Consider the following 57,671-nt stretch of genomic DNA (forward strand, 5'->3'; position numbering starts at 1 on the left):
GAGAAATTCGAATAGCTCGAGTTTCTTGCTGGCATCATTTAAGATGTCAATTTCGAATCCGAAGATTCGTTTTGTTCTTTTCACCGACAGGGTCGGCTCCAGAACTTTATTTGTTGACGTTTTGCTGTTCAGTTTTCAAGGTTCATTTGTTAGCTGCTCTGTAAGAAGCAACTCTTATATAATATCACGCTGTGTTTTCAGTGTCAATAACTTTTTTAGAAAAGTTTTTAAGCTGTTTCGAAGTAGTTATTTACTTATCAGAAACGCAACGTTATTTACTATATCAGCTTGTCTTTTTGAATGCAACACTTTTATTGTAAAAAGAATTTTCTTTTATTGGCACAGATAATTAAAGCCGCGTGAAGCCTTACTAAATCAGTTTTCACGCGGCTTTTGTTTACTCTTTAGAACGCATTTGAGGGAATAGAAGGATATCACGGATTGATTGGGCATTCGTCAAAAGCATGACAAGTCGGTCGACACCGATCCCAAGTCCACCCGTTGGCGGCAAGCCGTACTCCAACGCTTCCACGAAATCTTCGTCCATTTCATGCGCTTCATCATTGCCTTGTTCCTTTTCAACTAATTGAGCTTCGAAACGTTGGCGCTGATCGATTGGATCGTTTAATTCTGTAAAGGCGTTCGCATGCTCACGTCTTACGATGAACAACTCAAAACGATCCGTAAATCTACCATCTTCAGGATTCTTCTTAGCTAATGGAGAGATTTCAACCGGATGTCCATAAATGAATGTTGGTTGAACAAGTTGTTCCTCTACTTTCTGCTCAAAGAATTCATTTAGGATATGGCCGACTTCCATCATATTAGCAATTTCTACGCCGTGCTCCTTCGCAAGGGCACGTGCCTCTTCAACGGACATCTCTTTCCAAAAGTCCACACCTGTATATTCTTTGACTGCGTCAGCCATATGCAGACGTTTCCAACCTGGAGACAGGTCGATGATGTCTTCACCGTATTTCACTTGAGTCGTGCCCAACACCTCTTGTGCAATATGGGCAATCAAATTCTCCGTAAGTTCCATGATGTCTTTGTAGTCCGCGTATGCTTCATACAGCTCAATCATCGTAAATTCCGGGTTGTGGCGAGTTGATATTCCTTCATTACGGAATACACGTCCGATTTCATAAACCTTTTCAAGACCACCTACAATTAGGCGCTTCAAATGAAGTTCAATTGCAATACGCATATAGAGTTCCATATCTAACGCGTTATGATGCGTAATAAACGGACGTGCTGTCGCTCCTCCAGCAATGGAGTGGAGCATCGGCGTTTCAACTTCAAGGAATCCTTGATCATCGAGGTAGCGGCGCATTGATTGGATAATGCGGCTTCTTGTAATGAACGTTTCTCTACTTTCTTCAGAAGAGATCAAATCAAGATATCTCTGACGATAACGTTGTTCCACGTCCTTTAAACCGTGGAATTTATCAGGCAATGGACGGAGAGCTTTTGTAAGGAATGTGAACTCAGTCGCCTTGATTGAAAGTTCTCCAACCTTCGTCTTGAATACATTTCCTTTAATCCCAACGATATCGCCCAAGTCGGCATTGTCAAATAGCTCGTAAGCTTCTTCACCAATTGCGTCTTGACGGACGTAAATTTGGATTTGGCCGCCAAGGTCTTGTAAATGCGCGAATCCAGCTTTCCCTTTTCCACGTTTCGTCATGATCCGTCCAGCGATTTTCACTTCATGGACTGTTTCATCCAACTCCTCTTTTGAAAGGCCTTCATAGCTTTCACGAATTTCATTGGATAGATGTGTTCTTTCATATCTTGCGCCGAATGGGTCCAGCCCATTTTCCCGCAGTTCATTCATCTTCTGGCGTCTCACCAGAAGCTGATCGTTCAATTCATCCAAATGGGACATTTCATTCACTCCTTCATAATTATCCCTCACGCCGGATGGCATGTTCTTATTGTACACAATTCCCTCATCCTATGTAAAAAAAGCCGCCAATTTAAATGGCGGATCAGTTCATCCAACACCTACAGCGGCTAACTCCCGCTCATTCACCTACGCTAAGGAAACGTTCGACTCCATCAACTGTTTCCCAACAAACAACGCCATCGTCGTCGATAGCTACACCGGGCTGTATACTATCAGGCGCAATTTCCAACAGAGGCACAAGAACAAATGCCCGCTCATCCATTCTCGGGTGAGGAACCGTCAAGTTCTCTGATTCAATATTGTCGTTATTATACAGCAAAATGTCAAGGTCAACAGTCCGTGGACCCCATCTGACATCGCGGACACGCCCCAAATCGTTTTCAATTCCCTGACACACATCCAATAACTCAAATGGGTTGAGCGATGTTTCCAAACGAAGGACCAAGTTCAAGAAGTTCGCCTGATCAGTATATCCAACAGGCTCCGTTTCATAAATAGAGGAAATCGCGGTCACTTCGATTCTATCATGTGCATGGAGCGCGCGGACCGCCTTAGTTAGATGATGCAACCGATCCCCAATATTCGATCCTATTGATAGATATGCGATGTTCATACGAAACGCCCTCTTGTTATATCGACAGATACTGATGCATAGTGACCACGTATTGGCGGATCAGGTTTGATTAACACCACTCGAATCCCTTTAACTTGTGAAGCGAATCTCTCCATGACTAAACCCGCAATCTCTTCCGCAACGGATTCGATCAATTTCCGAGGTTCCCCTTCAACGACAGAACGACAAACTTCGAATACCTCAGCATAATTAACTGTCTTCTGCAAATCATCCGTAGCGCCGGCTTCGGCTAAATCGACAGCTAATGAAACAGTTGCCCGGAAGCGCTGACCTAAGACCGTCTCTTCCTTTAACGCACCGTGATAGCCGTAAAACTCCATTTCATTCAAATGAATATAATCCATCCCGAATCCCACCTTCTTCTATTAATTGGCGCTTACTTTCACTTTGTTTGTCAATACATCCATCATTTTCACCATGCGTGATATCGCCTTGACATCATGCACTCGCATAATATGGCATCCGTGTTCGATACCAAAGCAAACTGTAGCCCCGGTCCCTTCCATTCGTTCATCGACCGGTAGATCCAATATGTTACCGATCATCCTCTTTCGGGAAGTAGCCAATAGAAGCGGATACCCCATATCCGAAATCCGTTGCAACCCTTGCATTGCTAACACGTTTTGCGCGGTATCCTTTGCAAACCCGATACCAGGATCGAGCCAGATGTGTTCTTCAGGGACTCCCGCGTTACGCGCAATTGCAACACTTCCCTCTAAATCCGCAATCACTTCATCCATGAAAGGGCCTGCATATTCCGCCACTTCGCGGTTATGCATAAGAATGATCGGAGCGCTATGTTTCGCTGCCACTTCCGCTATTCTCGGCTCCCGCTTAGCCCCCCATACATCATTGATAATGTGTGCCCCTGCAGCAAGCGCCGCCTCCGCTACACCCGCTTTATATGTATCTATCGAAATGATGCAATCCAATTCCCGTGAGAGCGCCTCAATCACAGGTACCGTCCGTTCAAGTTCCATCTCTAACGTTACAGGTGCATGTCCCGGGCGCGTCGATTCTCCGCCAACATCGATTATTTTCGCACCATCCTGCAGCATCTCTTCGGCATGCTTTAACGCGGCGTCAATACGTCCGTATTTGCCGCCATCTGAAAAGGAATCCGGCGTGACATTTAAGATGCCCATCACAACCGTCTCCCTTTTAAAGTCGAGTTCCATATTACCTAACCGATATACATCCTTCGCCTTCATTAACTCCACTAGTTCAACCTTCTTTCATTTCATCTATTGCCTGTACGTATAGTCCATGCAACTTTTGATAATAAAACCCAGCAGAACCCGGCACCGCATGTTCACCAACCGATTTTAAAGGGACAAGTTCCTGGACAGCATTCGTGACGAACACCTCGTCAGCTTGCTCCACTTCCCCCTTGGTGAACAGCCCTTCCCGCACAGAAATGCCGACTTCCGTTGCTATCTTCAAAACAAAGGCTCTCGTAGTGCCAGGCAAAATACCGGTTTCAATAGAAGGGGTGTATAGTTCCCCATCCTTTATCCAAAAGACATTTGACGTTACGCCTTCGGCAACAAATCCCTCACTAGTCAAGAACAAGCCCTCATGATCTTTTAAAGAAGGAAGTTCCAGGCGTCCTCGAACATTGTTCAGGAAATTATGCGACTTATGCCGAATCCGGCTTTCCGGAATATTTCGTTCCGTTTCCAACCAAAGCGCTCGTTTTTCCATCCCCCGAGGGGTAACGGCTAACTCTTTCCTGAACAAAATAACATTCGGTGACAGGTATTCGGAAGGGGCCAACCCGATGTCATGGACACCAGCGGACACGTTCAACCGAAAATAGCCATCTTTACCGTCCGTTCGTCCATGCAACCCGCGAATAGCATTGGCAATTTCCCGATCAGTATACGGCATCGAGATTCGGTATTCATTTAGGGCTGCGCGAATCCTTTCCATATGCTCTTTGAATAAAAACACATGCCCCTCATATGTCCGGAATGTTTCGAAAAACCCCGCGCCATATAGGAAACCGTGATCGAAAGGGGAAATCCGGAGATCTTCCGCCTTTATATATTCACCATTCATCCAACAAAACATAGGGCTCGTACCGCCTTTCACGCCTTCGTTTCAGCCATTTCCTTTGCCTGCCACAGTGCCTTCGCCTTATTCAATGATTCCACGTATTCCTCTTTGGGAACTGAATCTGCGACAAGTCCAGCACCCGCCTGAATATAAGCGACGCCATTCTTTATATACGCCGTCCGTATGACAATATTCAACTCCATATCTCCATTGAAGCCAACCCAGCCGATCGAACCCGTGTAGAGACCTCTCCTTGTCGGTTCTAACTCTTCAATGATTTCCATCGTCCTCAGCTTCGGAGAACCTGTGATCGAGCCGCCGGGGAAGACGCCTTTAACGATTGCGGCATTCGATAATTCAGGTGATGCAGTTCCACGAATGTTCGACACAAGATGCATGACATGGGAATAGCGTTCTATAACCATAAATTCGTCCGTTTCAACAGTATCCTTCGTACAAACGTGTTCAAAGTCCTCAAGCTCCTGCTCAACAAGCATAATATGCTCGCCTTTTTCCTTCTCATTGGAAAGCAAGTCCTTCTCCAATGCATCATCTTCCAATTGTGTAGCACCCCTTGGGCGTGTCCCTCCAATTGGACGTGTGCTCAATTCAGTTCCTCGCTTTTTCAGCAGCAATTCAGGCGAACCGGATACTACGGCAAAATCCTCAGCGCCAATCATTGCCATATACGGCGATGGATTGAATGAACGTAACGCCTCATACATGGATAGCGGGTCAGCAGCAAGTTCATTGGATTGGCGTACGGATAGGTTTACTTGATTCACTTCTCCAAGCGCAATATATCTTTGCACGTCGCGAACCATTTGTTCGAATTGAGGTCCTGTGACAGAGACATTCACTTTTTCCGGTTTTTTTGATTCAGTTGCAGTACTTTCCGCGGCATGAATCCGATTTCTTTCCCCTGCAGCAGCAGCTTCCAACCATTCCTGCTCCAATTCAGAAACGTCCAATCCCCGCCCAGGCAATGTCATGAAATAGACTGCTTCTTCTTTTTGGTTGAGCACCGCCCAACGATCGAATAAATAGAAGAAAACATCCGGCGTTTCAAGGTCATCTTTAGCAATTTCCGGGATCGGCTCATAAGTTCGTGCGTAATCATAACTGATAAAACCTATGACGCCCCCTTGGTATTCCGGTAGTTCCGGAAGAGTTTCCATTTTCATAGACTCGACGAATTCAGCTAAAAGTTCAAGAGGTTCACCTTTCTTCACTTCTGTCGAACCATCCCGCCACTGCAACTCCAGCGACTGATCACCTGTTGCTTTCAGCGTCACAAGTGGATCAACCCCAGCAATGCATAAGTTTCCTGTTCGTCCACTCTCGAGTAAAATGTGCTTTTCTACTGTTTTCGCAAGTTCTTTATGTGCATAAAAGAACTGTTCCTTCGTCATTTTCACTTTTTTATAATTCGGATACAGTCTATCCATTTCGTTTTCCCCCAACACTTATAATAGTCTAATCTTACAGTGTGGAGAGTCATTTAGGCTACAAAAAAGGAATACAAAAAAAGGAGAGCCTTGTTAAAGCTCCCCTTGTGCGACGTATTCATTCCTCGTCAAATTGGTAAAGCGGTGTACTTAGGTATCGTTCTCCGTTTGACGGAAGGATTGCCACTACTTTCTTTCCTTTGCCTAACTTCTCCGCCACTTGAAGTGCAGCAAATATAGCCGCCCCAGATGATACACCACCTAAGATCCCTTCTTCTCGAGCAGCACGTCTTGCAGTTTCATACGCTTCATCATTCGTTACCTGAATAATTTCATCGTAAATATCTGTATTTAGAACTTTAGGAACGAAGCCCGCCCCGATACCTTGAATTTTATGAGGTCCAGGTTGCCCTCCAGAAAGTACTGCTGAGTCGGTCGGTTCTACTGCAATTATTTTCACTTCAGGGAAGCGTTCTTTTAACACACTACCCGCGCCTGTAATGGTACCGCCCGTTCCGATTCCCGAGATGAACGCATCGACTCGATCTAACGCATCGGCAATTTCCGGTCCCGTTGTCAGACGGTGGACTTCCGGATTCGCTTCGTTATTGAATTGTTGGGGCATGAACCAGCCATTCTCCTTGGAAAGTTCCTCTGCTTTTCCAATGGCACCTTTCATTCCTTCTGCTCCGGGCGTAAGGACAAGGTCTGCGCCGTATGCACGTAATAGGTTGCGACGTTCGAGGCTCATCGTATCCGGCATGACGAGTACAGCTTTGTAACCTTTCGCAGCAGCAATCATTGCAAGCCCGATACCTGTATTGCCGCTCGTCGGCTCAATAATTGTACTTCCTTCCTTTAATTCACCCGATTTTTCAGCAGCTTCAATCATAGCGAGCGCAATCCGATCCTTAACGCTTGAGCCTGGGTTGAAGTACTCCAGTTTCAAATAAACATCTGCACTATCCGGCTTCGTCATACGATTCACCTTAACAAGAGGTGTTTGCCCCACAAGATCCGTAATCGTGTTACCAACTTTAGTCATCTACTCCCACTCCTAATCCCTACTTATTTGATATGTTTTATAGTATTAATACTACTACCTTGTTGTGAGTAACGTCAATTAATTATATTTATCCTTTCCCTTTCTTCCTGCGACTAATCCAAAAAAGCTAACTGCAATCCCATAAGAAGGGACATGCAGTTAGCTTTTTTTACTTACCATAAAACCATTTTGCGTCAAATTCCTTCCAAAAAGCTTCTGGAAGGACCGATTGCGGTAGCTGTTCAATTGTCAGCTCTCGTTTAATATGCTCTTTCACTTCATTAAAGGTGAATTTTCTACCTTCAATCACTTCATTCACTTGAACAATTGCATATGTACCGTTTTGCAAACTGACTACATCCCCGATTTTCCCTTCACTCAATTGGGAAGCAGCTTTGTAAATTGCAGGGTCGATTGTTTCTGTATCAGCGTTAATATAGCCAATATCCCCACCAAGGTTAGCTGATGTTAGATCAATCGACAGTTCCTTTGCCAACGCATCAAAACTTGAGCCCTTCGACAACTCATCCAATGCCCGTTCTGCTTCTTTCTTCGAGTTAACAACAATAATAGAAGTCCGATATGATGTCAGAATAGTATAAAGGGATTCGTTTTCGTCATAGAACGACTTCACTGTCGAATCATCAATGACTACATCATTCGATAATACTTTTTCCAAGATAATTGTCGAACGTATTTTTTGCCGTATTTGCTCGAGATCAAGTCCAGAATACGCGCGTCCATCCACAGATGTAATTAACGCGAGTTCAAGCTCAAGTTCCTTTTCACTTACTTCTATGCCATATTTCTTGGCAGCCGTCTCCATCACCTTGTTGTTCACAAGCTCTCGCAGTACATCCCGGCCAACCGCATTTTCCATCGCAGTCATCCACTGTTCCCTTGTGATTGGATCACCCGCGACCGAAGCAACCTCTTCGTCAGGTTGCTTCGATTTTTTATCGGGGATTAGCCAGCCAACAAACCAAAAGACATTACTTATAAATAGGATAACGATTAATACAAGTAACGGCTTCGTTTTTAACTTCTTTTTTTGAGCCGGTTCTTGGGCATTATGACTGTGACCGTATTTCATCGATAAATCCTTCTAATTCTTCCTTCGGATATAGGTACTTCTCCAGACAGAAATGGCACTCCGCTTCCGCTTGACCATCCTCGTCGATCATTTCACGGATTTCTTGTTCTCCAAGACCAATTATCGCGTTACCAAAGCGCTCTTTCGAACAATTACAACTGAAAGTCACATCCATCTTATCAAGTACTTCCACGTTTTTAGTGCCTAATACCTCATTCAAAATTTCTTCGGGCGTCAAACCGCGGTCAATCATTCGCGAAATCGGCTCGATGTTTGCTAATTTCTGCTCAAGTTCGGTGATTGTTTCGTCTGTTGCACCCGGCATCACCTGAATGACGAACCCCCCAGCAGCCTTCACCGTATTGTCGGGGTTAACAAGCACTCCCAATGCCACAGCAGAAGGAACTTGCTCGGATACTACAAAATATTGAGTGAAGTCTTCCGCAATCTCACCTGAAACAATTGGAACCTGGCCAGTGAAGAAATCACGTAGTCCAAGGTCTTTTACTACTGTCAGCATTCCTTCGGTACCAACCGCACGTCTAACATCCAATTTCCCGTTTTCATTCAACTCAAAATGAGTTTGTGGATGAGTGATGTATCCCCTTACTTCGCCATTTGCGTTCGCATCAACGACTATCGGGCCTGCAGGACCGTTCCCCTCAACCTTGACAGTCAGTTTTTCATTTCCTTTAAGCATCGTACCCATCATGAGTCCGGCAGTCATCGTTCTACCTAAAGCCGCAGTCGCAGTTGGCCAAACCTGGTGCCGCCTTTGCGCCTCTGCCACAGCGTTTGTTGAATCAACTGCATATGCACGGATTGTGCCGTTAAAAGCCAATGCTTTTATTAGATAATCATTCATTTATTTCTTCTCCTTTAGACATTTCTTTCATAGATCAAATGAAGCCCTTTTAGCGTAAGGAAGTTGTCAACGATATCAATCACATTCGTTTCACTTGCTATCAATTCTGCAAGGCCACCTGTGGCAATGACAGTCGGTTCCACCTTACTCTGTGCTTTCATCCTTCCAACAATACCTTCTACAAGTCCTACGTAACCGAATACGATTCCTGATTGCATTGCAGATACGGTGTTTTTACCGACTACATGCTCCGGACGAGCCAATTCAACACGGGGTAGTTTGGATGCCCGGTCAAATAATGCCTCCATCGAAATACCGATACCTGGTGCAATAGAACCTCCCATATATTCGTTTTTTTCATTCACGTAACAGAACGTTGTAGCTGTTCCGAAGTCTACAATTACAAGTGGTCCGTTGTGTTCTTCGGTAGCTGCGACCGCATTGACAATTCGATCAGCGCCTACTTCTCGTGGATTTTCATACTTAATATTCAAGCCTGTTTTGACACCCGGACCAACAATCAATGGGCGGATATTGAAATACTTTTTACACATTTGCTCTAGCGGGAACATTACTGGTGGGACGACGGAAGAGATAATAATTCCGTTTATATCGTCAAAATTTAAGCCGACATGGGAAAATAGCGACTTCACAGACATGGCATATTCATCTTCTGTTCTGTGCCGATACGTCTCCATACGCCAATGATATTTCAACTCTCCTTGATCGTAGACGCCAAGGACGATATTCGTATTACCGGTATCCAATACTAAGATCATTTTCTTTTCCTCGCTAACATTCGTCATTTTCCAGGATATCATACCACAAACCTAAAGAGGAGGGCGATGGTTAGCTTCGACAGTTAGCGGAAAATAAAAACAGTCGACTGCCTAAGAAAGCAGTCGACCATAAATTTATTTTACAAACTCAATCTCTTCTTTGTTCATCAATCGGAGGAAGAGGTGTGTCTTCGCCCCTGTTCTCCCTTGGTAGATCTGCAATGGATGGATCTGCAGGCGCTCCTGTTGAATCGGGGTTGACTGTGTCTTTTACCGATTCAGCGTCCGCAGGCTTCTCTTCCACTTTAGAATCGCCATTTCCTTTTTGGTCATATGGACGATCCGGTAATGTACCATGATCCTTCAAGTGGTTGATTTGCTCAGCATCCAATGTTTCCACATCAAGAAGTGTTGTAGCAATCAGGTCAAGCAAGTCACGCTTTTCGGTAAGGATATTTTTAGCCCGCTCGTATTGCCCTTTGATGATACTTTGCATTTCTTGATCGATTTCGTAAGCAATCGACTCGGAATAATTCTGCTCCGAATTGAAATCTCTTCCAAGGAATACGTTTCCGCCTTGTGCGGAGCCGAATTGCATTGGTCCAAGCTTATCGCTCATACCATACTCCGTTACCATTGAACGTGCAATTCCAGTCGCTCGTTGGAAGTCGTTATGAGCTCCCGTGGACACTTCACCAAGTACAATCTCCTCTGCCACACGCCCACCTAAAAGACCAGCAATTTTATCGAGCAATTCAGGTTTCGTCATGAAGTAACGGTCCTCTTTCGGAAGCATGACTGCATAACCACCCGCTTGGCCCCGAGGCACGATTGTTACTTTATGAACGATATCAGCGTCTTCAAGCATTAGTCCAACAACAACGTGACCCGCTTCATGGAATGCAACAATGTTTCTTTCCTTTTCGGAAATGACACGGCTTGTTTTCGCCGGACCTGCAATAACGCGGTCTGTCGCTTCATCGATATCCGCCATGTCGATCTTCGCTTTACCACGTCTTGCCGCAACGAGTGCAGCTTCGTTCAATAGGTTCTCAAGATCTGCACCCGAGAATCCAGGTGTACGTTGAGCAAGTGCCTTCATATTGACCGTGTCGTCAAGCGGCTTATTGCGCGCATGAACTTTAAGTACGGCTTCACGTCCTTTTACATCCGGTCGACCGACAGTAATTTGACGGTCAAAACGTCCCGGACGAAGAAGTGCAGGGTCCAAAATATCCGGACGGTTCGTCGCTGCAACGATGATGATTCCTTCATTTCCATCGAAACCATCCATTTCAACTAAAAGTTGGTTCAATGTCTGTTCGCGCTCATCGTGGCCGCCACCAAGACCGGCACCACGTTGACGTCCGACTGCGTCGATTTCGTCAATGAAGATGATACATGGTGCATTCTTTTTCGCATTTTCGAACAAGTCGCGAACACGGGATGCACCAACCCCGACGAACATCTCAACGAAGTCCGAACCGGAAATCGAGAAGAACGGTACGCCAGCTTCACCGGCAACCGCACGTGCCAAAAGTGTTTTACCAGTTCCCGGAGGACCGACTAACAAGATACCTTTAGGAATACGTGCTCCAAGTTCAGCAAACTTACGTGAATCTTTAAGGAAATCCACAACCTCTTCAAGCTCGGCTTTCTCTTCATCCGCACCCGCAACATCCGTAAAACGGACTTTTTTGCGATCATCCGAGTGAAGCTTCGCCTTGCTCTTACCGAAATTCATAACTCGGCCGCCACCGCCGCCTTGCGCTTGATTCAATAAGAAGAAGAATAGGATGATAATAATGATGAAAGGTACCAGACCTGTAAAGAAGGCAACCCAAGCACTTGTTTCAGGTGCTTTTTGTACATTGAATTTCGGGTTATTCGTTTTCCCAACGTCCCTAAGATCTGCCATGACGGATTGAGAATCGTCCGTTAGGATATTGGTGGTGAATTTCTCACCCTCCTCATAACCTTTCATGACCCCTTCGACAGTTAGAACGCCAGCGACAGGTTGAAACGAAACCGATTCAATGTCCCCTTTTTCCAAAGCCGTATAAAACTCATCCGTTGTAATCTCTTTTGTCTTCGGATTCGGATTATTTAGTGAACTGAAAATCCCCATTATCGCAAGGAAGATCAATCCGTATAGTAGAAAGTATCGAAGTATACGATTCATCCCAAGCCTCCTCATTTCTTCAACAGAAAACTATTGTAAATCTTAACATATAACAGATTCAACCTTCAAAGGAAATGCCTTACTTATTGGGACGTATTCCATAGGCGACTGCACTGCGCTAACTCAGTAACATTAATAATAGAATGTCAAACTTTTAGACACATATGGAAAAAAGCTTTCCAGCTCCCCTTGATAAAGGTTTGTTGAAAAGCTTTCAGAAAGAGTAGATTTCCTTTTTCAATACACCGATATAAGGTAAATTCCTATATTTTTCTGCGTAATCGAGTCCGTAACCGACAACAAATGCATCCGGAACCAAGAAGCCTACATAATCTGCCTTCAAATCCACTTTTCGACCCGTTGGTTTATCAAGCAACGTTACAATCTTAATGGATTTTGCCTTCCGGTATTTGAAGAGTTCGACCAAATAGTTCAATGTCTTTCCGCTATCGATAATGTCTTCAATAATTAAAACATCACGTCCTTCGACGCTCGTATTCAAGTCTTTGACAATTTTCACTTCTCCAGAGGAAACTGTTGCGTTTCCATAGCTGGAAACATCCATGAAATCCAACTCGATATATGCATCGACACGTTTAATAAGATCGCTCATGAAAGGTAATGCACCCTTTAGAACGCCGATAGCAAGCGGAAATTTATCCTGATAATCCGCTGTAAGCACAGCACCAAGTTCCGCAACTTTTTCTTGAATTTGTTCTTCCGTAATTAACACTTCTTCGATATCTTTCTGTAACATCGAAAGCCCTCTCTTCTTCATAAAGTCTTTATAGTTTCTTTAACCTGAATATGTACTTTTCCTGTTCAGATTTCTTGCGCTTGAACCGGATGCCGTACCGTACGCCTGGAATGGCGCAAATTTCATCTTGTGAAGTTGTGACGATAGGCAACTCTCGCCGCTTTTCCGCACCGATCTTCTCATCAATGAACAATCTTGATAAGCGCTTCGCTTGGTCCATCTTAGGAAGCAAAATTCGGTCGCCGTCTTTTTTTGGTCTTAAATAGAGTGGTAAGTCTTGGTCCGCCATATCGAAATATCGATATTCACAGACCTCCTCAACCTCACTATCCGCATCATCCCAAGACAGCAACATATCGCCCCAAATTACCCATTCGCCTTTCGGCAGTATGCGCCGTTCAGCAGATTGTTCATTTCCACCTTTCACAATAGAAACCTTGTCGTATTCTCTTACGAAACGGAAACCTCTTGGAAGGTCAATCGTACTATTCCCTTGCCGGATAGACAAATGATGATGCAATTGGTCCAATAATGCTGCATTGTATTCAACAGGTATACTTTCCCCAGCATAAAGATAATTCAATAGTAGTGGAATGAAACGCTTTTGTAAAGCAGTGTGCATGCCGGCAAACAGATTGGTATCGAAGGTCGGATACCCTTCCTTTGTAAAGGACACAATGGAACTGAATCTTTCATTTGTCAAGTTAGCCAAAAGCTCTTCATCCCGTTGCAGAGCGGCAGTCATTTTCACGACATTAACTGCCGCTGCTTGGTTTTCATTCAGAATGATAGGTGCAACATGATGACGCAGTCTATTCCGCAAATAGGCATCACTTTCATTACTTGGATCCTCCCTGAACTGCTTGTCCCGCTCCTTCAGGTAAGCTGCGAGTTCCTCCTTCATCGCCGGAAGAAACGGTCTGATCACTGTTCCTCCATCCAAATTCCTCTTAACAGAAATACCAGTAGGAACACTTCCTTTGGAAAGTTGCATCAACACTGTCTCCAACTGATCCTCGGCATGATGGGCAGTTGCCAAGCAATCGTATCCTTCCTTTTTCATCACCTCACTAAAGTATGCATACCTACCGGAACGACATATATCCTGGACATTTCCGCCTTTTTCATTCAGGATGGCGGGAACAGGCACACGTCCACCGAAAAAAGGAATACCTAACTCGTCACATATTCCTTTCACGAAGCGCCCGTCCTCCGCTGATTCTTCACCCCGTAACATATGATCGACATGGATGCCGGCTACATCTACTTGTAACCTTCCAAAGGTTTCTGCAGCCAAAACCAACAGCGCAACAGAATCCAGCCCGCCGGAACAGGCAACAAGGACCCGTTGGTTAGTACGTAACAGGTTTTCGCGATCTATGAAATCGAGGATTTTCCGTTGAAACGCCTTCATTCTTCCGTTCCTCCAATCAATTACACATGACTCTATTCTAACGCATAACTTTTTCCCGGGAAATTGATAGGTTCGTCGGTTTTATTGTCATCCACTTTGGCAGGACATGGTCAACTTTCATAACGAGCACTGTTCGATCATCTATAACAACTCCGAATCTCCTTTCCATTTCAGACATGATACGATCGGCTAACGATTCACAGGAAAGATGCTGGTACTTTTCCAGTATTCCATAAAGTACTTCCTCCTGCTTTTCAATCGTAACCTTTCCATTAAAGACACCGTCAGTTAGCATGACAACAACATCTCCAGATTTTAATTCTTCATTTTTGGCTTCTACTGAAAACGATGGCAAAAACCCAACAGGAACCGATTTGCTATCAAGGCGGAGGAAATCATGGCCTCGTTTAATATACGTACTCATCGACCCAGCCTTCCACGACCACAACCTTCCATCTTGAAGATCAATCAACGCCAAATCCAGCGTCGCATACATATCATCCAACCCATTCAACGACATCATATAATGCAAAGTATGCATCGCTGTTTCCGGATCCATCTTCCGGTCCAGACACTCCCTCATCAGTCTGATCACTTTCCGGCTTTCTCTATATGCATTCATATCATGTCCCATACCATCAGACAATAGAACCGCAGTCAGGCCATCGTGAATCGGGAAAACCTCGTAAGCATCACCCGCATGGAATGTCCCTCCCCCAGCCGTCGCAACAACCCCGTATTCCAATGAAAAACGGACTGCTGAACTGAAGACGAGTTGAATATGCGGGAAAGGATCTTGCAGCACGGACGTTTTTTCCACTTTAAACGGTTCCTGATAAACCTCCTCTAATATCGGTATTATTAAACGTTCAGCCACTGTAGTATCTGTTTCAAAGTCTGAGCGTTTTTCCGGAACTGAACAGACTATCTTGTAAGCCCCTTTCTCCTCTGACAAAATGTCGATTTGATAATACTCGATTCCCAGAGAATGAAAATGTTTCCCTAATTCCTCCTCTGCAAGATGATTGACAGTCAAATCCCCTTTAATGTCATTCATTATTTTTTCCAGATGGGTACTCATATCCCTCAATTGTAACGCTAACATCTTCCTTCCATGTTGGAGTTGTCCCATTAAGAGGTTATTTGCGGCCTGTTCTTCAAGTTCAGCTATCAGACCAGAAGAGCGGATGCATTTATATTTGATCCTTTCCTCAACTCGGTGACGGGCCGCTTTCTTTGTCGCCGAATAGGTTGTCTCCCATTCATATAGAAGACGCGGCATCCCTTCCTTGCTACCCTCCCAGCATTTCGAATAGCGGAAGCAAGATTGACAAATGGATGGGATTGACTGCGTCGCATTGACATCGTCAGAAGCGAAACGATCGTTGACAAGGTTTGACATGAATTCCGCAAACTGCTGAAAGTCCGCCAATTGTTCATCCAACCGACTTGTCAGCCACTTTTGTCGTTTCACCGATAAATCCTGTTGTCCCGGCGTTATCATCCGAGTGATAGGCTCAACCTTCTTTGTCGGGATTAAGAAAAACAGGGCTGTCGCAAGACCAATTGTAAGAAAATGTGATGTGTCAAGCGGCAATGTTATATCATATAACAGGAAGAATACAGAAACAGCGAAGCCTCCAGTTGCTATCCCTAATTTCCCCATACGACTTAATGCGCCCGCAAAAAATCCGGTCATTCCATACACCGCCATCATGCCCGTGAATGATAATTCCGCAACACCAGCTATCGCCGCAATCATCATCGCAATGGTCGTCGAAAAGGGCAGTCCTCCCGCCAATGCAGCAAGCAAGATTGTAAGATGAAGCAGAAGTCCCGAAGTCGAAATTGGGCCAACCATGAAGTTACCCATCCCAGTTGTCGCCATGATGCCAACGATACAAACAGCCCCAAGCCGCTCCGGAGACCATTGGCCGAAAAAGATCCGTTCTCTATGTGGAAATGCGACAAAGAGGAAAAACGTCATGAATAAAGCTAAGATTGCTTCAAATCCGATTGTCAACTGAACATTAACAGGCGGTTGCCCGCTGAACATGATAAACTGCCAAAGCACTTGAACAACGATAATTGATCCTGCCACAGTCAATGGAATCGATTTCCGCATGAAAGGATGCTTGCTTACTACATTGAATAACAGCAATTGCAATAAGTAGATCACCGCTTGTCCTAACCCAAGAAAGGCTCCCCCAGCCATTCCCCCAATAAATACATAAATGAGATGTTTTCTGAATCGCGCTTGCGCCAGTGCCCAAATCGGCAGGAAAAATGGAACCGCCGCATCAAATAACACCGCTTGCGACAAGAAAAACGTACTTGTCAAAAAGAAAATCGCCAGCAAAATATACATTTTCCGATTCCCCACTGTTTCTAACGTATGGCGAATCTGCTGAACAAACGGCCTCTCGAGATTGCTTACCATCTTCATCTCCACATTCCCCCTATGTCTACTTGCCCCTAAGTATACATAGACTGTTCCGAAGATTTTGTCTGTTCGTGACAAGTTTTTTAAAAAGATTTCGACGAGTTCCGTAGTGTTTTTCTATTTTTAAACGATAGGTTGACAGACGTTCGAAAGGCATGTATTATAGTTATTGTCGTTCAGATAGAAGAACAACAACGGCGGCGTAGCTCAGCTGGCTAGAGCGTACGGTTCATACCCGTAAGGTCGGGGGTTCGATCCCCTCTGCCGCCATAAACGAAGAGCGTAGAGCGTCGTTTAGCCTCGACAGGTGCTGGAAGCCTTGAGGTTAAAGGCGCTCTTTGCCTTTAACAGCAAGGCTGAAGCATCCCGAGAGGCTGACGCTCGAAGCTGGACAGAAATGCAGGAGGCCCAATGGGCCTCCTGCTTTTTTTATGAAATACGCATAAATTGCTGTAATCACGCATAAAGCGTAACAGATACGCATAAATTCCCCGAATCACTCATAAACTCCCGCAATCACGCATAACTCCACTTTTTCATTTACTATCCGAATAAATTCCCTCATTTTCGCGAACCGACTCGATTTGTTCCTTATGATGCGAATCATGCCAAACAAAATCCGCGAAATACTGCCCTATCGACAATAAGTGATCCCCTATTTAAAACTCTTTAATCCATTCTGTTTCGTCAACTTGCTGGAGTCGCTCTAATATTCTCTCACGTTGCTCCTTCGCATACGTCAATATCTCTTCAAATGTTTTTCCATTCGCAAGTCTTGCAGCTTCCTCATTAAATGGCTCAAACGGCACATCCTTTAATACGTTTCCTTCTTGCATTTCAGGCAAGCGTTCCTCACAAGTAAATCGATCCCATTCCGCCATATGCATAACAATCTCTTTTGGCGACCATTTTCCTTCTTGATAAGGTGTGTTTGCCTGTTGTTCAGATAATAATTGCAGCGAATCAACCCAATCTTTGTACTTTGCAAGGTCTTTTATTACTTCAGATTTTTTCATTCCTACTCTCCCCCTTTTATAATGTTATCTATTCGATTCAACTGACTTGAAATCCTTTCATTAGTTTTTCCTTTTTTATATCGTTAGAGTTCTCCTTTCTGCAAATAAAAAAACGACCAGCACCTTAATAGATGCCAATCGTTTATAGGAACCGCATTTAATTAAAATAGCCAGCAAGTTACCCTCTTCTTGCGCCACGGCCACCGCGTTTAGATTCTGTTGCTCTTTTCAAAGTTGAAAGGCGTTCTTCACTGTCTTTCATGAATTTCGCCATTTTTTGCTCAAAATTCTCAGGACGTTCGTTATTGCTTGAACGGCCACCGCTGTGACGAGGGCGTTGAGGGCGTTGTGGGCGCTCAGATTCAGGTTTCGCTTTTCTGATCGATAACCCGATTTTACCGTCTGTGCCGACATTCATCACTTTTACTTCAACCATGTCGCCTACTTTTAGGTGGTCGTTAATATCCTTAACATAATTGTCCGCCACTTCACTGATATGGACGAGACCAGTTGAACCGTTCGGTAGTTCAACGAACGCACCGAAGTTTGTGATCCCTGTAACTTTCCCTTGTAACTTGCTGCCTACTTCAATTGACATAAAAAAAATGCTCCTCCTTAATATTTAAACGACCCCTATTTTAGGAGCCTTTTTACCATATGACGAGTCTTGCATATGCAAGATCCTTACTTTCATTATAGCCAACAAAAAAAGAGTGTCAATAAGACTACTCTTTTCCGTCATCTTTTTCATCATTTTTCTTCTTTTTTTCAGGTACTGAAAAGATGATTTCATTTTTATCAGATAAAAAGTACTCTTTCCTTGCTAACTTTGCAATGTAGTCTTCATCATCCAGTTTGACAAGCTGTTTTTTAAGAAGATCGTGTTCTTCATTGACCTGTTCCAACTGTGCAAGCATTTCCTTCTTCTCTAACTCTTTATCCTGCAACGTCTGCTTTTGCTGAATATACATATTCGTTAAACCACCAAACACCGCAAAAGCAATTACCGCATAGATAAACAGTTTTCTCTGGAGCCGCTTCTTTTGCTTGTTTCTCCAAATTTCCTTTTTACGCAACGAGCGGACATATTCAGTTTCAATCGATGCAACGGTTGCGGATGGTTTCCTTTTCCTTTGCTCCATGTCTGCACTCTCCCTCATTACAGTTCGAAATTCGATAAGTTAATAGATTATACATCATTTCTCACTGTTTTTAAAGAGAGAATCATAGATTCTATTATAAAGATAGAAAAAAGGCTTCAAAAGGAACATCAGTACCCTGAAAACCAATCTGAAAATTTGACGGACGACTTTAAAGATCAAAACAACGACAAAAACAATTGGTTTCAAAATCAACATATTCAAGAGCCTGCCGAAAAATCTGAAAGGACGGTGGAATATTGATGCATACAACAGCAGCCCACAAATCTGGGCAACTGGATCATACATTCTCCAAGCGCCGTCCCTTACTAAAAAAAGAATGTAGAATGATGCACAGCCAACTACAATCCAACCAATCACCTCAAGGAAAACAGCATACTTCCTTATAATCGATCGTTTGCCGGTCGCATCGATACCAGTGCCAATCAAATCCATGAACGCCCCGGCACCGATGCCCGTCCCAATCATTGCAAGAAGACTAAGAAACTGTACGGAAAGACTCATCCAAATAATTTATGGAGGAAACTACGTGAACCTGATTCTTCTTCGTCATATTGCATCGTGCCAATCGTCCCTTCCAAAGTAAGAAGCCCTTTGTCGACATCCAAGTGGACGATGCGCAGCTCCTCCCCACGAATTACTAAGATGCCTTGAGATGTCCGGACGATAAACTCCTCTTGGTCAAACCTGTCGATCGTTTTTACAGATGTAAGATCCATTCGTTTTCTGTTTCTCATCGTGACGACGTGATCCCCCGATGGAATTGCGTATGTTGGACTATCCGTCTGGATTTGCATACTATTCCTCCTTTGCTTGTACGTTCACTGCCATCCTATGCGTGCAAATAAAAAAACATGACAGGAAAAATCACTGTCATGTTGGAATGTGGACAAACTATTTTGATGTACTTACGTGATGACGAGGAATGGACCTTGAACGACAAAGAGTGGGCCCTCGCGTGATTAAACAAGCATTTCATTAAATCAAAAAACAGCCGGAATGCTCTTACGCACCCCGACTGCCTTATTCACTCAATCCTCATCATCAATAAACTCAGGTTCCACCTTTTCAAGCTTCTCTTCCTTTACAATCGTATACATCATAGCCGCGTCTTCCTTTTTCGTCGACTCCTTCAGCATCTCGACTTTTGTCGTCACGATCTTTTGTCCGAATCGGATAGCAAGTTCATCGCCCGGTTTCACAACCGACGAAGCCTTCGACACTTTTCCGTTGACCGTGATCCGGCCCTGGTCCGCCACTTGCTTCGCAAGCGTCCTTCTCTTAATCAACCTCGACACTTTCAAAAATTTATCCAGTCTCATTTCGTTTCCCCCTCTTTCGCCTGTTGCCAAAATCCTTCCAGTTCATCTAACGTATAAGCGGAGAATTCGCCTCGACCTTCCCGCACGCTTTGCTCGACGAACGAAAAGCGACGTTTGAATTTCTCATTCGCATGCGCCATCGCTTCCTCTGGAGACAGCTTCAAGAACCTTGACAAATTGACGATTGTAAACAGAACATCGCCCAACTCATCCGTTTGGCTCTCTTTCGTACCATTCTCCACTTCGGCCTTGAATTCCTGCCATTCTTCCTCGAATTTATCGAAAGCACCCGCGATATCCGGCCAATCAAATCCGACTTTTGCCGCTTCCTTTTGATAGTTAAATGAAGTGAGCAATGATGAGCTATGACGTGCCTGCCCATCCAACAGCGATTCAACTTGAGGCTTCTCCGCTTTCTTGATTTCCTGCCAATTCTTCAAAACCTCGTCCGAATTCTCCACATCCCGATCACCGAATACATGCGGATGGCGGCGAATCATTTTCTCGCCGATCGACTGCAAAATATCTTCCATTATAAAATAGCCATCATCTTCTCCGATTTGCGCATGTAGGAACACTTGCAACAACACATCTCCCAATTCCTCAATGATTCCTTCATCGTCTTCTTGGTCAATCGCCTCAAACAGTTCATGCGCTTCCTCGATCAAATACCGTTTCAGCGATTCATGCGTCTGCTCGCGGTCCCACGGACAGCCATCTGGGGCACGCAAAGCCGCAATGATCTCCCTGAATGTCGTCCATTCCTTTAGACGGCCCTCCCGTTCCACAACCGGAGGCACGTAAATGGTCGTCAAATTATCGATTTCCGTTTCCCGATCCAATTCAAACAGTGGAACTGTCCGGAGCTTCTCCAATGAAGAACCTGCCGCCGTCACAATTGTCACCGGATGGTCGAACGCATACTTTTCCATGAGCGACAGCTTCACTTCAGAAGCAACGAACGCATCATACACTTGTCCAATGAGCACATGTTGCGTCATCTGCACATCATCACGAGTCATATCCGTACCGTCCAACAATTGGAACCCATCAATCGGATCGATTCGCAATGCCGCGAAAATCGGATCCAAAAAGCTGTTACCCCCGACAATTTCAAGCTGTACAAGACCTTCCCGTTCTTTTTCAATCAATAATTGCACTGTTCGCTCCGCTACAAGCGGATGCCCCGGCACAACATACGTAATCGCCCGTTCTTCAGCTTGCGCGATCAATTTCGCCGTGATTTCCTCATAAACTCGCTCAAACTCATCATTTTCTACATAAACCGAGTCAAAGCTCTCAATTCTCATGCCTTCCGCACGCAATTCCGTTACCGCTGGGTGCTGATCCGTCCTTGCGATGACGTATTCCGCTGCCTTCAGCTTTCGGTATGTACCTATAGATAATTGATTGAGGTCACCGGCACCAAGGCCGATAATCGTAATTGTATTCATCCAGTCACCTTCTATTTTTAATTAACCATAATTGTACACTTGCCAATCTTCTTCCGAAAGGTAGCAAATACCATTCCTTTTCCGCCATTATACGCGATTTCATTACGACAATCAGGAAAACGACCGCCCCTAACACGACTGCTGTCAAAGCCGTCAACGTCGCACCTATCCGTGATGATAGATTGTCGAATAAGAAATAATCTGCAACAAGCATCCATGAAAAAATAACCGCAACCATTGCCGCTGTCGCCATCAACAGCCACCCGTAAAAACGGACAGGTGCAAGTCGCACTGGCCAGACGCTTTTGAAATAAAGCAGAAGACCGATTGTAATCATCGCAAAACCGATATTTCCGGCAACTGCTGCTCCAATAACCTCAAAATACGGAACGAGCAGCTGATTCGCAACCACTTTCACAAGAAGCCCGCCTAAAAGCAATAACGTCGGTACTTTCACTTTCCCTGCCCCTTGTAAAATCGCAGTCAACGGTAAAATAAGCGACAGCCAAAAAATTTGGATAGAAAAAATGATCAACGCTACAGAACCGTCCCGAGTCTCAAACAACATTTCATTTACATACGGCAGAACGAGCGCAAGCCCGACCGCTGCCGCCCATCCGAATAAAAATGCCGTCCGGAACGTCAGTTGGATGAACGGCTCTGCCCCTCGCCCACTTTTTTTCGCCGCATGATGCGATATCAAAGGGACAATCGCAAGTGCCAAAGTGGAAGCGATCAAAATTCCCATTTGCACAAGCGGCTGCCCGCGATCATAGACACCCTTCATTTCCATAGCTGCATCCGCGACCATTCCTTCCGCAAGCAATATATTGTATACGGTAAACGAATCCGCCATCTGGAACAGCAGCAAAATGAGCGAGCTTGCACTGACACTTAAACTGACAAACGTCAATTCCTTCACGATTCCCCAAGTATCCACCTGCTCAAGCGGCCCTTTATAGGCATTTCTGTAAAACAGGGCAAGAATGACAACTCCTAACGCCTGTCCGATAACCGCGCCCCACATCGCCACTTCGCCAGCCGTGTAAAGGGATGCGCCAGCACGAACCGCCACCCACGTTCCGACAAGGATGATCGCCACCCGCAATGCCTGCTCACCGACATTCGACACAGCGACCGGCGTCATCCGCCCATTCGATTGGAATGAACCCTTCAATACCGCAAGCATCGGCATGACAAGCACAATATATGCTCCTGCCCGAAGCAGAGAAACAAGTTGTGGATCCCCCATCGCATTCGCAAAAAACGGTGCAAACACCATTAATAGTATGAAAAACGACAAAGACAAGCCGGTCAAATAAATAAGCGCAATCCGCATGACCGCTTTCGACTCTCCCTTGCTCCGACTCCCCGCTAACAGCTTTGAAACCGCCACCGCAAATCCATATGAAGTCCAAACTATAAAAATCCCAATGAAAGGATATACCTGCTGGTAAATATAAAACCCTTTGTCACCCACAAGGTTCTGAAACGGAATGCGGTAAACCGCTGCTAACAATTTGACGACAATTGCCGATATCGTCAAAATCGATGCACCTTTCATGAACGTTTTCATATTCCAATCCACTGAAGACATAACCGCGCCTCTTTCGATGTTTACTGTGTTTATAGTATAACATTATCGGTAAAATCTTCTCATTACCTCAATAAGCCACACACTCCAAATGAGCGTGTGGCAAGTTCATTTCATTTTCCTCAATAAATACAGCAAATACGGCGTTCCGATCAACGCAACGACGAGTCCACTTGGAATGTCTTTCGGCGCAATCACAATACGGCCAATGAAGTCCGCAGAAACAAGAAGCAAACCGCCTAATAATCCCGATACTATCAACAACGGTAAGTGGCGGAATCCAACTAATCTCCGGGCAATATGCGGTGCAACAAGTCCAACGAAACCGACTGTCCCAACTATCGCGACTCCTGCAGTACTAATTGCCACTCCGATAACCAATGCCCAAACACGTGTCGATTTTACTGAAAGTCCAAGCCCTGCCGCTACATCATCTCCGAATGTCAGCGCATCCAAGCTACGTGTTAAATAGATTGCCGGGCCGATGAGCAGAACGAGAAATAGAAACGTCAGCTGCACATCTTCCCAACCCTTTCCGTACGTACTCCCGGACAACCAGACGAGTGCTGCGGCAACCGCTAATTTTGCCTTCACGACAAACACTTGGGTTGCAGCGGATCCAAACGCAGATATCGCAATGCCCATCAAAGCGACGAGCATCGGTTGAAAATTATTTTTCCACGACGTCAATAAAATGATACAGAGCGCAATTGCAGCTCCTGCAACCGCTCCAAACGGCATAAATTGAACAGGGATTGCCGGGAACATAACCAAAAGCAGCATAGCTCCAGCCCCACCCATCGATGTTACACCTAAAACGCTGGCATCCGCCAATGGATTCCGTAAAACCCCTTGCAATAAAACACCAGCAAGTGCAAGCATTACACCTACAATAAAAGCCGTTAACACACGTGGTACACGGAAATTCCAGACGACTGGTTTCAACCAATCAAGCGACCAGGCCATTCCGTTATAGGAAAACGCCAATGCAAAGACAACGACAATCAAAATCGAAACGATTGAAATGACGACAGATAGTTTGACCGGCTTCAACGTACCGCCCATTTGGCGGTCGCCTTTCGTATGCGACTTCGCCGTCTTCCAAGCCAGATAGAGCAGCCAAGGTCCACCAACCAATGCAGTCATCGCGCCGACTGGCACTTCTTGACCAGGTTGGATCAACCTGCCAAGCACATCTGCTCCGATGAGCATCACACTTCCCCAAAGGAATGATTGAAGGAAAATATGTAGATGCCCCCTTATCCCAAGCATGCGAACAATATGTGGGGCCATCAATCCGATAAATCCGATGGGACCGACGACACTTACCGTCGTTGCTGCGAGGAGGATGGCAGCAGCCCATGCTGATAATTTTACGACTCGCACATTTTGTCCGAGGGAGGAGGCAACATCCTCACCTAAGGATAGAATATCCATCGGTTTTGCCAATCCCAATGTGACAATGAATAGTCCAATGATCATGGGACCGGCAAATGATACTCCGTTCCAGTTCAATTGTACAAGTGTACCTGAACCCCATAAGAAGAGACCATTCGTTTGATTTTCAAATAACAGCTGTAAAGACCCTGTCATTGAAGAGAATAATAGTGAGATGATCATTCCCGTTAACGCGACACGGACGGGTTCCATCTGTTTTCCTGCCAACGTGACAACGAGTACAGAAGAAAGCACTGCACCTGCCAATGCAACAAGAAATGGGAAATCACCAAGGACCGATGGAAAAAAGATCATCGAGGCAACTACAAAAAAATACGCCCCTGCATTAATTCCAAGTGTACTTGCCGATGCCAACGGATTATTTGTCAACGTCTGCAAAACAGCGCCCGCGACTGCAAGCGCACCACCAGCTAAAATACCGATAGCAAGCCTCGGAAGCCGTAGGGACAGCACAATATCCTGAATACGCCCTTCCACCCAAACCTCTTTCACTAATTGGGAAACCGTATAATCCGCCTGCCCCTGCGTAAGATGGATGAAGGATAAAACGATTAACAGGAAAAGACCGCTGATCCAAACGAACAACGATCTTTTCCCCGAAGCGCTTCCCGCCATTATTTATTAACCATTGTATCGACAATTCGATTTAGCAAAGTTTCTGCTGAAAGTGGGCCTCCATATAACCAAGTGTCCCCACCTAGGTCAAATAGTCGATCTTCCTTGACGAAGTTCAAGTTTTTCCAAACTGCATTATCCTTCAATTGCTTTTCATATACATTGTCGTTTGCCTGAACGGTAAATAAATAATTCGCATCTTCATATTTTGTTAACCCTTCAACGTTGAACGTACTTGACCCAAAAACTTCAAACTGATCAGGTACATGGATGTTTTTCAAGCCGATTTTCTCAATTATTTGAGAGGCCATCGAATTCGGCGTGAAAACACGAATTTCCGGAGCTTGTGGACCTGAATAAGCAAGAGTCAAGATGACATCTTTTGTTTTCAAATTGGCTTTATCAATTTCAGCCTTTGCTTCGTCATACTTAGCGTCTAAATGCGCCAATACTTTATCTGCCTCAGAGGTTTTATCTACTGCCTTTGCAATTTCCTGGAAAGTAGTCGTCATCTCTTGATACAAATCGATTGATTCATCCTCAGGATACGGGTTGAAGATAACCGTTGGAGCAATTTTCTCCAAGTCCTTTAACATCGCATCGTGACGGAAACTTACTCCGATGATTAAATCAGGTTCAAGTGCTGCAATTGCCTCCAAATTAGGCTCTTGGCGACCGCCGACATCAACAACATTGTCACTTAATTCGGCCTCAATGTTAACCCAATTATGGTATTCCTGGATATCGGCCATTCCTGCCGGTTGTATTCCAAGTGCCAGCAAGTCCTCCGCATATGTCCATTCAAGGACAACAACTTTTTTGGCTGGTTGATCAAGTGTTACTTCTCCATTTGATCCTGTAATGGTTACACTGCTTTCAGCCTTTTCGTTAACAGAACCTTTATCTTCGGTCTTTTTTGATGAACATCCGACTAATAAAATCGCACTTAGTGCAACCAATAGAATCGTTTTCACATATTTATTCATTTTCTTCCTCCCGCTGATAATGATTATCAATTAAAAGTGTAAACCCTCAATACCCTACTTGTAAAGTGTTATTATAGATTAATGATTATCATTCTCAATTGCCCAAGAATATGGTATGCTATTTACTAATACAGGTCGGCTTTCTTTTGGATTACGAATTGAAACGGAGGCATTATACATGCACCCTACGATAAATACGAAAAACCTTTCCATCGGCTATCAAGACCACTTACTTTTCGAGAATTTGAATCTGTCCATACCTAAAGGGGAAATCACCGTTTTTGTCGGGAGCAACGGCTGTGGAAAATCCACATTACTTCGCTCGATTGCCCGGCTCTTGAAGCCTTCAGACGGATCTGTCCTGCTTGAAGGGAAAGATATTCATTCAATGTCTTCTCGAAATGTCGCTAAAAAGATGGGCATCCTTCCCCAAGGGCCGGTCTCTCCTGAAGGATTGACGGTTCACGATCTTGTTAAACAAGGGCGTTACCCTCACCAATCATGGCTTTCCCGTTGGACGGAGGAAGATACGAAAAAGGTAGAGGCAGCGATGGAAGCGACCAAAATAAGTGACCTGCGTGACCAGGCGATTGATACATTATCGGGCGGTCAGCGCCAGCGTGCGTGGATTGCGATGACGCTTGCCCAGGATACGGACGTCATTCTGTTGGATGAGCCGACGACATATCTCGACATGACCCACCAAATCGAAATTTTGGACCTTTTGTTTGAGTTGAATGAACAAAAAGGCCGCACAATTGTCATGGTTCTTCATGATTTGAATTTGGCATCACGCTATGCACATAATATTGTCGCCATTAAAGACGGCGGGGTATACGCGCAAGGAAAGCCGGAGGACATTATTACATGCGATCTCGTCCGCGCGGTATTCAACATGGAATGCCAAGTGTCCACAGATCCCCTTTTCGGGACGCCGCATTGCGTTCCATACGGCCGTGGACGCTGCATCGTGCAGGAAGTAAGGAGCAATACAGGTGCCTAAGATGAATGACGAGCACAGTACATCGTTAGAACGATTTGGCGTCTTTCTGAACAGACAGCCTGAAGCATTCACGGACGCCCAAGCGATTTTGTCGGAAACGGCTATCACCGAATTGTTTTCGGAAATTCAAACGTTGACCGGCGCCTCGACCGACGCAGTAGCAGCATCTGTCTACATGAGAAGGCACGGTTTCTTCTTAACTGGGCTCTTCCATATGCTCAGCAAGTTCAATTTGCTCTATACCGGCAAATTGGAGGACGTCTCATTATTCATCGAGAACGGGACGATCCGGTTTTCCATTCAGGCTGACTCTTTCGAGGATGTCCATGACCGGCACGAAGCAATCCAGCACATACTTGCACAATACGGACATCCCGTTGTCGAATCTATAAGTAAACGCGCGCATGTTTCCAAACTGATCCTTTGGGAAAATGTATGGGGTTATGTCATTTGGATGTATTCCATGCTTCTCACTGAAGAGTGCCCCTCAGCACAAAGTGACCTTGATTTCCTGTTGGAAGATGAAACATGGAAGCCGCATATGAGGCGCTCACCCTTTAAGCAGTACTTGCAGAATGAAGAACCGCTTGAAGCGATGACAAATTACAAACGGACAACTTGCTGCCTGTTAAAGGAACTGCCAAATACGGAAAAATGCCCGTATTGCCCGCTAAATCGAACATAAAACAGCCTGCACTCACCGATTTTCCGGTACGTGCAGGCTGTTTTTTTCTTTGCGTTTATGGTTGCCAAGGGTCCGGAATACCTTTCATTTCTGGGTTATCCCATAATTCAGGACCAGGATAACCTATATACAAATAAAGGTCATTGTTAGGAGTTTGTGTTGTTGCTTTCAATACTTGATACGTCTCCTCCGAGTAGATAATACGATCGTTATCATCTTCACCACGCCCTGAAGAAATAAATTTAAATCCTTCATAATGATTAAATAATTCGTCAAAGTACTCTTTATCCACTTTTATTAAAACAATCGAGTCTAATTTATCATTATAAAAATGGAAACTCGCTAGCCTATCATAATTTAGGAGGAAATCAGATCCACTTCCATCAGCCTGCCCAATAATATAATTATCACCCAATCGGTCAATTACTTTTGACGGTGAGTCGCCTAACGTTACTCCATGAAAATACAGGTAACCTTCCTCTTCAGTAAATGTGGGTTTAGCATAATCTATATCCGTATTAGTTGGCGAAATGTGTTGATTTTTAATATTCTGTTGCGTCTTATATAGATTTTCTGCTACTTTTTTTTCCCAGTGCGGTTCTGCATAGGATAGTTTCAAGGAAAGACTTTCGTCAATAGGCTGCGGTGATGCCTTTACGATTTGATTGGTCCCATTGGAATAGAAAAAATGATCATCGTAAATGTGGAAATCTATAAACTTAAACCCATCATAGCCTTTAAATAATTCATCAAAATAATCTTCATCTACATTCATGAATAAAATTGAAATTAATTTATCCTCAATGAATGAAAACTTCGCCTGGCCATCATAATCCAGTACAACGTCTGCCTCACTGCCATCCTCTTGCACGATTGTAAAATTCTCACCAAAGACTTCGATTACTTTTGACTCTGAATCACCTAACGTTACGCCATCAAGATAAAATACCCCTTGTTCTTCGGAGAATGCAGGTTTTGATAAATCTATGTGTAGTTCCGTCGGAGACGGTTGTTCGGCTACAGACGGTTCATTTTCAGTCAATACTTCGTTTAAAACAAAGAGTATTGCGCTCATTGTTACTAAAGCGGCAATTACTGCATATCTCCAATTATGTTTTGGTTTTTTTGATTTGTTTTGGACTTCATTCAAAACGTTTCGCATAACCCTTTTTTTACTTTCTGTTAAATCCTTCACTTCAGTAGGAATGAATTTATCCATTTAACAGCACCTCCCATTCAATTCCTATCAGCTGATTTCTTAACAGTTCCCTACCTCGTCGCAAGCGAGTTTTTACTGTATTTTCCGGAATGGTTAAAAGACTTGCAATCGCAACGATCGTCATTTCGTGAAAATAGAAGTATATGAGGACCTCTCGTTGTTTCAATGGCAATTGAAGGATTGCTTCTCCTATAATTGTTTCTTCATCTTTTCTAACTAACTCATCTGATTTTATTACAGGTTCTGTTTGGAATAACTTGTTTTGCAACTTTACCTTTCTATAAGACCAGCTTTTCAAATAATCTTTGCTTTTATTAGCCGTCATTTTTGTTAAGAAAGCTTTTACCTCTCCTCGTTCTTCATAATTGCTTTGACTGTCGTAAAACTTTATAAATACTTCCTGTACGATATCTTCTGCCGCTTGGAGATCTTTCACGTAATAATAAGCGAGTCGTATTAAATACTCCGTGTATTGAAACATCAATTCTTTTAATTCATTCGTGCCTGTCACAACTTCAACCCCTTTCCCTATATAGTAAACGATTCTCAAACTACAGGGGTTTGCCTTTCCAGAATTTTTTCAAAATTATTTACTCGGAACTATTTCCGACAAACAAAAACAGCCCACACACACCGGTCCTTCCCGGTACATGCAGGCTGTTTTTCATTGTTCCATTTGTTTCGCCAAAAAGTGTGCGGCGGTTTCTGCTGCTTTTTGTTCTGCTTCGCCAAGGAAGTGAACTTTCGATAGCAAATAGACCGCACCAATTGTATCACCGCCCGCTACGATTGGGGCAATGCAGTAGGATTTCACTTGCTCGGTTTGGCCAGGTACCCATTCCACCGTCTTTTCAAGCTTTTCGATAATGAGGGTGCGGCCGGCTAAGACTTCTTCCGCGTCCGGTGATAATTGGCGGTTCAAATAATCTTTTTTCGACAATCCGGATACGGCAATCATTTCGTCTCTGTCACTGATCATGGCAGGTGTTCCGAGTGTTTCGTATAGCGTTTCTGCGTACTCTTTCGCGAATTGACCGAGCTCGGAAATTGGGGAGTACTTCTTTAAAATCACTTCGCCATCCCGATCGGTAAAGATTTCAAGCGGATCTCCTTCACGGATGCGGAGGGTCCTTCTGATTTCTTTTGGAATGACCACCCTGCCTAAATCATCAATTCTGCGCACGATTCCTGTTGCTTTCATGCATGATGCCTCACTTTCCAAAAATTAAAACCGTCTTCCGTTCGGATATAGTATGCATCATGTTTGGTCATTTTATGCAAAAGTACCTTTACTCGGAATCCGCAGATATTGTTTCCTTTATGGATGATTGTAAGATGCGCATCATCTCTTCCAATACATCAAATTCGGTCATTTTGCCGGTATGCCGTTCATCCACCGTAACAATCAGGCGCCCTTCTTCCATCGTAAATCCGACAGCACGGCCAAACTCCATGGAATCCGTTACCATTTTTGCACCATCAGTCTTGGCTGTTCCTTCCTGCGTTAAACGTATTTCAATGATGGAACGTTGTTTTTTTATCGATTCTACACCCGCCATGCGTCCCCAAGCTTTTATTCTACCCACGCGAAGTAATAAATCAGCTTCCAGTGGCAAATCGCCGAAGCGATCTGTCATTTCATCGACAAGCTCGGAATAATCCGCCTTGCTTTCGATTGCCTTGACCCGCTTATACATCTGGATTTTCTGGAATCCGTCGCGAATATACGTATCCGGTAAATACGCGTTAATTGGAAGTGAAATCTCAACATCAGGAATTTCAGATTTCACGATGCCTGTCTGCTTCTCTTCAATTGCTTCTTGAAGCATTTGCGAATAAAGATCGAACCCGACAGAGTCGATGAAGCCATGCTGCTGGGAGCCAAGCAAATTCCCTGCCCCGCGGATCGACAAGTCACGCATCGCAATCTTGAAACCAGATCCAAGTTCGGTGAATTCTTTTATTGCCTGCAGACGGCTTTCCGCCACTTCCGTCAGAACTTTATCTCGCTGGTAAAGGAAATAAGCGTACGCAACCCTGTTCGAACGTCCGACACGCCCTCGCAACTGGTAAAGCTGTGATAGTCCCATCCGGTCCGCGTCGTGGATGATGAGCGTATTGACATTCGGTATGTCAATGCCTGTCTCGATAATGGTCGTTGTGACAAGTACGTCATATTCACCTTCAAGGAAACTCAATATGACGGATTCAAGCGCTGACTCGCCCATTTGTCCGTGTGCGAAAGCAACCCGCGCCTCCGGAACAAGCTGTCTGATTTCATCAACCTTGCGAGTAATGTCCTCAACACGGTTATATAAGTAGAATACTTGACCACCTCGACCCATCTCCCGCTCGATCGCTTCGCGGACGAGCGCGAAATTATGCTCCATGACATATGTCTGCACCGGGAAACGGTTCGCTGGAGGCGTCTCGATGACGGAAAGGTCGCGCACGCCTAACATCGACATATGCAATGTCCTTGGAATCGGAGTAGCCGTCAATGTAAGCACGTCCACATTCGTTTTCAGCTGCTTCAGTTTCTCTTTATGCGTTACGCCGAATCGCTGCTCTTCATCGACGATCAACAGTCCAAGGTCTTTGTAGACAACGTCTTTTGAAAGGAGACGATGGGTTCCTACAACAATATCAACCGTGCCTGCTTTCAAGCCTTTCAATGTTTCCGCCTGCTCTTTCTTCGTCCTGAATCGATTCAAGAGTGCAACTTCTACAGGGAAGCCTGAGAAACGCTCTTTCATCGTCTCAAAATGCTGCTGCGCCAGGATAGTTGTCGGAACAAGGAACGCTACTTGCTTGCCGTCTCCAACGGCTTTGAAGGCAGCTCGTATTGCCACTTCCGTCTTTCCGTACCCAACATCCCCGCAAAGCAGGCGGTCCATCGGTCGTTCTCTTTCCATATCGCGCTTTATTTCTTCGATGGAACGAAGCTGGTCCTCCGTCTCGTCATAAGGGAACGAGTTTTCAAAGGACCGCTGCAAATCATCATCCTCCGAGAATGCAAACCCTTTTTCCGCCTCGCGTTTCGCATAGAGCTTGATGAGGTCGTCCGCGATATCTTTCACTGCGGAAGATACTTTGCTCTTCGTCTTCTTCCATTCCGCTCCACCAAGCTTATGGAGTTTCGGTTCCTTTTCACCTGAAGCAACGTATTTCTGGATCAAGTCGATTTGATCAGCTGGAACGAACAGCTTATCCTCCGCACGATAGCGGATATCGAGATAGTCTTTATGGACGCCGCCCACTTCAAGTGTCACGACACCATAGTATTTCCCGATCCCGTGATGGACGTGAACGATATAATCACCAGGTTTGATCTCCGAATAGCTTTTTATGCGCTCTGCATTCGTCATCTTCTGCGGACGAGCTTTCCGCTTTGGTTTACCCTTGAACAGCTCGGCATCGGTAATAACTGTGAGACGCTGGAACGGCATTTCAAACCCAGCAGATAAATCACCGTCTATAATCGAGACGGTTCCACTTTTGGAAGGCTTTCCATTCAAAGTTGCCGACATCTCATAGTCTCTCAGGATCGTTTGAACTTTTTTCATACGCTCTTCACCATCTACAACGATGAACACATTGAATTTCCCTTGTTGCCAACGTTCCATTTCATTTTTCAATAAATTCATTTGTCCATGGAACTCCTGCATCGGCTTACAAGAGAAGGAGACAGTCTTTTTCAGGGTGATGTTAGGTACCGTTCGGACGAATAAGGATAGATAAGATTTTTTCTGGTCGAGTATTTTATGCATTTCGTCGAATGAAAAAGAGATTCTTGCATCGTGGACAATCTTTCCTTCTTCAAGAAGGGATAAATACCATTCTTTCTCTTCGCTTTCAAGCGCCGCAGACACCTCAAGGATCCGTCCAATTTCATCAAAGAGAACAAGACCATCTTCCGGAAAATAATCGCCTAAAAAGGCAGAAGCTTGTTCAGTTAAGGAAACATACTTCATCATTCCCTCTGGTACGATACCATCTTTCAATAAGTCGATATCACGTGAAATATTCAATGTGAGTGATTCCTTCACATCGTCATTTTTCAACCGCTTTAAACTCGAACGTAAGGCAGTTTCTAGATTTTCTGCTAGTTGTGTTAATTCATCAGAACTCCAAACGAATTCTGAAGCTGGTAAGATTGTCACTATATCCAGTTTGTCAGTCGAGCGTTGGTCATCAGCTGAAAACATACGAATTGAGTCAACGTCAGTATCGAATAATTCAATTCGAACCGGGTTCTCCATATTCAAAGGATAGATATCCAATATTCCGCCGCGTAGTGCGAAATCTCCTGGTGCCGTTACCATATCCTGTCTGTTGTAGCCCATCTCGACAAGCTTTTGGATCCATTTCTCTATATCAATCGTGTCATCCAATCGGGTTGACAATGAATTCTCTAACCAACGATCCTTTTGTGGAAGCAGTTTTTTCATCCCGGCAACAGGTGTAATATAAATCCCTTTTCCGATTCGTGCCATATGATCGAGAGTATCTATTCTGCTTGCACGAAGGTCAAAACTGGACACGGAAAAATCGGCAGCGACCAATTCCTCTGCCGGGTATAAATGGACAAGTGAATCTCCAAGTGTCTTCACGAGGTCCTCATATGTACGCTGTGCTTGCAGCATGTTTGGGGTGACAATAAGGATTGGACGGGCCGTAGAAAGATGTGCAGCCTTAAAAAAGACGGCCTTTGCACCGTTAGATAAGCCCGACAGCAATTGACGGTCTTTGCCTGATTTCAACTCGTCGATTACCTTAGTAATCTCTTTATCTTCTAAAAATAAATCTATGAGCGCATCCAATGATTCTTTTCCTCGCTTTGCAGTATATAGATTGAAGTGAAAAAAGCTTTGCGCGCCTTAACGCCAAAGCGGGATTTTCTATTGTAACCATTTCTTTAATGCGAGGTAATCCGGAAATGTACGTAACGACTTTTCACATTCCTCGCAAATGCATCGAACTGTCATTGATCCGTCTTTATCGTATTCCAAGAAGTGTTGGCTGTCCTCCGCGTTTTTCAACTGCTGGACTACTTCCTCGGCGGAAGCGAATGGAATACTTCCGACCTCCGTATTGCAATGTCTACATGAATAGCGAATATCCATTTTCATCGGCCCCTTTTTATCAAAGTATAGGCAGATGAAGGGATGATTATTCCTTAAGCACCGTTATAGTTATTCATTACTTCGAGAAATGGACTATCAAGCCATGCAATACAAGCCGATGCGCTTTTTTGAACCATTTCCTCAATTAGTGGCTGTTCATCTTTGCTGAATGTGGACAGAACGTAGTCGGAGACCTTCATGCCGCCTAACGGACGTCCGATTCCTATGCGGATTCGATTGAATGTATCTGAACCGAGATGGGCAATGAGCGACTTCATGCCATTATGACCGCCGGCACTTCCTTTTTGACGCAATCTCAATTTACCAGGGGCAAGGTCGAGATCGTCATAAAGGACAACAATATCTTCCAAATCGACATCGTAATAATCCATTAACGGACCTACACATTCACCGGATAGGTTCATGTATGTTAATGGTTTGACAAGCATCACTTTTCCCTCGGGACGATGGACAATTGTATAGGCACCATTGAACTTCGACTGCATGGCCGGTGCATTCAACCGCTCTGCTAATTCATCAATAGCCTCGAACCCTACATTATGCCTTGTTTTTTCATACTGTTTTCCCGGATTCCCAAGACCGATTATCATTTTCATATGACGCATCTTCCTTTTAGTAAAGAATTATAAAAAGGGCGCACGGAATGAAAACGTGCGCTCCAATAAGTTGCATTTTGTATTAATCTTCTTTGTTATCCCCTTGGTTTTCACCAACGAGTTCCGGTTGAGATTCTGCATCCGGAAGATTGTCACCTTCTATTTCTTCTTCCGTACGTGGAGAAGAGATGACAACAAGTGCGAAATCATCATCGTTCACAATTTCAAATTTCGACTTAGCACGGATATCCCCAACTGTAATCGATTCACCGATTTGCAACTCTGTAATATCGATATCGAATGCTTCAGGTATATCTGATGGTTTTACCTTGATTTTCACTTCGTGGTTCGGCTGTTGTAGAACGCCGCCTTCTTTTTGACCAACGGATTCGCCAACAAGATTCACCGTTACGTCAATTTCAAGCTCTTCTGTCATATTGATAGCCAGGAAGTCCGCATGGCGAATTTCACCTTTAAGCGCATCCTCCTGGTAATCGTTAAGTACGACATTCAATTGTTTGCCATCCACCTCAAGCTTGATGACACCGTTTCGTCCCGACTCACGTAGAGTGCTCATTAGATCACGCTCTCTTACGGCAATCGGAGTCGACTCGGTTTTATATCCATAAACTACCGATGGGATATACCCTTCGTTTCTTAATGCTGATAAAGCAGATCTTGTTTTCGTTTCTCTTGGTTTCGACTGAATTGCTGTACTCATTTGCGTAGTCACCTTTCCTGAAAAAAAGTTATTCTAACTCTTGAAATACCCAAAATCAGACGACATGAAACTTACTGACTTGCTTAATCAAACAATGTGCTTACAGATTTCTCTTCGAATACACGAATGACTGCTTCGCCCAAAAGCTTGGCAATCGACAATTGTTTGATTTTCGGAGATTTTTTGCTTTCCGGTAATTCGATTGAGTTCGTAATGACCAATTCCTTGATTTGAGAATTGTCAATTCTTTCGATGGCAGGACCGGACAGCACCGGATGCGTGCAGCAAGCGTAAACTTCCTTAGCACCATTTTCGATAATCGCGTTCGCTGCGATTGTTATCGTTCCGGCTGTATCTATGATGTCGTCGATAAGGATAGCAGTCTTCCCATCGACGTTCCCAACAATACTCATCACTTCTGCAACGTTTGGACGTGGACGGCGTTTATCAATGATAGCAATTGGTGCTTTCATGCGGTCCGCCATTTTTCTTGCACGTGTGACTCCACCATGATCCGGAGATACGATGACAAGGTCGTTCCCTTCCAAACCTTTGCTTTTGAAATATTCCGTAAGAATCGGTTCAGCCACTAAGTGGTCGATTGGAATATCAAAGAAGCCTTGGATTTGTGGAGCATGCAAGTCAATTGCAATGACACGATCAGCTCCCGCTTTTTCAAGCAAGTTCGCTATGAGTTTTGCAGTGATCGGTTCACGTGAGCGCGCTTTGCGGTCTTGTCGCGCGTATCCATAATAAGGCATGACAACGTTGATTGTACGTGCTGATGCGCGCATCAAAGCGTCAATCATGATTAGAAGCTCCATTAGGTTATCATTGACTGGATAGGAGGTGGACTGGATGACAAAAACATCACAGCCACGGATACTTTCTTCAATGTTTATTTGAACTTCTCCATCGCTGAAACGTTTGACAGAGCACTTACCTAGTGGAAGTCCGATTTCGTCTGCCACTTCTTGAGCAAGTGATTCATTGGAATTAAGAGAAAATATTTTCAACTTTTTATTAGGATAATGATTAGCCATGATGGCCCCCCTGATTAATTAAGATTTAATTTTGTTGCGTATCCTTCTTTATTCTCCTGGCGCGCGCGTCCAATTGCAAGTGAACTTTCTGGGACATCTTTCGTGATGGTGGATCCAGCGGCTACATAAGCGCCTTTTCCAATTTTAACCGGTGCAATTAAGTTGGAGTTGCAACCGACAAAAGCACCATCTTCGATTGTTGTGGTGTTTTTATTCTTACCGTCATAATTCACCGTGATTGTTCCGCAACCGATATTAACATGTGTACCGACTTCAGCATCTCCGATATAGCTGAGGTGGGACACCTTACTTCCTTCTCCAAGACTTGACTTTTTAACTTCGACAAAATTGCCGATTTTTACATTGTCGCTGAGATTGGAATCCGGACGGATATGTGCGAACGGGCCTACTGCCGTACTGGAACCAACGATGCTGTCCCGTATGACTGACGAATGCACGGTTGTTTGATTGCCGATTGTACTATTGACAATATGGCTATTCGGTCCGATAATGCATTTTTCACCGATGACTGTCTGTCCTTCGATGATTGTGTTAGGTTGAAGAACTGTGTCCCTACCGATAGTTGTATTTGCACTAATATAAGTGCTGTTAGGGTCGATAATTGTAACGCCTTCACGCATGTGACGTTCGGCAATCCGTTGACGCATCACCTTTTCAGCCTCTGATAGAACGACTCTGTCATTGACACCGATCGTTTCGCTGAAATCATCAGTTACATATGCAGAAATACGCGCATTCTCCGCCCTTAAAATACCAATGACATCCGGTAGATAGTATTCTCCCTGTGCATTCTCATTCTTTACTTTTTTCAATGCGTTAAACAATGAACGATTATCAAAACAGTAAGTGCCTGTATTGATTTCAGTTACGGATCGTTCTTCGTCCGTCGCATCCTTATGCTCGACATTGCGAAGAACGTTTCCATCCGCATCGCGAATAATGCGTCCATAGCCAGTTGGATCATCGGCATTGGCGGTTAGGATTGTTGCTTTGGCATCTGTTTCGGAGTGATGTGCTATTAAAGCTTGCATCGTTTCCGATTTGATGAGCGGAGTATCGCCGCAAACGACAATAGTGACTCCATCCAAATCCCCTAATTGTTTTTCCGCCTGCTGAACCGCGTGGGCTGTTCCAAGCTGTTCCGCCTGAAGGGCATACTCGCTTTTCCCGCCAAGCGTTTCTTCAACCTTTTCTGCGCCGTGGCCTACAATCGTAACAATCTTGTCGGCCCCAATCCCGATGATATGGTCGACAACGTGTTCGACCATCGGTTTTCCGCAAACTGGATGCAATACTTTATATAAATCCGATTTCATCCGCGTTCCTTGTCCTGCAGCAAGGACGATGGCATATGTATTCGTCATGTGGTTGGCCCCCATCCATAATTTCATTATTGACTATAGCTGAAAACACTATTTATTTCAACCAAATCCCCTTGACAAGCCGGGTTTATTCTTTTAATATTATTGTTTTCTTTTTTCAGGGCAGTAAATGACACTTCTGCTCCCTCAAAAAAAAATGCAGAACAAGATTTGGTTAAATCCAGTTCTGCCGCTTTTACACTTATGAGGTTAAAAACTTACGCGCCGGCTTCTTCCAATATACCCTTTTCTTCAACCATATGATAGGCGGACAGCACCGCGTCTTGGACTTTCATTCTTGCACTTGTGTTGATGGGATGTGCAATGTCACGGAAATCTCCTTCAGGGGTCCTCTTGCTTGGCATCGCAACAAATAACCCCTCGTTTCCTTCAATGACGCGGATATCATGTACGACAAATTCTCCATCCAAGGTAATCGACGCGATAGCCCTCATTCTGCCATCAGTTTCTACCTTTCTTAGTCTCACATCTGTTACTTCCATTCTTCCCCACTCCCCTTTAAATAACATCTAACTTCAGGTACCTCTAACGGGCACCCTACGCCTTTGTTTTCTGCATATCATCTATATTCTGCAAAAGTCATCATTTTCCTTTTTATTTTTGAAAGTTTTTTTAATAAACTTAAAATACACTTATCATGCAATGAAAAGTTACTTTATTTGCTTATATTTATCAAAAAAACCCGCTCAACATGTGAGCGGGTTCCATTTTTAATTATTCGCCTGCAAGTGCGATAACTTCGATTTCGACTGATGCATCTTTCGGAAGTCTTGCTACCTCTACCGTTGAACGGGCAGGTGTGTGTGAACCGAAATGTTGGGCATAGATATCATTTAAAGCCGCAAACTGATTCATATCCTTTATGAACACTGTTGCTTTAACAACCTTATCAAGTGAAGAGTTAGCCGCTTCCAATACAGCTTTCAAGTTCGCAAAAACTTGATTTGTCTGCTCTTCAATTGTTCCTTCTACAAGCAATCCGTCCGGTGTCATCGGTAATTGCCCAGATGTATACACAAATCCGTTCACTTTCACTGCTTGTGCATAAGGCCCAATAGCTTTCGGTGCATTTTCTGTAGCTACATAGTTCATCCTTCATTTCCACCCTTCTTAAAATAATTGCCTTCTTCAAGTTCAATTGTACGATCCTTCTCATTCATGGCACGAAGCTTGACCAATGATAGATAATCATCGACAAGCACTTCCTCGGTATGTTCGGCCTCGACAAGCACAGCAATCCCGGCAAGCTCACAATCGAACTCTTCTAACAAATTCTTCATGCCGGCCATCGTGCCTCCCGCCTTCATGAAATCATCGGTGATCAATACTCTTTGGCCGCTCTTCATGCTTCTCTTTGATAATAACATTGTCTGAATTCTTCGTGTAGAACCGGATACATAATTAATGCTGACGGTTGATCCTTCTGTCACTTTGCTATCCCTTCGGACAATGACAACTGGTACATTCAAATGGCGTGCAATTGCATGCGCAATGGAAATACCCTTCGTAGCAACTGTCATAATCACATCAATTTCCATATCCCCAAATGCCGAAGCAAATACTTTTCCAATCCGGTCCATTATTTTCGGATTGCCTAAGAAATCCGTCATATATAAATAACCACCGGGCAAAAGGCGATCCGATCGTCCAAGACTTTCCTTTATCACTGCCATCACTTCCCGGACTTCCGATTCAGTGACCCGCGGGATATATTTCACTCCACCTGCAGCGCCTGATACGGTAACCAGTTTGCCTGTTCCATTCACTTCAAACGTTTCTTTGACAATTGATAAGTCTTCGCTAATGGAAGACTTTGCGGCCAAATAACGCTCAGAAAAGTATGTCAACGGAATGAGTGAGTGCGGGTTTTCCAGTAGATGACGTGTCATATCGACAAGTCTTTCGCTCCTTTTCCACTTCACGAACAACAACCCCTACATCCGAATATTTTAATGTACAGTATCATAAATGTACGTGTTTAATCAAGGATGAAACGTTCCCCCGTCATCCTTACTGCATGAACTTCCTTACAAAAGCCTTTGAGTCCATTATATATCCTCGAGACACGAGCTTCTTGTCTAACGAAACCAAAAACTGTCGGGCCGCTTCCACTCATTAATACAGCGTCCGCCCCGAATTGTTCCATCTTCTTCTTCAGGATGACGACTTGCGGATGGAGCTCCATTGTTACCGGTTCCAATACATTCCCTAATGTGCTGCACATTTTGTTGTAATCCCCGGAATTCAATGCATCTAACATGCCTGCTGTATCAGGATGCTTGATGGATGAGAGATTTAGGTTCCGGTAAATATCTGCCGTGGAAACAGAGATTGCGGGTTTCGCAAGGATAACCCAGCAGTTCGGCGGAGCTGGTAGATGCTCTATCTTTTCACCACGCCCTTTTGCAAGCGCAGTACCACCATGAACACAGAAGGAAACGTCGGAACCAATTTTAGCGCCGATTTCGGCTAATTCATCAACACTAAGTTGCAAGTTCCAAAGTCTGTTTAATCCGCGAAGCGTTGCCGCAGCATCGGAGCTCCCACCCGCAAGGCCTGCAGCCACAGGTATTTTCTTATTAAGTGTGATTTCGACCCCTTCACGGACGTTAAATTGTCGCCTCAGTAGGTCCGCCGCCTGATAGGCTAAATTTTTTCGATCGTTCGGTACAAATCGCTCGGAAACTTTTATCGTGATTAGTCCGTCATGTGCCGGTCGCAGCCACACCTGGTCTGCTAAATCGACTGTCGTCATGATCATCTCTACTTCATGGAAACCGTCTTCACGTTTATGTAGGACATCAAGCGTCAGGTTGATTTTTGCAGGTGCCTTTTCGTATAACATCAGGCTCCCTCCTTTCGTGCTTGTCATTGTTCCCTATTTTACCATAGGGAGTAGGGAATGCACTCTGTAATTTCACATCACTAGTTGTTTTATTTATGAAAAGTACGGGAAAAAGAGCTGTACGGTGTCTATAACGACATCCATACAGCTCTTCCATTGTCAGTCCTTAGAGATGAAAGGTAATCTAGCTATTGTTTCTTTTTTCCGCCATTCCACGTTCAGCCATTTGAATGGCGTGTTTAACCATATTACCGGCGTCTCGTGATTTGATTCCTCCCCAACCTTCCCGCTGAACAACATCGTAAAAGCCTAGCTCTTTCGCAATCTCTTCTTTCAAGTGCTCGGACATTATACTTCGTCTTCTAGCCATCGGGTTTTCCTCCTTTTCGACTGACATACTTAGTATGGGCTATAACCATAAAAAAACACCCATGCTCTCCAGGGGAGGAGTGCATAGGTGTTTTAAATCTAAAAACAGTGAATAATTGCCATGAAAATTATTTGATACTAAACGCAGTCGCGTCTCCATCATCCAGAACCGTTATTTCGACAGCTTCTGTCAAAATATCCGCGTAGCTGTAAGATACCCTCTCAAAAGCATTTTCGTCCTGGTCCAGTTCAACAACAAAAACTGCACGATACGTCTCACGTAGGACTCCGGCACGTTCGATCGTTTTCTTACGGCCGCCGTTTGCTCTCAAATGCAAACGTTTCCCCAAGTGAGCATCCAATGACTTCTTAATGTCCGCTAATGTTTTTGGCACGTCGCTTACACCTCACTGGATATAAGTATAACACTTTTAAAAAGTTCTGTCAATTAAAATGAGAATTTTAACAGTAAGGCATTATCTTTGTCAATTCTTTTTTCGCTATTTTCCTCATTATCACTGATTTTAATGACCTGAATTTGTCAAGATTCTTTAAAATCTGCATAGAGTGCATTCGCCAATTCCCCAAATTCCTTAATGGACAAAGTCTCTCCCCTTCTTGCTGGATCCATACCAATGCGTTCAAATGCCTGTAGGATTTCTTCCTTCTTTGCCTTGCCGTTCTGCAAAGAGACCTGTAGATTGTTCAGCAACGTCTTCCTGCGCTGTACAAAGGAGCCCCTCGCAACTTTAAATAGGAAATCCTCATCGATGACCTCGACAGGCGGCTCCGCCTTTTTTGTCAGTTTTAGGACTGCGGATTCGACATTCGGTTGCGGAATGAAGACAGTCTTCGGCACGATCATCGATACTTCGGCATCCATGTAGTACTGCACGGCAATTGATAGTGATCCATAAGCTTTCGTACTTGGGGATGCTGTTATGCGATCCGCCACTTCCTTTTGCATCATGATGACCATTGCACGTATCGGGACTTTGCCAAGAAGGAATTTCATGATGATTGGTGTCGTTACGTAATAAGGGAGATTTGCAACAACGACGATATCGTCAAAACCGCTGAATTGGTCTTCGATAACTTTATTTAAATCAGCCTCTAAAATGTCCTGGTTGATGATTTCGACATTATCATAAGGTGATAATGTATCCTCCAATACCGGTAGAAGACGTTGATCAATTTCAAACGCGACGACCTTTTTGGCGGATCTGGCAAGATGTTCCGTTAGTGCTCCGATACCAGGGCCAACTTCAATAACACCTGTCCTTTCCGTCAAATCGGCATGCGATACAATATTACGTAAGATATTTGGGTCGATTAAAAAGTTTTGCCCCAAACTCTTTTTGAATGAAAATCCATGTTTCTCTAAAATCTCTTTTGTCCTAACAGGTGTTGCAATATCCTTATTCATGGCCATCCTCCTCTTGCAGGACTTTTAATGCCTCCATTAATTGATGTTGCCCAATTCGGAACATTTCAAGCCTCTTTTTCAAACCTTTACCATTCACTTGCCCGATATTCAGTAACTCGCTCAATCGATCCCGCCTACTTTTTGCATCAGGATGACCTATAAGCCTTTCCTCCAAAAGGAAGGTTAGAGGAATCTCCTCCGTATTCTGCTCATCTAATGAATAAACCGCTTGAAGAGCATTTCTGATGTCCTCATCTTTTGCATGTTCAATACCTAACTTCTGACCGTTTTTAGCGATTGTCTTTGATTTATGCAGAAAGGCGTGTTTTACACCTGGAATCTTTTCCTCGATAATGGCGCGGATTCTTCTTCCCGGAAAATCAGGATCAGTAAATACGATGACACCTCTTGTTTCCTGCGCATGGCGTATCTGATTCAATGTGCCCTCATTTATTGCAGAACCATTCGTTTCAATTGTATCTGCCCCTGTAGCCCTTTTGATTGCGACTGTATCTGATTTCCCTTCTACAACAATTATTTCCTTTATCTTCACTGTTACCCTCTTTTCGTTAAGTACGATGAGTTAATTTTACGGCTTAGCGCCACATATGTACAGGGACTACCTTTTGTTTGGATTACTATAAAAAAAACCGCAGGACTGGTTGAGCCCCACGGATAAAAGCGGAAATAAAAATAAAATTAGTCTATGACTTTCACTTTCACTTGACGACGTCCGAAATTATAAGCCGCTGCCTTTGTAGGTACGTGAAGGTCAATCTTCTTACCTTTAATCGCGCCGCCCGTGTCTCCAGCAATCGCATAACCGTATCCTTCCACCCATACTTTTGAACCGAGTGGAATGACTTTTGGATCGACAGCGATGACTTTCAAATTCGGATTCGAACGCAAATCGATGCCAGTAGCCGTTTTACCTGTACAGCCATTACACTGCGCAGTATATGCCGTTGCAGTGACGTAGAACTCCTTGCCACCGGATGGTGCTGATGCGCCTCGGGATACTACATTGGATTTCTTTGTGGATGCGGTTGCCACCACTACTTTTGAACCGACTGCTACAATTTTCTTTTGTGGTTCTTGAATGACTCTTTCGCTCAATAACGTACGGGATACTTCCTTGCCATTCTCTTTAACAATTTCAAACTTACGCTCGACTGACCCCTTCTTGCCGTTTTGGACTATTTTTTCGCGTCCTTTTAGCAATTTGGCGTCACTTTTCGTTACGACCGCAAAGTTCGTTGGTTCTTCCACTACATCGGTGACCTTTTCTACCCGCACGACTTCGACAATGGAATCAGGCTTTAGGATATCGCCCATTTCCCCATTTATTCTGTCATGTTCATTCAGTTGAATGTTCTCTCTCTTTAAAAAGTCAGCGACCGTAGTCGAAGTTGACCATAATGGTATCTCTTTCCCGCCATCGATTAGCGTCAATTGAAACGCTTTTTGAATCTTGATGGTTTGATCTTCCTCAAGATTTGAGTTTTGATTTGGTGTGACTTTGTCGTGTTCTTGAAGTTTGACGTTAGCTTCAGCTAAGATTTTGCCTACATTCTGATCTGTCGTCCAAACCTTTTTTGTATCCTCGTCCATATGAATCAAAACCTGTTTCGCCTGTTCCCACCTAATCGATAAACCTTCCTCGATCGGTGTACTCACTGAGGGTATTACTAAATCGTGTTCGGCAACTTCGATATCCTGACTTGCAAGAAGTTGCCCAACTGTATGTGCAGATGTTTTAAGTTCCATTTTCTCACCGTTCACATCAAGTGTGACCGATTTCTTCGTTCCCGTGTAGAGAACAAGTGAAATTACCGCCACAAATAGGACAAATGCAACTGCAGTGATCGCTATTTGTTGACTCCTCAATGATGGAAAGAACAGATTTTTCATGGTACTTTTTGGCATGAAAAAACTCCTCCTTTATCACTCGGCTGATTATAAAGGTTACTTGTCCGAGTGTCAACACATTAGAATTTTATTCTCATCCACTTGTAGGAAGATCAAACTCATGGCAAACGGTTACATCTTCCAATAATTTAGTCTGTTATTTTGAAGGTTTTTAAAGCATTTTCAGTCGTCTTTCTTGCCACTTCATCAACTGAAACACCCTTCAGACGAGCGATTTCTTCAGCTACCAAAGTGACCAGTGCAGGCTCATTCCTTTTCCCACGATATGGATGCGGCGCTAGATAAGGCGCATCAGTTTCAATTAATAAATGTTCTAAAGAAATTTCTGTTGCAACTTGCTTCGGCATTTTTGCATTTTTGAAAGTGACAGGGCCTCCAAGGGATATCATGAAGTTCATATCGATGCATTCCTTTGCCGTTTCCACACTGCCGCCGTAACAATGCATGATGCCACCAGTGATTGAGGCTTCCTCCTCTTTTAAAATCCGAACAACATCTCCAGTTGCATCCCGATTATGGATGATAATAGGAAGATTGACCTTTTGGGCAAGCCGGATTTGCTTTCTGAACAGTTCCTGCTGAATATCTTTCGGTGATTTATCCCAATAATAATCTAATCCTGTCTCTCCTATGCCAACAACCTTTGGATGGGCAGCAAGCGTTTCTATCCATTTCAAATCTTCCTCTGTACAATCAATTGCATCAACCGGATGCCAACCAACGACTGCGTAGATGAACGGATAGTTTTCTGCCAATTCCATTGCCTTTTCGATGGTCACCCGGTCAAAGCCGACTACTACCATTCTTTTTACATTTGCGTCCAGCGCCCGCTCAATGACCTCCTTTATGTCTTCTTCATATTGTTCTGCGTTCAAATGGACATGCGTATCAATATACATACCGTTTCTCTCCTCGCAAGATTCATTCTATTTCAATGATTTGTTACTTACGTTACAACCAAATTACAAAACGGTTAAAAGATAAAGACGGCGCCTCTTAAGAAACGCCGTCCCCCTTATTTATTATTTTACTTTTGCACCGTTTTCTAGTGATGTATCAACTGTAGCCAGTTTTAGAACTCCATCGGATTGGCCAGCTAAAATCATCCCTTGGGATAATTCGCCACGCAATTTCACAGGTTTCAAGTTTGCAACAACAATCACTTTTTGCCCAACCAATTCCTCTAACTCATAATGCTCGGCAATGCCGGAGACGACTTGTCGCTGTTCATACCCCATGTCTACTTGGAGCTTCAGCAGTTTATCCGCCTTCGGGATGCGTTCGCAAGCTGTAACAGTCGCGACACGCAAGTCTACTTTCATGAAATCATCAATTGTAATTTCATCGACTTCTTCCACTTTTTCAACCGATTTCTCTTCCTGCTGCTCTTTTGGCGCGGTAATTGCCATTTGATCGCGGATGTAAACAATCTCCACTTCAGGATCAAGGCGTGGGAAAATAGGAACTCCTTTTTCCACCACTTTTGCACCTTCAGGAATAGCTGAAAAATCGCCTAATGTGTCCCATGTAAGCAGGGATTTATCCAGACCTAACTGTTCGATAATTTGGACCGGCGATTTCGTCATGAACGGCTGTAGTAGCACAGCAATTTGTTGAAGTGAAGCTGCAAGATGAGCCATGACGGACGATAATTTTCCTTTATCCGCCTCGTCCTTCGCGAGGACCCAAGGCGATGTTTCATCAATATATTTATTCGTTCGGGAAATGATTGACCACAGTTCGGATAGGACTACACTGAATTGCATCTTTTCCATTGCAGCCTCGTATTTCTCAATTGCAGTTTTTGTGAATTCCCGAAGGGTTGCATCGTATTCAGTAGGTTCCAGACCTTTTGTCGGGATAACGCCATCACAGTATTTATTGATCATGGAAACGGTACGGTTTAGTAGGTTTCCAAGGTCATTTGCCAAATCGTAATTTGTCCGTTCTACAAATGCTTCTGGTGAGAATGTACCATCCTGTCCAAATGGAAGTTCACGTAGTAAGAAATAACGTGTAGCGTCAAGTCCATAGCGTTCGACAAGCATTTCCGGATAGACGACATTACCCTTCGATTTCGACATTTTTCCGTCCTTCATCATAATGAAACCATGTGCAAATACTTTTTTCGGTAATGGAAGGTCAAGAGCCATTAGGAAAATCGGCCAATAAATCGTATGGAATCGGACGATATCCTTCCCTACGACATGGACATCAGCAGGCCAGTATTTTTTAAATAACGAATCATCATCCGTATCGTAACCAAGTGCGGTGATATAGTTCGTCAAAGCGTCAACCCAAACATAAATGACATGCTTTGGATCTCCAGGTACTTTAATGCCCCAGTCAAACGACATTCTGGAAACAGACAAGTCTTCAAGCCCTGGTTTGATAAAGTTATTGATCATTTCATTCTTACGTGACTCAGGTTCGATGAAAGTCGGATTGTCCTCGTAAAACTGCAAGAGCCTGTCCGCATATTTCTTCATATTAAAGAAGTATGATTCCTCCGAAACTTTTTCTACAGGACGGTGGCAATCTGGGCAATTTCCATCCTCTAATTGCGCCTCCGTGAAGTAGGATTCACAAGGTACGCATTTCCAACCCTCGTATTCACCTTTGTAGATGTCACCGTTATCAAGGAATTTCTGGAAAACCTTTTCAACAATGGATTTATGCCGTTCCTCTGTAGTTCTAATCAGATCATCGTAAGAGATGTCCATCAGCTTCCAAAGATTTATGGCAATATCTGCAATGCCATCTACATACTTTTGCGGAGGAAGCCCCTCTTCTTCAGCTTTTTCCTGGATTTTTTGACCATGTTCGTCCATCCCCGTTAAAAAATGAACGTCAAATCCACGTAGTCTTTTATAACGAGCCATTGCATCCGATGCAACGGTCGTATACGCAGTACCGATATGAAATTTCCCGCTTGGGTAATAAATCGGAGTTGTAATATAAAACGTTTTTTGCTGTTCAGCCACGAAAATACCTCCATTGTTTCAATCTATACTAACCATATTATCTAAAATTCAACAAAAGTGCTATGTAGACGGAATGAAGTTATGCAGTTTTATGGAAATTGTCCATTCCATTCCACTAAATTATTATTCAAAGTATAAGTTTTTTACCGTTACTTTTAGTAAATCTATTATCCTCGCAATAGTTTAAAGATAGAATTATTGACGTTAATTGGAAGAGTTGGTATGATGTTGTTAGACAAGACACGTGTCGGAATTCGACAACAAATATGTCTTTTAGGAGGAAATCTTGTCATGAAATCTACAGGCATTGTAAGAAAAGTTGACGAGTTAGGTCGCGTCGTAATTCCTATTGAACTCCGTCGTACACTTGGAATCGAGCAAAAAGATTCATTGGAAATTTACGTTGACGACGATAAAATCATTTTGAAGAAATATATGCCTAATATGACATGTTCAATCACTGGAGAAGTATCTGATGATAACTTAAGTCTAATTGACGGCAAGCTGATTTTAAGCCAAGAGGGAGCAAAACAGCTTTTGAAAGAAATAAAAAACAAATTAAATTAATATTATCTAAATAATAGTATTTGAATCCAGAACCCATATCGGGTCCTGGATTTTTGTTATCCATTCACATGGTATTTCTGATAGACGTCCCGCTTCGCTAAGCCGCGTTCCAATGCCACCATCCGAATTGCTTCTTTTGAGGAAATCTGTTCTTTCTCCATCAATAACTCAACATGTGAAAAGATGCTAATATCCTTCCACCAGCTTTCCTCCTGATCTTCCTCTCCACTCTCATTTCCTTCAAGAATTATACAGAATTCCCCACGTATCTCACTCGATTCAACCCACAAAGCTGCTTCTTCCAATGTTCCCCGGAGGAATTCTTCGTACCTCTTCGTCAATTCCCTTGCCAAAACTACTCGGCGAGTTCCTCCAAACGATTCCATAATTGACCGGATTGTTTCTTTTAGACGGTGGGGGGCTTCGTAAAGAATCAACGTTTCTTCCTTTTGCTTCAGCTTACGTAGTTGCTCGTTTCGCTCCTTTTTCTGTCTTGAAAGAAATCCAAAAAAGGTGAACGGCTGTGTTTGGAGGCCCGATGCGACCAATGCACTAATAGCCGCATTTGCCCCTGGGATAGGTACGACATCATACCCTGCCTCAATCGCTTTTACCGCGATATCGTATCCTGGATCGGAAATGCAGGGCATTCCTGCATCACTTACTAAAGCAATTTGTTTACCATCAGCTAACAATTGGAGGATCTTTTCCCCGCCTTTTTCAAGATTATGCTCATGATAGCTTATGAGCGGTGTCTTAATATCAAAATGATTGCAGAGTTTTATTGTATTCCTTGTATCTTCTGCTGCAATCATATCGGCCTCTAACAGCACCCGGATTGCCCTGAATGTCATATCTTCTAAGTTACCGATTGGAGTGCCAACTAAAAACAGCTTTGCACTGCCCTTTTCAGCACTTTTTTGTGATTTCATCCGTGCCTTGCCCCTTCCTCATATAGCGTTCCTTTGCATTTCGGGTTAATTGCTTGAACTGATATTCCGCCCGCATTGCCTCACGTTTCGTTTCGAAGCTTTCCATATAAATACAACGGACAGGGATTCTTGCTCGTGTATATTTTGCGCCCTTCCCTTCATTATGAACACGGACACGCTTTTCCAAATCATTTGTATAGCCCGCGTAATAGGTTCCATCCTTGCATTCAAGGACATAGAAGAAATGTTCATTCCCCTTGTCCATATAGTAAAAGCCTCACTTCATCCGTATATTCCCCGTCTGGGCCATATACATATAAAGGTGGAAGGATTTTCAGGTCTGGTTTGCCATCTTTTATGCCCTCAATTAGTAAGGTATTCGCCTCTTTCCCTTCCTTCGGATAGACGAAACGGATTCTTTTCGGTTCAAGACGGTTCGCACGCATCGCTGTCACGATATCTAACAGTCTACCTGGGCGATGGACAAATGCAGCCTTTCCTCCCTGCTTTAAAAGTTCGCTTGCCGATTGTACAGCTTGTGTTAGGGTAAGGTGGATTTCATGTCGTGCGATGGCGACATGTTCCTTTAAATTCTTTTCACTCGCTTCATTCGCAGGAAAATAAGGGGGATTGCATGTAACCGTATCGTATTTCTCATATCCAATTTTGGAGGCAATGCCAATGACATCGTCATTCACGATTCGTATTCTTTCATTTAGGCCATTATAACCGATGCTTCTTTCTGCCATATCCGCAAGACGCTCCTGCAGTTCGACCGCCACGATGTCGGCATTCGTCCGCGCGCTTAGAAATAGGGGAATCGCACCGTTACCTGCACATAAATCGACAATTTTACCGGAACGGATCGGAACAAAGGCAAATTTTGCAAGCAGGACGGCATCGAGCGAAAAGGAAAACACGGAGGGGCTTTGAATGATACGTAAGTTTTCAGCTAACAAAAAATCGAGTCTTTCGTCTTCTTTTAATAAATTCTCCATATTATTCTCCTTCGATCCATAGAAAAAAGCCGATGCCTACACAAAATAGGATCGGCTCATTTCAAGCATGTTGTTTACTTAGGAAGGATAGACAAAACAGGCAATCTTCTCCTTTTCGGCTGCTGCCGTAATGGACATTGCAAACATGGTATCCTTCATTATATATCCTGGCTAAGTTGTCCACCCCTTCACCGATATCGATTCTTCGAGGCTTTTCAACTATTTGTTGTTCATTCAATGATTCTGTTTTCTCGTTTAATTCTTCAAGCCTAGTCCGGAGATGATGGTTTTCGAGTTGAAGTGAGTGGTTCTCTTCCGTCATCTTAGCTACAAATCCCATTAGTTCCCGGAATTGCTCATGCATGGATTCAAGCTGTTGCTCAAATTCCATTACCCTGTCGAGAAAGTTCCCTTCTTTCAACTTATTCACCCCATCATTTCGTCAATTGAGCTTCAACGTTCTTTTGACTTTCAATTTCTTCCCATGAATATTCCAAGACATGTTCCTGATCTACCAAAGATACTTGTAAGATTCTTTCAAGTAAATTCAAGCCGACCACTTTTCCGGGTCCTTCAGGAGTTTGTACCCTTTCCCCGATGTCCGGCATAAGGGTTTTCGCCTCTTCATATTCATCGTTTTCATACTTCAGGCAACACATGAGCCGACCACATAATCCTGAAATCTTAGATGGGTTAAGTGAAAGGTTTTGATCCTTCGCCATTTTAATGGAAACCGGTTCAAAGTCACCAAGGAATGTAGAACAGCAAAGCATTCTTCCGCAAGGACCAATTCCTCCAAGCATTTTCGCTTCGTCGCGGACTCCGATTTGGCGAAGTTCAATGCGAGTACGGAAAATGGCTGCGAGATCCTTTACAAGATTTCGAAAGTCTACTCGACCTTCTGCAGTGAAGTAAAAGACAATCTTATTGCGGTCGAATGTATACTCTACATCGACAAGCTTCATCTCTAACTCATGCTCGCGGATTTTTTCCAGACACTTCCCGAAGGCCTGTTCAGCATCCGTCTGATTCTCTTCAACCTGGATCTGGTCTTCGACTAGTGCCTTTCGGATGATTTTCTTAAGTGGCAATACGACATCATTCTCATCGACTTCCCTCACTGGAATAGCGACTTTACCATATTCGATTCCTCTAGCCGTCTCTACAATGACATAATCGCCAACATTGAGCGGATAGTCAAGCGGATCGAAATAATATATTTTACCCGCTTTTTTAAAGCGGACACCAACAACATTATACAAGCATTAACCCCTCCTGCAAATTAAGCACCAGTTGTTCCATCAAAAGTGTACGATTCATATTGCTGTACAACTTTTTCTTCGCTTGAAGAACCGCTTCCATACTGGCCGATAACTGGCTGTACGTCATCTTCATTGAGAGGCCACGGAAAATCTGTTGCTGATCGGGAAATGTCATTTCCGATTGCAATCCCGCTTTCATCGAAACGATATCACGGTATGCATAGAGAAGCAAGTTGAGTGCACGTTCCAAGTCTTCCTTCTCTTTCATTACCGAAACCCATTCAGATTGGATGAATAGAAGCGCTTCATTTACATTGCGATCCGATGCTTCTATTAATTTTAACACTGTTTTTCGCATGTGTGCAAATTGATCATTTTCGGCTAACAACTTTGCCTGTTCGATATCTGCAGTCATCATCGTCACCGTTGCTGCCATAGACGCAGTGATTCCAGAATCTATCAGCTTTTCGATCATTTCTTCCCTTTTAGGAGGAAGAAATGTAATCCGTTGGCAACGGGATTGGATTGTCGGAAGGATAGATTGATAGGAACTGGTTAATAAAATTGCTGTCACATCACCTTCAGGTTCTTCAAGGAACTTCAGCAACGTGTTAGCCGCTGCCACATTCATTCGTTCCGCACGGGAAATGATGTAGATTTTACGTCCTTGTTCATACCCTTTCCTCGTCATTTGCATGATCAAAGATGACATCTGTTCCTTCTTAATATCTTGGCCGTCCGGCTCAATCATCGTCACGTTCGGGTGATTTTTTGTAGAAACCCGTCTGCAGGCATGACATGTTTCACATGGAACAGCATCCACTTGCCGTTCGCAAAGCAGCAGTTTAGCAAAATGGATAGCCGCAGCTTCCTTTCCGGTTCCTGTGTCACCATCGAACAGATAGGCATGGCCAATTCGGTTGTTTCGAAATGTCGCTTCCAATCTATCAATAACAGCTTTTTGCCGCTGTTTGATATCAGCACCTTTCACTTCCATGCCTTCACCTCCTGCTGCAAAAAAACCGTGTTTTTAAATTCACAAAAACACGGGTCATGTATATAAATTAATGAGTAATCCTTTGATTTCTCCTATCTTTCCTAATAACTCGACAGAAGTTTGTTCTTCATCCAATAATACTTCGGCCAATTCGATAAGCTTTTCATCAATCGTTTGGACAATTTTCAGCCTACTGCCTTCGCCATACTGATTCCACGTATGGGATTGTTTCAATCCCATACCTGAATCTACTGTTTCTTTCAGGAAGCGACGGACAAGCATCTTGAATTTTGCCATGTCCCTTAAATTTCGTGAACGGGTTAGACGGTCTCCTGCGGAAGAAATGTCTCCTAAAAGTCTAGTAATCTGTTCCGAATGTAACCGCTCTTCCTGTTTCAGAATCATTTGGCCGAATCGGACATTCCCCTGCGGAGAACGCAAGGGATCATTCCGAAATTTATCCGTCCCTGTCCGATGGTCTCCATTCACTTTCATTTTAGGCTACACCTCATTTCATCAGAAGTGATGAAATTGTTCGATCGGTAAGACGAATACTGTGGCGCCCCCGACTTCTACTTCCACTGGATATGGGATATAGGAATCAGCGTTGCCGCCCATCGGTGATACGGGTGCTACCATCTGGTCACGCGATCGGCAATTTTCACGGATTAATTCTAAAGCTTTGGGGATGAGGCTGTCATCCGTTCCGATAAGGAATGTCGTGTTTCCTGACCGCAGAAATCCCCCTGTACTGGCTAATTTTGTAGCCCGGAAATCATTTTTTGTTAACGCTGCCGATAAACGGTTGCTATCTTGGTCTTGTACAACTGCCACTATCAATTTCACGGTACCCTCTCCTTTTAGCTTTTTCATTTTATATAATGCCAGGACTGTTGCTTTACGTTCCAGGCGGACGCTTTCCGGGGGGCGGGCGGTGAGCCTCCTCGGTCGCTTCGCTCCACTGCGGGGTCTCACCTGTCCCGCTAATCCCCCAGGAGTCGCCGCCTTCCACTTCAAGCAACGGAATCCCCCAAATAATCACATTACAACTCAAGGTGCTAAAAGCCCTCTTCTATATTATATCACGAATTGTCTTGAGAAATGAGTTGAGAACTTATAATTTTCCAAACATTTTCAGTTACTTCTGATAATGGGAGTGAGGCGTCTGTGCTGATGATGCGATTTGGGTATTGTTCAAGCAAAATTTTGTAGCCTTCGTAGACTTTTTGATGGAATTGTAATGCTTCGTTGTCAAGACGATTCTGCTCCCTAACACCGCTTTTCGTGATTCGCTGTAGTCCCACTTCCGGTGGTATGTCGAAGAAGATGGTTACGTCTGGCATTGTTTCTCCGATTGCAAATGCGTTGATGGACATGACATCGTCCATTCCAAGTCCCCTTGCATGGCCTTGGTAGGCAAGGGAGCTGTCGATGAAGCGGTCGCAAAGGACGATTTTCCCTTCAATTATTGACGGGATGATCCTTTCGACAAGATGTTGCCTGCGTGCTGACGCGTATAGGAGGGCCTCAGTTCTGCCGTCCATTTCCTGATGGTCATTATCGAGAATGATGGCCCGGATTTTTTCAGAGATACGGATTCCGCCCGGCTCGCGGGTCAGGGTGACGTCTTTTCCAATACTATTGAGTCTATTATATATTTCTGCAATCACAGTTGTTTTTCCTGCACCTTCAGGACCTTCAAATGTGATAAATTTTACTTTTGACATGACTGATTCCTCCGACCTTCATTTCAATACATAGAGCACTTTTTCTTCAGGGCGAATAGCGCCTTGAAATCTTGCTCCTGCCTTAATTAATGTAGATAATGCCGTGACGTGGCTCTCCATGATCCTTTCTCCTTTAATCAATAACGGAATGCCTGGGGGATAAGGAATCAAAGATTCTGCAGCTACACGCCCTGTTGCTTCATCCATTGCTATCCATTCCGTTTCCATATCGACTATGCTGGAAGGAGGATATACAAGCATGGAGATTCCGTCCGGCCATGCAGCCATGTCGGGAAGAATAAGGTTATCCTCTACTTTACCCAAGTTGTTAACTACTGCAATCATTTTTTCCTTCCAATCTTTTAATGGCGGGTTAGACTGTTCATTCCACAACGGCAAAATAAGTAGGACCTGGTAAGGATCCGCAAGTTCTGTGTAAATACCTTTTGATTCGAAAGCTGCCTGCAATGCGAAGCCGGATTGGCCTTCTGCACGTATTAACAGTTTCAATGGATCATCAGTCTCTATGACTTTTAGGCAATTGATCTCCTTTAATTCCTGGATGAATGAAGAGCGCAGTTCCATGAATCTTTGTTTATCACTTTCCTTACACGAGGCTGCATAGGCCCTCGCATCATCGAGGGAGGCCATAATTAAGTATGACGGGCTGCTTGTTTGTAACATTTGTAGATAATGGGCAATTTTCTTTTCGGAAATGAGCTCCGATTGGACGTGGAGGAAAGACCCCATCGTCATTGCTGGCAACGTTTTATGAGCGGAATGTACGACAACATCAGCCCCTTGTTCGATGGCAGAGCGGGGAAATGGCTCACCAACGATAAAATGTGCTCCATGTGCTTCATCGACCAATACAGGTACGGAATGAGAATGGCATAGTTCAATAATTTCCCGAAGCCCTTTACCCACCACGCCGTAATACGTCGGATACGTTAGGACGACGGCTTTTGCTTCAGGGTTCATAGCAAGCGCTTCATCCACCTGTTCCGCAGTGAGTACACCCGGTGTACGAGTATGCGTATCCCACGGGGGACTGATCAGCACGGGATGGGCACCCGTCAATTCGATTGCATGGAATACCGATTTATGGGCGTTACGCTGGACGATTACCGTGTCTCCCTTCCCGCAAGCTGAATAGATCATCGCTAAGTTCCCTACCGTTGAGCCGTTGACTAGGAAAAAGCTTCTACTCGATTTATATAGAGCGGTCAATAGGCTTTCAGCTTCCTTTATGATCCCTTCCGCCTCATGCAGGTCGTCTAGTCCCGTAAGCTCGGTGTAATCATATGAAAGAGCCTGCCGCATCCCGTCCGGCAAGCTTGAAAGAAGACCATGCTTATGCCCCGGCACGTGAAAGGAAGCCGGGGCCTGTTCTTTGAAAGAGTGCAACGCCTGCACAAGCGGGCGATTGTTTTGATTCATCTCAAGTTCCACTTCCTTTGCTATTTCTATTATAAAGGATAATCAACAATCAGACTAAAAAAGTGTGACATCGGGTTGGCCCAATGTCACACATATTTCATTCTTGTCAGTCCAATGGAGAGGAATAACGCCGCGAATCCAAGCAATGCAATCAGTGGCATGGCGATATCGCCTATGGTGCCACCTTCTGTAATCAACTTCGTAAACCCTTCCATTGCCCATTTTTGTGGGATGTAGTTGGCGATTTTCTGCATAACTTCTGGCACCATGCTGATCGGCCAATAGACACCACCTAACATACAAGTTGAAATGATCACTAATGTACCGATAGCGTTTTGCTGCTCTACTGTTCGCACGAAGCCTGCAATGGCCATACCGAGACCTATGACACAGAGTAATAAAGATGTAACAAGGATGAATAATGCTGCCGTATGACCCCAGTTTACACCGAACAGTGTTGACGATAGCGCAATAAGAATAAAAAACTGGATCCATCCTACAATGAAGAAAGATAAGAAATGTCCTAACAGCACCTGGAATCGGCTAACCGGAGTCGTGAAAAGCCTTGACCAAATTCCATTCTGCCTTGCCTCTATTAGTGTCCCTGTCATCGAAAGCATCATAATCATGACGAACATGATGGAAAAACCTGCGGAACTATTAGAGACGCCCATCATCGAATTTCCTGTAGACATACCTGCTTTTTGCTCCGTCCACGTCTCAATCCTTCCTTCATTTACAGTGAGCCTCTCGTAGATGGACTCCCAGTCTTCATTGAAATAAGCACTTCCCACCTGTGCCGCGGCAACGTAAATGTCTATGCTTTGAATAGTCTGATTCACCTGCTGTTTTACGAGTGGCGCGGTTGCCATTCCGGGAGAAGGTTGAAAACTGACGGCTGACTCACCGTTGCGAAGCTTATTTGCAATTCCACTCCTTAGTGTTACAATGCCTTGCACCTCATTACCTGCCAACAACTCTTTCCCCTCATCCGGAGTAACCAGTTCGTAGGAAATCATTTCATCAAGCATCAGTTTTTGAGTGATGTCCTTGGAAAGTGGCGTCTGTTCCTCGTCGACCAACGCGATGCGGAACGATACATCCGCGTCCTTTCCAAAAATAGTTCCGAACAGAAAGGTGAATAACAGTGGCATCCCGAACATTAAGACGACCGAAGATTTCTTCTTGAATGTGCGTTTGATTTCGAAAAGGCAAATCGATAAGATCTTCTTCATTTCGCATACCTCCTATGCAATCCGGCGCCCAAGCCGGAGGGAACTGATGAAAATAGCCGTAACCCCTATACCAAGCAAAACCGCTGCCGGCAGCCATAATGTAGACCAAGGGGCTCCTTCCATAATTGATATGAAGCTCGTTAATGCCCAAGAATTCGGCGTCGCCATAGCAATTTTTCGCATGATTTCTGGAAATAAAGATAGGGGCAACATCGAGCCTCCCAACAATGCCAATACCTGGACACCCATACTCCCAATGACATCCGCCATTTTCTCGTTCGTCGTAAAAGCTGCTACAACCATCGCCAAACCCGCTACTGAAAAGATATAGAAGAATGTGATGAAGAGGATTTGCAGGATGGATGGACCCCAGTCGACCTTTAACAAGAGACGTGTAGCTCCTAAGAAAATCAAAAATTGAATCCATGCAAATAGAAAAGAACCGATGAATTTTCCTGTTAGGATTGACCGGACGGAAGCTGGCGTCATCATCAATCGCGACAGTGTTTCACTTCGCCTTTCTTGATGAAATGACTTCCCACCTGCCATTGCATTGAATAAAAGGAACATCGCCGCCATGGCTGCGGCATAGTATTGCATGGAGCTCACTGATTCCTCTTTAGGCGGCTCAATAACGTATGCCCTCTGTTCGTTCACAATCTGCTCTATTGATGCCGTAAGCTCGTTTTGGATCTCCTCCAAATTGATATCATCTTCCGCGGCAAGTGTTGCAGCCTCCGCCATCACTGTAGCCGTCGAATTTTCAATAGCCTGCGACATTTGGGCAACTGTTTCAATCATCCGCCGTATGACGGTTGCTCCTGTTTCTTGCCCCGAAATAGGAATGATGACAGCTCGGTTCCCTTCAACGCCACTTCCCCATCCATCCGGAAACAGTAGCCCGACATGTA

Annotated in this window: 59 protein-coding genes and 1 tRNA gene (1 of these 60 running past the window's edge); 4 read left to right on the forward strand and 56 right to left on the reverse strand. The window is 44.1% G+C overall.

Annotation, left to right across the window (positions count from 1 at the left end):
* Positions 1-397 precede the first annotated feature (397 nt).
* From lysS to P5G49_RS15375, 14 genes are all read right to left on the reverse strand, one after another.
* A complete protein-coding gene (gene lysS / locus P5G49_RS15310) occupies positions 398-1,888 on the reverse strand; it encodes a lysine--tRNA ligase (RefSeq protein ID WP_301245294.1) in 1,491 nt (496 codons plus the stop codon).
* A gap of 139 nt (positions 1,889-2,027) precedes the next feature.
* Positions 2,028-2,522 carry a 2-amino-4-hydroxy-6-hydroxymethyldihydropteridine diphosphokinase gene (gene folK / locus P5G49_RS15315; protein ID WP_301245193.1) on the reverse strand — a complete coding sequence of 165 codons (495 nt, stop codon included), beginning with the start codon at positions 2,520-2,522 and terminating at the stop codon, positions 2,028-2,030.
* On the reverse strand, positions 2,519-2,887 hold the full coding sequence (folB, locus tag P5G49_RS15320; protein ID WP_301245195.1) for a dihydroneopterin aldolase: 369 nt from the start codon (positions 2,885-2,887) through the stop codon (positions 2,519-2,521). The genes folK and folB overlap by 4 nt, the downstream gene beginning before the upstream one ends.
* Before the next feature lie 21 nt (positions 2,888-2,908).
* On the reverse strand, positions 2,909-3,754 hold the full coding sequence (gene folP, locus P5G49_RS15325; RefSeq protein WP_301245295.1) for a dihydropteroate synthase: 846 nt from the start codon (positions 3,752-3,754) through the stop codon (positions 2,909-2,911).
* A 13-nt stretch (positions 3,755-3,767) separates the two neighbouring features.
* The gene (gene pabC, locus P5G49_RS15330; RefSeq protein WP_301245198.1) at positions 3,768-4,616 is read right to left on the reverse strand and encodes an aminodeoxychorismate lyase; all 849 of its coding nucleotides are present in this window, start codon (positions 4,614-4,616) and stop codon (positions 3,768-3,770) included.
* A 17-nt stretch (positions 4,617-4,633) separates the two neighbouring features.
* Entirely contained in the window at positions 4,634-6,049 is a 1,416-nt protein-coding gene (locus P5G49_RS15335) for an anthranilate synthase component I family protein (protein ID WP_301245200.1), read from the reverse strand.
* Positions 6,050-6,167: 118 nt separating this feature from the next.
* Entirely contained in the window at positions 6,168-7,094 is a 927-nt protein-coding gene (gene cysK / locus P5G49_RS15340) for a cysteine synthase A (RefSeq protein ID WP_301245202.1), read from the reverse strand.
* 169 nt (positions 7,095-7,263) lie between these two features.
* Positions 7,264-8,187, reverse strand: a complete 924-nt coding sequence (locus P5G49_RS15345; protein WP_301245204.1) for a peptidylprolyl isomerase — start codon at positions 8,185-8,187, stop codon at positions 7,264-7,266.
* A complete protein-coding gene (gene hslO / locus P5G49_RS15350; protein ID WP_301245206.1) occupies positions 8,165-9,052 on the reverse strand; it encodes an Hsp33 family molecular chaperone HslO in 888 nt (295 codons plus the stop codon). The genes P5G49_RS15345 and hslO overlap by 23 nt, the downstream gene beginning before the upstream one ends.
* Before the next feature lie 14 nt (positions 9,053-9,066).
* On the reverse strand, positions 9,067-9,831 hold the full coding sequence (locus tag P5G49_RS15355; protein WP_301245208.1) for a type III pantothenate kinase: 765 nt from the start codon (positions 9,829-9,831) through the stop codon (positions 9,067-9,069).
* Between the two features lie 148 nt (positions 9,832-9,979).
* Positions 9,980-12,013, reverse strand: coding sequence for an ATP-dependent zinc metalloprotease FtsH (gene ftsH, locus P5G49_RS15360; protein ID WP_301245210.1), 2,034 nt, complete (start codon positions 12,011-12,013; stop codon positions 9,980-9,982).
* 214 nt (positions 12,014-12,227) lie between these two features.
* Complete coding sequence (hpt, locus tag P5G49_RS15365) at positions 12,228-12,770, reverse strand: hypoxanthine phosphoribosyltransferase (protein ID WP_301245212.1); 543 nt, start codon at positions 12,768-12,770, stop codon at positions 12,228-12,230.
* 28 nt (positions 12,771-12,798) lie between these two features.
* A complete protein-coding gene (tilS, locus tag P5G49_RS15370; RefSeq protein ID WP_301245213.1) occupies positions 12,799-14,184 on the reverse strand; it encodes a tRNA lysidine(34) synthetase TilS in 1,386 nt (461 codons plus the stop codon).
* A 37-nt stretch (positions 14,185-14,221) separates the two neighbouring features.
* Positions 14,222-16,630: a SpoIIE family protein phosphatase gene (locus P5G49_RS15375; protein ID WP_301245215.1), complete on the reverse strand. Its 2,409-nt coding sequence runs from the start codon at positions 16,628-16,630 to the stop codon at positions 14,222-14,224.
* A 193-nt stretch (positions 16,631-16,823) separates the two neighbouring features.
* Between P5G49_RS15375 and P5G49_RS15380 the strand changes: the two genes are divergently transcribed.
* Positions 16,824-16,897 (forward strand) — tRNA-Met (locus tag P5G49_RS15380).
* Positions 16,898-17,286: 389 nt separating this feature from the next.
* Here the strand turns inward: P5G49_RS15380 and P5G49_RS15385 are convergent.
* The 10 genes from P5G49_RS15385 to P5G49_RS15430 all read right to left on the reverse strand — a co-directional run bounded on the left by P5G49_RS15385 (position 17,287) and on the right by P5G49_RS15430 (position 26,232).
* A complete protein-coding gene (locus tag P5G49_RS15385) occupies positions 17,287-17,643 on the reverse strand; it encodes a DinB family protein (protein WP_301245217.1) in 357 nt (118 codons plus the stop codon).
* A 178-nt stretch (positions 17,644-17,821) separates the two neighbouring features.
* Positions 17,822-18,241 (reverse strand): S1 domain-containing RNA-binding protein, encoded by a 420-nt coding sequence (locus P5G49_RS15390; RefSeq protein WP_301245219.1) that lies wholly within the window; start codon positions 18,239-18,241, stop codon positions 17,822-17,824.
* Between the two features lie 127 nt (positions 18,242-18,368).
* Complete coding sequence (locus P5G49_RS15395) at positions 18,369-18,785, reverse strand: FtsB family cell division protein (protein ID WP_301245220.1); 417 nt, start codon at positions 18,783-18,785, stop codon at positions 18,369-18,371.
* Positions 18,786-18,839: 54 nt separating this feature from the next.
* Complete coding sequence (gene yabQ / locus P5G49_RS15400; protein WP_301245221.1) at positions 18,840-19,307, reverse strand: spore cortex biosynthesis protein YabQ; 468 nt, start codon at positions 19,305-19,307, stop codon at positions 18,840-18,842.
* Positions 19,304-19,600 carry a sporulation protein YabP gene (yabP, locus tag P5G49_RS15405; protein WP_301245223.1) on the reverse strand — a complete coding sequence of 99 codons (297 nt, stop codon included), beginning with the start codon at positions 19,598-19,600 and terminating at the stop codon, positions 19,304-19,306. Before yabP ends, yabQ begins: the two co-directional genes overlap by 4 nt.
* Positions 19,601-19,834: 234 nt before the next feature.
* Positions 19,835-20,125 (reverse strand): RNA-binding S4 domain-containing protein, encoded by a 291-nt coding sequence (locus P5G49_RS15410; protein WP_301245225.1) that lies wholly within the window; start codon positions 20,123-20,125, stop codon positions 19,835-19,837.
* The gene (gene yabN, locus P5G49_RS15415) at positions 20,122-21,579 is read right to left on the reverse strand and encodes a bifunctional methyltransferase/pyrophosphohydrolase YabN (RefSeq protein ID WP_301245227.1); all 1,458 of its coding nucleotides are present in this window, start codon (positions 21,577-21,579) and stop codon (positions 20,122-20,124) included. The genes P5G49_RS15410 and yabN overlap by 4 nt, the downstream gene beginning before the upstream one ends.
* A 4-nt stretch (positions 21,580-21,583) precedes the next feature.
* Positions 21,584-23,176 (reverse strand): putative polysaccharide biosynthesis protein, encoded by a 1,593-nt coding sequence (locus P5G49_RS15420; protein ID WP_301245229.1) that lies wholly within the window; start codon positions 23,174-23,176, stop codon positions 21,584-21,586.
* A gap of 105 nt (positions 23,177-23,281) precedes the next feature.
* Positions 23,282-25,216, reverse strand: a complete 1,935-nt coding sequence (locus tag P5G49_RS15425) for an iron ABC transporter permease (protein ID WP_301245230.1) — start codon at positions 25,214-25,216, stop codon at positions 23,282-23,284.
* A 29-nt stretch (positions 25,217-25,245) separates the two neighbouring features.
* The gene (locus P5G49_RS15430) at positions 25,246-26,232 is read right to left on the reverse strand and encodes an ABC transporter substrate-binding protein (protein WP_301245231.1); all 987 of its coding nucleotides are present in this window, start codon (positions 26,230-26,232) and stop codon (positions 25,246-25,248) included.
* A 178-nt stretch (positions 26,233-26,410) separates the two neighbouring features.
* Here P5G49_RS15430 and P5G49_RS15435 point away from each other — a divergent pair, with 178 nt between their 5' ends.
* Both P5G49_RS15435 and P5G49_RS15440 read left to right on the forward strand, forming a co-directional pair.
* Positions 26,411-27,235, forward strand: a complete 825-nt coding sequence (locus P5G49_RS15435) for an ABC transporter ATP-binding protein (RefSeq protein ID WP_301245233.1) — start codon at positions 26,411-26,413, stop codon at positions 27,233-27,235.
* A 1-nt stretch (position 27,236) separates the two neighbouring features.
* A complete protein-coding gene (locus P5G49_RS15440) occupies positions 27,237-27,920 on the forward strand; it encodes an IucA/IucC family C-terminal-domain containing protein (RefSeq protein ID WP_301245296.1) in 684 nt (227 codons plus the stop codon).
* 55 nt (positions 27,921-27,975) lie between these two features.
* Here the strand turns inward: P5G49_RS15440 and P5G49_RS15445 are convergent, their stop codons facing one another.
* The 20 genes from P5G49_RS15445 to metG all read right to left on the reverse strand — a co-directional run bounded on the left by P5G49_RS15445 (position 27,976) and on the right by metG (position 47,602).
* On the reverse strand, positions 27,976-29,139 hold the full coding sequence (locus P5G49_RS15445) for a hypothetical protein (protein ID WP_301245234.1): 1,164 nt from the start codon (positions 29,137-29,139) through the stop codon (positions 27,976-27,978).
* A complete protein-coding gene (locus P5G49_RS15450) occupies positions 29,132-29,650 on the reverse strand; it encodes a sigma-70 family RNA polymerase sigma factor (RefSeq protein ID WP_301245235.1) in 519 nt (172 codons plus the stop codon). Before P5G49_RS15450 ends, P5G49_RS15445 begins: the two co-directional genes overlap by 8 nt.
* Positions 29,651-29,803: 153 nt before the next feature.
* Positions 29,804-30,340, reverse strand: a complete 537-nt coding sequence (spoVT, locus tag P5G49_RS15455; RefSeq protein WP_301245236.1) for a stage V sporulation protein T — start codon at positions 30,338-30,340, stop codon at positions 29,804-29,806.
* 88 nt (positions 30,341-30,428) lie between these two features.
* Positions 30,429-33,962, reverse strand: coding sequence for a transcription-repair coupling factor (gene mfd / locus P5G49_RS15460; protein WP_301245238.1), 3,534 nt, complete (start codon positions 33,960-33,962; stop codon positions 30,429-30,431).
* A gap of 78 nt (positions 33,963-34,040) precedes the next feature.
* On the reverse strand, positions 34,041-34,265 hold the full coding sequence (locus P5G49_RS15465; RefSeq protein ID WP_301245240.1) for an anti-sigma-F factor Fin: 225 nt from the start codon (positions 34,263-34,265) through the stop codon (positions 34,041-34,043).
* A gap of 53 nt (positions 34,266-34,318) precedes the next feature.
* Positions 34,319-34,882: an aminoacyl-tRNA hydrolase gene (gene pth, locus P5G49_RS15470; RefSeq protein WP_301245241.1), complete on the reverse strand. Its 564-nt coding sequence runs from the start codon at positions 34,880-34,882 to the stop codon at positions 34,319-34,321.
* Positions 34,883-34,964: 82 nt separating this feature from the next.
* Positions 34,965-35,603, reverse strand: a complete 639-nt coding sequence (locus tag P5G49_RS15475) for a 50S ribosomal protein L25/general stress protein Ctc (RefSeq protein ID WP_301245243.1) — start codon at positions 35,601-35,603, stop codon at positions 34,965-34,967.
* An 83-nt stretch (positions 35,604-35,686) separates the two neighbouring features.
* A complete protein-coding gene (locus P5G49_RS15480; protein WP_301245245.1) occupies positions 35,687-36,646 on the reverse strand; it encodes a ribose-phosphate diphosphokinase in 960 nt (319 codons plus the stop codon).
* 14 nt (positions 36,647-36,660) lie between these two features.
* Positions 36,661-38,031 (reverse strand): bifunctional UDP-N-acetylglucosamine diphosphorylase/glucosamine-1-phosphate N-acetyltransferase GlmU, encoded by a 1,371-nt coding sequence (gene glmU / locus P5G49_RS15485; RefSeq protein WP_301245247.1) that lies wholly within the window; start codon positions 38,029-38,031, stop codon positions 36,661-36,663.
* Positions 38,032-38,246: 215 nt separating this feature from the next.
* Entirely contained in the window at positions 38,247-38,531 is a 285-nt protein-coding gene (gene spoVG / locus P5G49_RS15490) for a septation regulator SpoVG (protein ID WP_301245249.1), read from the reverse strand.
* A gap of 232 nt (positions 38,532-38,763) precedes the next feature.
* Positions 38,764-39,141 (reverse strand): RidA family protein, encoded by a 378-nt coding sequence (locus tag P5G49_RS15495; protein ID WP_301245251.1) that lies wholly within the window; start codon positions 39,139-39,141, stop codon positions 38,764-38,766.
* On the reverse strand, positions 39,138-39,971 hold the full coding sequence (gene purR, locus P5G49_RS15500) for a pur operon repressor (protein WP_301245253.1): 834 nt from the start codon (positions 39,969-39,971) through the stop codon (positions 39,138-39,140). Before purR ends, P5G49_RS15495 begins: the two co-directional genes overlap by 4 nt.
* Positions 39,972-40,027: 56 nt before the next feature.
* Positions 40,028-40,894, reverse strand: coding sequence for a 4-(cytidine 5'-diphospho)-2-C-methyl-D-erythritol kinase (gene ispE, locus P5G49_RS15505; protein WP_301245255.1), 867 nt, complete (start codon positions 40,892-40,894; stop codon positions 40,028-40,030).
* Positions 40,895-41,078: 184 nt separating this feature from the next.
* A complete protein-coding gene (locus tag P5G49_RS15510; RefSeq protein WP_301245257.1) occupies positions 41,079-41,264 on the reverse strand; it encodes a small, acid-soluble spore protein, alpha/beta type in 186 nt (61 codons plus the stop codon).
* 127 nt (positions 41,265-41,391) lie between these two features.
* Complete coding sequence (veg, locus tag P5G49_RS15515) at positions 41,392-41,658, reverse strand: biofilm formation stimulator Veg (protein WP_283733388.1); 267 nt, start codon at positions 41,656-41,658, stop codon at positions 41,392-41,394.
* Between the two features lie 146 nt (positions 41,659-41,804).
* A complete protein-coding gene (gene rsmA / locus P5G49_RS15520) occupies positions 41,805-42,689 on the reverse strand; it encodes a 16S rRNA (adenine(1518)-N(6)/adenine(1519)-N(6))-dimethyltransferase RsmA (RefSeq protein WP_301245261.1) in 885 nt (294 codons plus the stop codon).
* Positions 42,682-43,242 carry a ribonuclease M5 gene (rnmV, locus tag P5G49_RS15525; protein ID WP_301245263.1) on the reverse strand — a complete coding sequence of 187 codons (561 nt, stop codon included), beginning with the start codon at positions 43,240-43,242 and terminating at the stop codon, positions 42,682-42,684. Before rnmV ends, rsmA begins: the two co-directional genes overlap by 8 nt.
* Positions 43,243-43,388: 146 nt before the next feature.
* Entirely contained in the window at positions 43,389-44,615 is a 1,227-nt protein-coding gene (locus tag P5G49_RS15530) for a resuscitation-promoting factor (RefSeq protein ID WP_301245265.1), read from the reverse strand.
* Between the two features lie 131 nt (positions 44,616-44,746).
* Complete coding sequence (locus tag P5G49_RS15535; RefSeq protein ID WP_301245267.1) at positions 44,747-45,517, reverse strand: TatD family hydrolase; 771 nt, start codon at positions 45,515-45,517, stop codon at positions 44,747-44,749.
* Positions 45,518-45,640: 123 nt separating this feature from the next.
* The gene (metG, locus tag P5G49_RS15540; RefSeq protein WP_301245269.1) at positions 45,641-47,602 is read right to left on the reverse strand and encodes a methionine--tRNA ligase; all 1,962 of its coding nucleotides are present in this window, start codon (positions 47,600-47,602) and stop codon (positions 45,641-45,643) included.
* Between the two features lie 291 nt (positions 47,603-47,893).
* Here metG and abrB point away from each other — a divergent pair, with 291 nt between their 5' ends.
* Positions 47,894-48,169, forward strand: a complete 276-nt coding sequence (gene abrB / locus P5G49_RS15545; RefSeq protein ID WP_301245270.1) for a transition state genes transcriptional regulator AbrB — start codon at positions 47,894-47,896, stop codon at positions 48,167-48,169.
* Positions 48,170-48,225: 56 nt separating this feature from the next.
* Here abrB and rsmI read toward each other — a convergent pair whose 3' ends face one another.
* The 12 genes from rsmI to P5G49_RS15605 form a co-directional block, all read right to left on the reverse strand.
* Positions 48,226-49,101 carry a 16S rRNA (cytidine(1402)-2'-O)-methyltransferase gene (rsmI, locus tag P5G49_RS15550; protein ID WP_301245271.1) on the reverse strand — a complete coding sequence of 292 codons (876 nt, stop codon included), beginning with the start codon at positions 49,099-49,101 and terminating at the stop codon, positions 48,226-48,228.
* Positions 49,079-49,366 (reverse strand): GIY-YIG nuclease family protein, encoded by a 288-nt coding sequence (locus P5G49_RS15555; protein WP_301245272.1) that lies wholly within the window; start codon positions 49,364-49,366, stop codon positions 49,079-49,081. The genes rsmI and P5G49_RS15555 overlap by 23 nt, the downstream gene beginning before the upstream one ends.
* Positions 49,350-50,099 (reverse strand): tRNA1(Val) (adenine(37)-N6)-methyltransferase, encoded by a 750-nt coding sequence (locus P5G49_RS15560; RefSeq protein ID WP_301245274.1) that lies wholly within the window; start codon positions 50,097-50,099, stop codon positions 49,350-49,352. Before P5G49_RS15560 ends, P5G49_RS15555 begins: the two co-directional genes overlap by 17 nt.
* 61 nt (positions 50,100-50,160) lie before the next feature.
* A complete protein-coding gene (yabA, locus tag P5G49_RS15565) occupies positions 50,161-50,520 on the reverse strand; it encodes a DNA replication initiation control protein YabA (protein ID WP_301245276.1) in 360 nt (119 codons plus the stop codon).
* Positions 50,521-50,533: 13 nt separating this feature from the next.
* Complete coding sequence (locus P5G49_RS15570; protein WP_301245278.1) at positions 50,534-51,361, reverse strand: PSP1 domain-containing protein; 828 nt, start codon at positions 51,359-51,361, stop codon at positions 50,534-50,536.
* Positions 51,354-52,358, reverse strand: coding sequence for a DNA polymerase III subunit delta' (gene holB, locus P5G49_RS15575; RefSeq protein WP_301245280.1), 1,005 nt, complete (start codon positions 52,356-52,358; stop codon positions 51,354-51,356). The genes P5G49_RS15570 and holB overlap by 8 nt, the downstream gene beginning before the upstream one ends.
* Before the next feature lie 54 nt (positions 52,359-52,412).
* Positions 52,413-52,853, reverse strand: coding sequence for a YaaR family protein (locus P5G49_RS15580; RefSeq protein WP_301245282.1), 441 nt, complete (start codon positions 52,851-52,853; stop codon positions 52,413-52,415).
* 21 nt (positions 52,854-52,874) lie between these two features.
* Entirely contained in the window at positions 52,875-53,204 is a 330-nt protein-coding gene (locus tag P5G49_RS15585; protein WP_147060307.1) for a cyclic-di-AMP receptor, read from the reverse strand.
* Between the two features lie 236 nt (positions 53,205-53,440).
* Positions 53,441-54,085: a dTMP kinase gene (gene tmk / locus P5G49_RS15590; RefSeq protein WP_301245285.1), complete on the reverse strand. Its 645-nt coding sequence runs from the start codon at positions 54,083-54,085 to the stop codon at positions 53,441-53,443.
* Positions 54,086-54,103: 18 nt separating this feature from the next.
* Positions 54,104-55,525, reverse strand: coding sequence for an aminotransferase class I/II-fold pyridoxal phosphate-dependent enzyme (locus tag P5G49_RS15595; protein WP_301245286.1), 1,422 nt, complete (start codon positions 55,523-55,525; stop codon positions 54,104-54,106).
* Between the two features lie 86 nt (positions 55,526-55,611).
* Positions 55,612-56,760, reverse strand: coding sequence for an ABC transporter permease (locus P5G49_RS15600; protein ID WP_301245288.1), 1,149 nt, complete (start codon positions 56,758-56,760; stop codon positions 55,612-55,614).
* A gap of 12 nt (positions 56,761-56,772) precedes the next feature.
* Positions 56,773-57,671 carry the 3' portion of an ABC transporter permease gene (locus P5G49_RS15605; protein WP_301245289.1) on the reverse strand. 292 nt of this gene lie beyond the right edge of the window, so only the last 899 of its 1,191 coding nucleotides appear in the window; the start codon falls outside the window, past its right edge; it ends in the stop codon at positions 56,773-56,775.

Source organism: Sporosarcina highlanderae (assembly GCF_030433715.1).
GTDB classification, from domain to species: domain Bacteria; phylum Bacillota; class Bacilli; order Bacillales_A; family Planococcaceae; genus Sporosarcina; species Sporosarcina highlanderae.

What these genes read in the sequence shown, in the direction of transcription:
- glmU (WP_301245247.1), bottom strand. Translation starts at nt 38,031, where the DNA reads ATGACGAATACATATGCCATCGTCCTTGCTGCAGGACAAGGAACGCGG.
- P5G49_RS15535 (WP_301245267.1), bottom strand. Translation starts at nt 45,517, where the DNA reads ATGTATATTGATACGCATGTCCATTTGAACGCAGAACAATATGAAGAA.
- holB (WP_301245280.1), bottom strand. Translation starts at nt 52,358, where the DNA reads ATGGAAGTGAAAGGTGCTGATATCAAACAGCGGCAAAAAGCTGTTATT.
- P5G49_RS15445 (WP_301245234.1), bottom strand. Translation starts at nt 29,139, where the DNA reads ATGGATAAATTCATTCCTACTGAAGTGAAGGATTTAACAGAAAGTAAA.
- pth (WP_301245241.1), bottom strand. Translation starts at nt 34,882, where the DNA reads ATGAAAATGATAATCGGTCTTGGGAATCCGGGAAAACAGTATGAAAAA.
- tmk (WP_301245285.1), bottom strand. Translation starts at nt 54,085, where the DNA reads ATGTCAAAAGTAAAATTTATCACATTTGAAGGTCCTGAAGGTGCAGGA.
- folP (WP_301245295.1), bottom strand. Translation starts at nt 3,754, where the DNA reads ATGAAGGCGAAGGATGTATATCGGTTAGGTAATATGGAACTCGACTTT.
- P5G49_RS15420 (WP_301245229.1), bottom strand. Translation starts at nt 23,176, where the DNA reads ATGTCTTCAGTGGATTGGAATATGAAAACGTTCATGAAAGGTGCATCG.
- P5G49_RS15530 (WP_301245265.1), bottom strand. Translation starts at nt 44,615, where the DNA reads ATGCCAAAAAGTACCATGAAAAATCTGTTCTTTCCATCATTGAGGAGT.
- pabC (WP_301245198.1), bottom strand. Translation starts at nt 4,616, where the DNA reads ATGTTTTGTTGGATGAATGGTGAATATATAAAGGCGGAAGATCTCCGG.
- P5G49_RS15395 (WP_301245220.1), bottom strand. Translation starts at nt 18,785, where the DNA reads ATGGAGCAAAGGAAAAGGAAACCATCCGCAACCGTTGCATCGATTGAA.
- P5G49_RS15555 (WP_301245272.1), bottom strand. Translation starts at nt 49,366, where the DNA reads ATGGACAAGGGGAATGAACATTTCTTCTATGTCCTTGAATGCAAGGAT.
- folK (WP_301245193.1), bottom strand. Translation starts at nt 2,522, where the DNA reads ATGAACATCGCATATCTATCAATAGGATCGAATATTGGGGATCGGTTG.
- tilS (WP_301245213.1), bottom strand. Translation starts at nt 14,184, where the DNA reads ATGAAGGCGTTTCAACGGAAAATCCTCGATTTCATAGATCGCGAAAAC.
- P5G49_RS15430 (WP_301245231.1), bottom strand. Translation starts at nt 26,232, where the DNA reads ATGAATAAATATGTGAAAACGATTCTATTGGTTGCACTAAGTGCGATT.
- P5G49_RS15390 (WP_301245219.1), bottom strand. Translation starts at nt 18,241, where the DNA reads ATGTCAATTGAAGTAGGCAGCAAGTTACAAGGGAAAGTTACAGGGATC.
- folB (WP_301245195.1), bottom strand. Translation starts at nt 2,887, where the DNA reads ATGGATTATATTCATTTGAATGAAATGGAGTTTTACGGCTATCACGGT.
- yabQ (WP_301245221.1), bottom strand. Translation starts at nt 19,307, where the DNA reads ATGAGTCTTTCCGTACAGTTTCTTAGTCTTCTTGCAATGATTGGGACG.
- hpt (WP_301245212.1), bottom strand. Translation starts at nt 12,770, where the DNA reads ATGTTACAGAAAGATATCGAAGAAGTGTTAATTACGGAAGAACAAATT.
- P5G49_RS15510 (WP_301245257.1), bottom strand. Translation starts at nt 41,264, where the DNA reads ATGGCTAGAAGACGAAGTATAATGTCCGAGCACTTGAAAGAAGAGATT.
- P5G49_RS15480 (WP_301245245.1), bottom strand. Translation starts at nt 36,646, where the DNA reads ATGGCTAATCATTATCCTAATAAAAAGTTGAAAATATTTTCTCTTAAT.
- P5G49_RS15465 (WP_301245240.1), bottom strand. Translation starts at nt 34,265, where the DNA reads ATGGATATTCGCTATTCATGTAGACATTGCAATACGGAGGTCGGAAGT.
- cysK (WP_301245202.1), bottom strand. Translation starts at nt 7,094, where the DNA reads ATGACTAAAGTTGGTAACACGATTACGGATCTTGTGGGGCAAACACCT.
- abrB (WP_301245270.1), top strand. Translation starts at nt 47,894, where the DNA reads ATGAAATCTACAGGCATTGTAAGAAAAGTTGACGAGTTAGGTCGCGTC.
- yabP (WP_301245223.1), bottom strand. Translation starts at nt 19,600, where the DNA reads ATGCAAATCCAGACGGATAGTCCAACATACGCAATTCCATCGGGGGAT.
- rsmA (WP_301245261.1), bottom strand. Translation starts at nt 42,689, where the DNA reads ATGAATAAGGATATTGCAACACCTGTTAGGACAAAAGAGATTTTAGAG.
- ispE (WP_301245255.1), bottom strand. Translation starts at nt 40,894, where the DNA reads ATGTTATACGAAAAGGCACCTGCAAAAATCAACCTGACGCTTGATGTC.
- P5G49_RS15600 (WP_301245288.1), bottom strand. Translation starts at nt 56,760, where the DNA reads ATGAAGAAGATCTTATCGATTTGCCTTTTCGAAATCAAACGCACATTC.
- P5G49_RS15375 (WP_301245215.1), bottom strand. Translation starts at nt 16,630, where the DNA reads ATGAAGATGGTAAGCAATCTCGAGAGGCCGTTTGTTCAGCAGATTCGC.
- spoVG (WP_301245249.1), bottom strand. Translation starts at nt 38,531, where the DNA reads ATGGAAGTAACAGATGTGAGACTAAGAAAGGTAGAAACTGATGGCAGA.
- P5G49_RS15435 (WP_301245233.1), top strand. Translation starts at nt 26,411, where the DNA reads ATGCACCCTACGATAAATACGAAAAACCTTTCCATCGGCTATCAAGAC.
- P5G49_RS15475 (WP_301245243.1), bottom strand. Translation starts at nt 35,603, where the DNA reads ATGAGTACAGCAATTCAGTCGAAACCAAGAGAAACGAAAACAAGATCT.
- P5G49_RS15345 (WP_301245204.1), bottom strand. Translation starts at nt 8,187, where the DNA reads ATGAAATACGGTCACAGTCATAATGCCCAAGAACCGGCTCAAAAAAAG.
- P5G49_RS15385 (WP_301245217.1), bottom strand. Translation starts at nt 17,643, where the DNA reads ATGAAAAAATCTGAAGTAATAAAAGACCTTGCAAAGTACAAAGATTGG.
- P5G49_RS15335 (WP_301245200.1), bottom strand. Translation starts at nt 6,049, where the DNA reads ATGGATAGACTGTATCCGAATTATAAAAAAGTGAAAATGACGAAGGAA.
- P5G49_RS15355 (WP_301245208.1), bottom strand. Translation starts at nt 9,831, where the DNA reads ATGATCTTAGTATTGGATACCGGTAATACGAATATCGTCCTTGGCGTC.
- P5G49_RS15440 (WP_301245296.1), top strand. Translation starts at nt 27,237, where the DNA reads ATGAATGACGAGCACAGTACATCGTTAGAACGATTTGGCGTCTTTCTG.
- hslO (WP_301245206.1), bottom strand. Translation starts at nt 9,052, where the DNA reads ATGAATGATTATCTAATAAAAGCATTGGCTTTTAACGGCACAATCCGT.
- yabN (WP_301245227.1), bottom strand. Translation starts at nt 21,579, where the DNA reads ATGAATACAATTACGATTATCGGCCTTGGTGCCGGTGACCTCAATCAA.
- P5G49_RS15580 (WP_301245282.1), bottom strand. Translation starts at nt 52,853, where the DNA reads ATGAAAGTGAATGGAGACCATCGGACAGGGACGGATAAATTTCGGAAT.
- spoVT (WP_301245236.1), bottom strand. Translation starts at nt 30,340, where the DNA reads ATGAAAGCAACAGGAATCGTGCGCAGAATTGATGATTTAGGCAGGGTG.
- P5G49_RS15410 (WP_301245225.1), bottom strand. Translation starts at nt 20,125, where the DNA reads ATGAGACTGGATAAATTTTTGAAAGTGTCGAGGTTGATTAAGAGAAGG.
- P5G49_RS15595 (WP_301245286.1), bottom strand. Translation starts at nt 55,525, where the DNA reads ATGAATCAAAACAATCGCCCGCTTGTGCAGGCGTTGCACTCTTTCAAA.
- P5G49_RS15560 (WP_301245274.1), bottom strand. Translation starts at nt 50,099, where the DNA reads ATGGAGAATTTATTAAAAGAAGACGAAAGACTCGATTTTTTGTTAGCT.
- P5G49_RS15495 (WP_301245251.1), bottom strand. Translation starts at nt 39,141, where the DNA reads ATGAACTATGTAGCTACAGAAAATGCACCGAAAGCTATTGGGCCTTAT.
- lysS (WP_301245294.1), bottom strand. Translation starts at nt 1,888, where the DNA reads ATGTCCCATTTGGATGAATTGAACGATCAGCTTCTGGTGAGACGCCAG.
- rsmI (WP_301245271.1), bottom strand. Translation starts at nt 49,101, where the DNA reads ATGAAATCACAAAAAAGTGCTGAAAAGGGCAGTGCAAAGCTGTTTTTA.
- ftsH (WP_301245210.1), bottom strand. Translation starts at nt 12,013, where the DNA reads ATGAATCGTATACTTCGATACTTTCTACTATACGGATTGATCTTCCTT.